The following is a 53,426-nucleotide window of genomic DNA, read 5'->3' as shown; positions in this document are numbered from 1 at the left end:
GAGGCCGTCGACGCCCTCCTCTCCGCCGACGCCGACCACCGCAGTGCCCTCCAATCCTTCGAGACGCTCCGCGCCGAGCAGAAGGGCCTGGGCAAGCGGATCGCCGGCGCCGCCGCCGAGGAGCGCCAGGCGCTGCTCGACCGCACGAAGACCCTCTCGGAGGAGGTCAAGGCCGCCGAGCTCACGGTGACCGCGACGGCCGCCGCGTTCGACGCGGCCGGGAAGGCCATCCCCAACCTGGTGGCCGAGGGCGCGCCCGCCGGCGGCGAGGACGACTACATCGTGCTGCGCGAGGTCGGCGAGAAGCCCGAGATCGAGGACCCGAAGGACCACCTCGAGATCGGCACGGCCCTCGGCCTGCTCGACACCGAGCGCGGCGCGAAGACCTCAGGCGCCCGCTTCTACTACCTCACCGGCGACGGTGCGCTGCTGCAGCTCGCCATGCTCAACCTGGCGATCCAGCAGGCGGTCGAGACCGGCTTCACGCCGATGATCCCGCCGGTGCTCGTGCGCCCGGAGGCCATGGAGGGCACCGGTTTCCTCGGTGAGCACGCCGACGAGATCTACTACCTCGAGCGCGACGAGATGTACCTCGTGGGTACTTCGGAGGTGCCGCTCGCGGCGTACCACTCGGGGGAGAACCTGGGCGAGCTGACCGCGCCGCGCCGGTACGCGGGCTGGTCGTCGTGCTTCCGCCGCGAGGCGGGGTCGTACGGCAAGGACACCAAGGGCATCATCCGGGTGCACCAGTTCGACAAGGTCGAGATGTTCTCGTTCTGCAAGCCCGAGGACGCCGAGGCCGAGCACGAGAAGTTGCTGTCCTATGAGGAGCAGATGCTGCAGAAGATGGAGCTGCCCTACCGGGTCATCGACGTCGCCGCGGGCGACCTCGGCACCTCGGCGTCGCGCAAGTTCGACTGCGAGGCGTGGGTGCCCACGCAGGGCCGGTACCGGGAGCTGACCTCGACCTCGAACTGCACCACCTTCCAGGCGCGGCGCCTCAACGTGAAGTACCGCGACGAGCAGGGCCGGAACGCGGTGGCGGCGACCTTGAACGGGACGCTGGCGACCACGCGCTGGCTGGTGGCGATCCTCGAGAACCACCAGCGGCCGGACGGTTCGGTGGCGGTGCCGAAGGCGCTGCAGCCGTTCCTCGGCAAGGACGTGCTCGAACCGAAGAAGTAGCGCGATACGTGAGCGGCCCGCCGGTCTGGTGACCGGCGGGCCGTGTGCGTTCGGGAGTTTCCGGTTGTTTTGGCGACCCGACCAACCTGTGGGCCCCCGGTCTCAAAGCCTGACATGGGGGTCCGACAGTGTCGGCGTGTCGGTTTTCGCCGGGAGCCCCTACGATTCTGCGGGCCCCCGGTTCAACGAACCTGGCATAGGGGTCCGACAGGATCGAAGGCTATTCGGGTTCGGACTGCTGCTCTTCGAGCCAGGCCTTCAGGACCAGTGCGTGGTTCACCTCTGGGTCCTTGGCGGCGTAGAGGAGGGTCACCGGGCCCGTTCTCGCCGCTTCCAGGAGCGGTTCGGCGCGCTCGGGGTGGCCGTCGAGCTCGCTGCGGTAGCGGCCGGTGAACTCCTCGAAGCGGTCGGCCATGTGGCCGAACCAGATCCGCAGGTTCGGCGACGGCGCGGCGTCCTGCGCCCAGGTGACCCCCTCGAGGTCCTCCTTGCTGACGCCGCGCGGCCACAGCCGGTCGACCAGGAAGACCGCCCCGGCCCGCTGCGGGTCCGCGCGGTAGTCGTAGACGCGTTCGATCATGATCTCGCCCATAGACGAACCGTATGCCGCAAGCCGCCCCTGTGGGTGGGTTTGGTGTGATTGCAGCTTGTCATGAGCGCGGCGGCGTGAGTTCAAACCCTCGGTACCCTGCTGTTCACTCAAGCGGCGCTACGGTTGAGGCGTGCCAGACACCGCCCTGACCCCCGCCCCCGCCGAGCCCCGCCGGACGCCGCCGAAACTGGTGGCGGTCGACCTCGACGGCACCGTGGTGGACTACCACGAGACGAAGAGCGTCAAGCCCGGCGGCGGCACGCCGTCGACCAGGCCCAGCCGCGCGGTGATCGACGCCCTCCAGGCCGTCCGCGACGCGGGCGTGCCCGTCGCCGTCGTCACCGGCCGCGCCATCTGGGGCGCCGTCCGCACCGCCGACGACCTGGGGCTCGACGAGGGCTTCGCTTCCGCCTCGCACGGCGCCGGCGAATACGACCTCGGCGCCCGCGCGATCTCGCACCAGGCCACCGTGGACGCCGCCGTCGCGGTCGAAGCGCTGATCGCCTCCAACCCGTCCGTCGAGTTCGCGGTGGAGTGGGACCTGGAGGGCTGGTGGCACACCAAGGGCTTCCGCCGCGACTTCCCCGCCCGCTGGGCCGGGGAGATCACCGTCGAGGAGCTGGTCTCGCGCCCGGCCCCGCGGCTGGTCGCCCGCGTCGACTCCACCAACGCCTACGGCGGGCCCGTGCGCTGCCCGCAGGCGATGCGCCTCGCCGCCGGTGCGGCCCTCGACACCGCGGACTACCACGTGGAGGTCGGATACAACGGCTGGGTCGACATCGGACCCCCCGGGATCAGCAAGGCCACCGGCATCGCCCGTATCGCGGCCCACTACGGCGTATCATCGTCCGACACCGTCGTCTTCGGCGACGCCCACAACGACTTGACGATGTTCGCGTGGGCGGGCTGGTCCGTGGCGATGGGCCAGGCGGCCCCTGACGTGCGGGCCGCAGCCGACGAGGTCGCCCCCTCGGTGTGGGAGGACGGGGTGGCGAAGGTGCTGTCGCGGTGGTTCTGACGGCCGCCGCGCCGCCCGGGCCCAAGCGGGCCAACGGCTCCGCATCGACCGATGCGGCAGTGCCTCCCCACGGGCGGCGTCCACGGCCGGCGGACTGCAGCGAGACGACCTAGGAGGACACATGATCCAGCTGGACCGGGCACCTCGACTCGTGGCGACGGACCTTGACGGCACCGTCGTCCGCTCCGACGAGACCGTCTCCCCGCGCACCATGGCCGCGCTCAAGCGCCTCGCCGCCGCGGGCGTCATCCTCGTGGGCGCCACCGGCCGCGGACCGCGGCTGATCGATCTGTGCCGCAACGACATCCCCTCCGCCGACTTCCTCGTGCTCGGTCAGGGCGCGTTCGTCTACGAATGCCGCTACGACGACACGGTGGTCCAGCTCGCCGACCGCTCCGTCGAAGGCTCGGTGCTCCTGGAGGCGCTCCGCCTGATCGAGGCCGAGGTCGGCCCCGTGCGGGCGCTCGCCGAGCCGGCCGACCCCGCGCGGCACATCACCGGCGACGCCATGCCCGACTGGCCGTGGACGGCCGTCACCCTGGAGACCGCGCCCCGCGAGATCGCCTTCACCGGGCCGATGGTCAAGGGCTACTTCGTGTCCGACGAGTACACCGGCCCTGAGCTGCTGGTCGCCGCGAAGGACGTCATCGACCCCTCGCTCGTCACCGTCACCGAGTCCGGCGTGGGCATGCTCGAGGTCTGCCCCGTGGGCGTGACCAAGGCCGCCGGGATCCAGGTCGTGCTCGACAAGTTCGGCATCGACTGGTCCGATGTGCTCGTCTTCGGCGACGCCACGAACGACCTGAGCATGATGGAGGCCGCCGGCCACTCCGTCGCGATGCCCAACGGCCACCCGTGGGTCCAGGCCGCCGCGACCGAGATCGCCCCCGCGGGCAACAACGACGACGGGGTCGCCCAGTACATCGAGGCGCTCCTCGAACTCCCGTAGGCCACGGGCACACCCGTGCGCACGATCCGTGTCGGGTTACTGACAGGAGCGCGTGGAGCCGTTGCGCGCCAGCGCGTCCGGCCATAAGCTCCGATGTGGTGGGGACCACGAAGCCGTGATCGGCGGCGGTGCGGGCGCAAAGCGCTGCGCCGCAACCGATCGGGGGCTTCGGCGACCGTGCTGCCGCACTCCCAGGAGTTCCCATGGTTTCAGAAGACCTCGCCGCAGAGCACGACCTGCCCTTCGGCATGCCGTACCGGCGGGAGACCCGCTACGACCCGCCGACCGCGCTCATGGACCTGCAGTCGCAGCCGCTGCGGCCCATCAGGTACTACCCCGACGGCGTCGAAGGCTGGCTCGTCACCGGGCACGCCGAGGGCCGCAAGGTCCTCGCCGACCCGCGCTTCGCCACCGGGGAGCGGTTCACCCGCTCGCCCACGGAGCTCCCGCACGTGTTCGTGTCGATCTCGGAGCAGGTCCCGCCCGGGTTCTTCCTGTTCTTCGACCCGCCCGAGCACACCCGGTTGCGCCGCAAGGTGACCGGTGTCTTCACCGTCAAGCGGATGAAGGACCTGGAGCCGCGCATCGCGGACATCGTCGACGGGCGCATCGCGGCCTTGCGCGCGGCCGGTCCCGGCGCGGACCTGGTGCGCGAGTTCGCCCTTCCCGTGCCCTCGCTGGTGATCTGCGAGATGCTCGGCGTCCCCTACGCCGATCGGGACGCGTTCCAGCGGAACTCGGCCGACATGCTCGACCTCTCCCGCTCGGTCGAGGAGCGCAACAAGTCGATGGCCGAGCTGTTCGGCTACCTCATGGCGCTCGTCCCGGCCAAGCGCGCCGAGCCCGGGGACGACATGTTCAGCGTGCTGGCCGCCGACCCCGAGATCCACGAGGTCGAGGCCGCCGGCATCGCACTGATCCTGCTGGTTGCCGGGCACGAGACGACGGCGAACATGCTCGCCCTGGGCACGTTCGCGCTGCTCGAGCACCCGGCCCAGCTGGCGCGGCTGCGCGGCGAGCCGGGCCTCATGCCCGCCGCGGTCGAGGAGCTGCTGCGGTACCTCACGGTGGCGCACAACGGGATCATGCGCATCGCGAAGGAGGACGCGGAGATCGACGGCCGCCGCATCCGGGCGGGCCAGCATGTGACCGTGGTGCTCCAGGCGGCCAACCGCGACCCGCACAAGTACGAGGCGCCCGGCGTGCTCGACATCGGGCGGGACGCCCAGGGACACATGGCGTTCGGGCACGGCGTCCACCAGTGCGTGGGCCAGCAGCTGGCGCGCGTGGAGATGCGCATCGGCTTCGCGAAGCTCATCGAGGCGTTCTCCGAGCTGCGGCTGGCCGTGCCGTCCGAGGAGATCCCGATGCGCAGCGACATGGCCGTGTACGGGGTCCACACGCTGCCCGTCACCTGGTAGCCGGCGCCGTTTCCACTGGTCTGCAACGCGAGTGCCCTGAGCGGGCCGCAGACCGGCTCTCCCCCTTAGGGGGTCACGATCGCGCGGCCGGGTCGCCGTTCCACCAGCGGCGTCCCGGCCGCGCCCGCTCAGCGCACGTCCCAGACCGGCTCGTCCGACTCGATGACTTCGCCGTCGTTCTGGAAGACCACGAAGCGGTCGAAGCCGCGCGTGAACCAGCGGTCGTGGGTGACGGCGAGGACGGTGCCGTCGAAGGCCTTGAGGCCCTGCTCGAGAGCTTCGGCCGAGGCGAGGTCGAGGTTGTCCGTGGGCTCGTCCAGGAGCAGGCAGGTCGCGCCGGAGAGCTCGAGCATGAGCACCATGAACCGCGCCTGCTGGCCGCCCGAGAGCGTCTTGAAGTCCTGTTCGGACTGTCCGGTGAGCTCGTAGCGGTTGAGCGCGCTCATGGCCTTCGACCGGTCGAGCGAGGGCCGGTCCTCGTCGCCCTCCCAGAGGATCTCGCGCAGGGTGCGGCCGTCGAACTCCGGATGCTCGTGCGTCTGCGAGAAGTGACCGGGGTAGACGCGGGCGCCCAGTCGGGCGATCCCGGAGTGCCGCACCGGTTCCAGGCTGCGCTTCGCGGCGAGCCCGGCCTCCGGGTCGGAGCCGCCCTGCGCGAGCAGGCGCAGGAAGTGGCTCTTGCCGGTCCCGTTGGCGCCCAGTACGGCGACGCGGTCGCCGTACCAGACCTCGAGGTCGAACGGGAACGTCAGGTCCTCCAGCTCCAGCTGCTCGCAGATGACGGCGCGCTTGCCGGTCCGCCCGCCTTCGAGCTTCACGCGGATGTCCTGGTCTCGCGGCGGCGAGGGCGGCGGCCCGGCCTCCTCGAACTTCTGCAGGCGCGTCTGGGCGGCCCGGTACCGGGAGGCCATGTCGGAGTTGTACGCGGCCTTGTTCTTGTACATGAGCATGAGTTCGCGCAGCTTCTTGTGCTCCTCGTCCCAGCGGCGCCGCAGTTCTTCGAACCGCTCGTGGCGCGACGCGCGGGCGTCGTGCCAGGTCGCGAACCCGCCGCCGTGCGTCCAGGTCGTGCCGGCCTCGAGCGTCACGATCGAACTCGCGGCGTTCGCGAGCACCTCGCGGTCGTGCGAGACGAACAGGATCGACTTGTCCGAGTCGCGGATCGCCTGCTCCAGTTCGCGCTTGGCGGGCACGTCGAGGAAGTTGTCAGGCTCGTCGAGCACCAGGACCTCGTCGCGGCCCTGCAGGAGCAGTTGGAGCGCGAACCGCTTCTGCTCGCCGCCCGAGAGCGTCCTGAGGGGACGGTTCTTGACCGCTTCCCAGGGCTGCCTGAGGATCGCGACCGCGACCGTGTCGCAGAGCACGTCGAACTCGTAGCCGCCGGCCTCGCCCCAGTCGGCGAGGGCCTGCGCGTACGCGAGCTGGTCCTTCTCCGTGCCGTCCGAGGAGGCCATGCGGGCCTCGGCCTTCGCCAGCCGCGCGGCCACGAGGCGCACCGGCGGCGGCGCGAGGTCCACAGCGAGGTGGCGCAGTGGCCGCTCGCCTTCGCGCATGCCCACCAGCTGGCGCATGACGCCGAGCCCGCCCGAGTGCGCGACGGTGCCCGCGTCCGGTGCGAGCAATCCGGTGACGATGTTCAGCAGCGTGGTCTTGCCCGCGCCGTTCGCGCCGATGAGGGCGACTTTCGCGCCTTCGCCGACACGGAACGACACCTCATCGAACAATGTGGTGCCGTCGCTGAGGCCGTACCGCACGCCCGAGAGGTCTACGTATCCCATGCGTTGATTCTGTGCGGCTAACGGCACTGCGTCAAAGTCATTTGGTGTGTTGGATTCGGTGGGGTCCACTGCCTACGCTGGACGCATGAACGACACCCCTGACCGGAACGAACCCGGGCGGCAGCGCAGGCGCTTCTGGCGCCCGAGCTCGGCGAGCGAATGGGTCGAGCTGGCGATCTACGTCTTCTTCGCCCTCATCGCACTGCTGGCCGGCGTCGGCTGGCTCGTCGCACGGCTGTGACCGCCGTCGATGTCACCGGCGCCGCTGCGACCGGTAGTCGCGGGGGCTCAGCCCCCGGTGGCGTTTGAACGCGGTGGAGAACGCGAACGCGTCGCGGTAGCCGACCGCGGCGGCGGCCGCCGCCACCGGGACCTCCGGATCGGCGAGCAGGTCGGCGGCGAGCTCCATGCGGCGCTCGGCCACGTACCGCAGCGGCGGCTGCGCCATGACCTCGGTGAAGCGCTTGGCGAAGTGCGCGCGCGAGACGTTCGCGCGGGCGGCGAGCGACGCCACGGTCCACGCCCGGTCGGGGTGGCGGTGGATCGCCTCGAGCGCGGGGCCGGTGACGGGGTCGAGCGCGCCCAGGTACCAGCCGGGCGCGTCCGCCTCCTGGCGCTCGAACCAGCAGCCGAGGGTGCACACGAGCCCCCAGTCGAGGATGCGGTCGAGCATGGCCTGCCCGCCGGGCGCCTGCGCCCGGGTGAGGGCGTCGCGCATGGAGTGGAGCCAGAGCACGTCCTCGACCTCCTCGTCGAGGACGAGCGCTGCGGGGAGCGCGCGCAGGAGCCGCTGGTGCCGGGCGCTCGCGGGACGGTAGGTCCCGGCGATGAGGACGTCCCGTTCGCCTTGCGGCGCTTCGCTTATCGGTAGAGCGGCGATCGGACGGTCTAGTGTGGAGCGGTCGTCGGCGAGTTCGAACGGTTCGCGGACGATCGCGGTGGAGCCGGGGGCGAGCGGGCGGATCGTGCCGTCGCGCAGGACGAGTTCGGCGCTCCCGGCGACGAGGGTGACCATCGTCAGCGGCGCGTCGCCATCGAAGCGCAGGCGCCACGGCGGGTCGAGTGCGGCCTGGTGCACGGCCGCGCCCTCGGCGCGGAGGTCGGCGAGCATGTCGCTGAGCGGGTCCATGCCGCAACGGTAGACGATCGCGAAGGTTTCGCCGCCTCTCGACCATGGTCCGTCCACGAAATGCGGGCTGTACTGAAGGGGCGCCGCCGCTGCGGCGGCGCCACCGGAAGGAGACCCGCATGGACAGGCCCACGGCCCTCGTCGTTTTCGCCCACCACCGCGCCGATGCGCTCACGGCGGTCCTCGCCCGCCGCGCCGCGGACCGCATCGAGGCCGCCGGATATCGCGTCGACCTGCTCGACCTGCACGCCGAGGGGTTCGACCCCCGCAACCGGGTCGAGGACGAGCCCGACTACGGCGACCGCGACAAGCGGTACTCGCCGGAGGTGCACGCTCACGCCGGGCGGCTGCTGGCCGCCGATCTCGTCGCCGTCGTGTTCCCGGTGTGGTGGTTCGGCCTGCCCGCCTTGCTCAAAGGCTGGATCGACCGGGTCTGGAACTACGGGCTCACCTACGGGCGGCGCGAGAAGCCCATGGCGGGCAAGCGGATGCTGTGGCTCGGCCTGGCCGGGCTCGCCGAGGACGACCCGAACTCGGACCTCACCCGCGCGCTCCTCGACGGGGCGCTGCGGCGCGGGATCAGCGAGTTCTGCGACGTCACGGACGTGCACACCGAGGCCCTGTTCGACAGTGAGGCGAAGGGCCTGGAGGGCGCGGAGCGGGCGCGCCACTACGCGGCCCTGCTCGCCCGCGCGGACGGGGCGGTCGACAAACTGCTCGCCGGGTGAGGGGCGGCTTGCACGATCCACGTATATACGTATAGCCTATATATACGTAGATCGTGCGAGCCGCGATCGACCACCACCGAGGAGGCACCCGTGTCAGCACCCGACAGAACTCCCGAAACCAGCACTCCCGACGGCACCGAAGCGGCGGTGCCCTACGGCATCCCACTCGAACGCGACCACCCGTTCGACCCGCCCGCCGCCGTCATGGCCCTGCACCGCGGGTCCGAGATGCGGCGGATGCGCTACTACCCCGAGGGCCGCCTGGGCTGGCTCGTCACCAGCCACCGCCTCGCCCGCAAGGTCCTGGCCGACACCCGGTTCAGCTCCACGCTCGGCAGCCCGGCGCAGGTGCCGATCCCGATGCCCGGCCTCGAGGGCTACCTCGACTTCGAAGGCGACTTCCCGCTCACCCCCGGCATGTTCATCGAGATGGACCCGCCCGACCACACCCGCCTGCGCCGCAAACTCACCGGCGTGTTCACCGTCAAGCGCATGAAGCAGCTCGAACCGCGCATCGCCGCGCACGTCCAGGACCGCCTCGACGCCCTCGCCGCCGGGCCCAGACCCGCCGACCTCGTCGCCGACTTCGCGGTCCCCGTGCCCGCCATGATGATCTGCGAACTGCTCGGCGTCCCCTACGACCAGCGCGAACGCTTCGAAGCCGACAGCCGGGCGATCTTCACCACCGACGAGACCGGCGAGGGCAAGCAGGCCGCGATACTGAACCTCTTCGCATTTCTCGGCGAGCTGGTCGCGGCCAAGCGGGCGAACCCCACGGACGACCTGCTCTCCGACCTCGCCGCCGATGCGGAGCTCGACGACAACGAGGTGGCGGGCATGGCGATCCTGCTGCTCGTCGCGGGGCACGAGACGACCGCGAAGATGCTCGCCCTGGGCACCATGGCGCTCCTGGAGAACCGGGACCAGTGGGAGCTGCTGCGCGCGCGGCCCGAGCTGATGGCCGGCGGCGTCGAGGAGCTGCTGCGCTACCTCACGATCATCCACACCGGACTCATTCGGCAGGTGAAGGAGGACATGGAGTTCGAGGGGCACCTGATCAAGGCCCGCGAGTACGTCACGGTGTCCGTCCAGACCGCGAACCGGGACGAGGCGCACTTCATCGAGCCCGACAAGCTGGACGTGACCGGGGACGCCAAGGGACACTTGACGTTCGGGCACGGCGTGCACCAGTGCCTGGGGCAGCAGCTGGCGCGCATGGAGATGCGCATCGCGTTCGCCGGGCTCATCGAGCGGTTCCCGGGCCTGCGGCTGGCCGTTCCCGCCGCGGAGGTGCCGCTGGTGACCGGGCAGAGCTTCTACGGCGTCGCCGAACTGCCGGTGACCTGGTAAGGAGGAGTCATGGTGAGGATCATCGCCGACACGGAGGCGTGCGCGAGTTCGGGCATGTGCGCGCTGACCGCGCCCGGCTACTTCGACCAGGACGACGAGGACGGCCGGGTCGTGCTCCTCGCCGATGAGGCCGAGGACTGCGACGGCGAGGTGGCCGACGCGGTGCGCCTGTGCCCCGCCGGGGCGCTGCGACTGGCGTGAGCGCGGCCCGGTACCCCTTGCCTTGCAAGGGGTACCGGGCCTGCCCGCTACGCCAGGAACTTCTCGAGGCGTTCGACGGTACGCCGTTCGAGCGCCTGGTAGTGGGCGGTGCGCTGCTCGCCCGTGAGCGCCTCGCCCTTGGTGAAGTTGCCGGCGGGGTCGACGATCTGCGGTTCGCCCTCGGCGTCGGGCAGGATCTCGACGGCGGCGTCGGTGATCCCGTTGTAGTACGAGATGCCTTCGCGCAGGGTGAGGTCGAGGATGTTCTGGAGCGACGCCCAGTACTCGTCGCCCTCGGTTGCGCCGGCCGTGCCGATCCACAGCATCCGCTTCCCGGCGAGGCGGGGCTTGCTGCGGCCGTATGAGAAGCCGTAGTTCCAGACCCGGTCGATCCAGCCCTTGAGGAGGGCGGGCGGGGCGTTCCAGTAGACCGGGAACACCGGGATGATCAGGTCGGCGGCGAGGATGCGGTCCATATGGGACTGCGTCTCGGGGGAGTAGGCCTTGTCGCGGTCGTCCCAGTCGGGCTGGTCCGCGGTGTTCATGCGGGGGTCGAACCCCTCGGCCTGCAGGTTGAGCAGGTCGATCGCGTACCCGGCGGTTTCGAGGCGGGCGGCCACGACGTCGCCGAGGCGGGCGGTGAGGGAGTCGGCGCGGTGGTGTGCGACGACGACGAGGGCGGTTTTCGCGGTCATGGTGTGCTCCAGGTGGTCTCGGTGCCTGGTGTCCAGTACAGCCTCGATTCGCTGGACGCGCGATGGCCGTGGCGCTCCGATCCATGCGAGTTCGTCTACGATCGGGGGATGGACCCGCTCAGTGAACTCCTCGGTGGCATCCGCGCTGAAGGCGCGATCCTCAGCGACGCGATCCTCAAGGCCCCGTGGGTGGTCAGCTTCGACGACCGCGCCCCGCTCACCATGGTCACGGTGGCGCGCGGCGGCGGCGTCATCATGCTGGCCGACGGCACCCGCGTCGAGCTCAAGGCCGGGCAGACGGCGGTCGTGAGCGGCGGCGAACCGTTCAAGATGGCCGATGAGGCCGCGTCCGTGGACCGCCCGCACCTCGACTACTGGCTCACCTGCTTCGACCCCGAGGCGTGCGCCGAGCTGCCGAGCCCCGCGCCCCTCAACGCGAACGGCGAGGCCACGGCCCTGTTCGTGGGCGCCTACCGCGCTTCGGGCCGCCGCCACGAACGCCTCCTGCGCGCCCTCCCGCCGGTCCTGGTGGTCGACGACGACTCCGACATCTGCGTGTGGCTCGACGCCTGCGTGATCGACATCGGCAGCCGCAAGCCCGGCACGCAGGCGTTCATCGACCGCCTCTTCGACTGGGGCCTGGTCTGCACGCTGCGCACCTGGTTCGACCAGCAGGGCCGCTCGGCCCCGGTCTGGTACCGCGGCTTCTCCGACCCCGTGGCCGGACCGGCGCTCGAGGCCATCCACACGCGACCCGAGAACCCGTGGACGGTGGCCGACCTCGCGGGCGAAGCGGGCGTCTCCCGCGCGCTGCTCGCCAAGCGCTTCAACGAGATCATGGGCGAACCGCCCCTGACCTACCTGACCGAATGGCGCATGCAGCTCGCCGAAGAACTCCTCGCGGACCCCGACCTCACCGTCGCCCAGGTCGCCCGCAGGATCGGCTACGCCGACCAGTTCGGGTTCAGCAACGCCTTCAAACGCCGAAAAGGCAAGAGCCCCAGCGAATACCGCAAGATCGAGAAGACCGCCGCCGCGGTCTGACCACGGCAGGGGCTGCCCGCGGCGCTGCCTTGACGCCAACGATTGTCATGTGCGATCGGGCGCTGCGACCTGCAGCGCTCGGTGCGGAGCCGTCGGCGGGCTCCCGGGCCCGCGGGTCTTGAGGCGCATTTCCGTGTTCACCTTTCGCGGCCCCACCAGCGTATACAGTGACGGGAGGGACCGAAGGGCAGGAATGCATCGCCCGGGACGCAGGGGTTGTCTGAAATGACGGATCTGGATTACGTGGCGGTGTTCGCGGCGCTACCGACTCCTTGCGTGGTCATCGACCGGGCCTTCACGATCGTCGCCGCCAACGCGGCCTACATGGCGGCCACCGGCAAGAGCCGCGACGAACTGGTCGGGCGTCCCCTCTTCGACGTCTTCCCCGATCCCGACGCCAGCGGCGAGCGGAACGTCCGGACCTCGCTGAACTGGGTCCTGGAGACCGGGCGGCAGCACACCATGGCCCTGCTGAAGTACGACGTCCCCACCGGGGGGACCCCCGAGTTCGAGGAGCGGTGGTGGTCGCTCATCAACTCGCCGATCGCCGGTCCGAACAACCCGGTCGAATGGATCCTCATCAGGGCGGAGGACGTGACGGCGTTCGTCCAGTCCCACGACTTCCGCCGCCCGTTGCGGGCCGAGGTCCCCTCCGCGGCGATGGCGCGGGAGGCCGAGCTCTTCGAACGGGCCCGCGAGCTCCAGAACCACAATGTGGAGCTGAGCCAGGCCAGCCTGCGCGACCACCAGGTGGCCGTCACGCTCCAGAAGGCCATGCTGCTGACCCCGGACCTCGAGAAGCACGTTGACATCGCGGTGCGGTACCTGCCCGCCACCGAGAGCCTGAACGTCTGCGGCGACTGGTACGACGTGGTCGACCTGTCGGGCGGCCGCTTCGCCGTGGGGGTCGGCGACGTCGTCGGCCACGGCCTCGAGGCCGCCGCGGTCATGGGCATGCTCCGCAGCGTGCTGAACGCCGCCATCCGCGCCCTGGAACGGCCCGCCCACGCCCTCGAAGTCCTCGCCCTGTACGCCCGCTCGATGGAGGGCGCGCTGAACTCCACTTCCGTGGAGGCGCTGGTCGACCCCTCGAGCGGACTGATCATCTACAGCAACTCCGGGCACCCGCCCCCGGCGCTCGTGCACCCGGACGGCCGATGCGACCTGCTGACCCAGGCCCTCGACCCTCCGCTGGGCGCCCGCCCGCAGCACGTCCCCTGCTCGCAGGCCGGGCAGCCCTACGCCGCGGGGGACACCCTCGTGCTCTACTCGGACGGGCTGATCGAACGGCGGGACGAGGACATCGACGCAGGCCTGAACCGGCTCTGCGAGACCCTGGCCCGCCACTGCGACCTCGCCCCGCGGCAGATGGCGGACGTGGTGCTCGACGAGCTCGGGGTGGCGGGCGGCGCGCCCGACGACATCTCCCTCATCATCGCCCGGCTCTGACCGTCGGGCGCGGCGTCATCGCCGCAGATCCGGCCAGCGGTCGGTGCGGAGCCACCAGTGGGCTCCCAGGCCCGCCGGGTCGGTGAGGCGCGCGGCGGCGCCGGCGTGGGCCAGCGCCTGGGCGTAGCCGACCGGGTCCTGGAAGGCCATCGGGAGCGGCGGCAGGGTCGCGTCGAGGCCGAGCCGCAGGAGGGCCTCGCGCTGGGGTTCCAGGTGGTCGCAGGGGACGGCGTCGACCGCCACGTGCGCGGTGACGTCCCTCGTGCCGTCCGGGATCGGCGGGGTCTCGCGGCCGTCCTTGAAGCCGGTCATCGTGCCCGCCTTGGGCCGGTCGTGCCGCAGGTGGCCGTAGTCGACCGCCAGGGCCGTGCCCCGGGTCAGGCGGGCGGTCAGGTTGCGCCACAGGGCTTCGCGGGGCGCGCCGATCTCGGCGCGCTCGCCTTCGGTGAAGATCGGCCACCACTGGGCGAGCCAGGCGTCGTCGGCCTTCGTGACCAGGTCGCCCAGGCGGGTCTCGCCCGCCCCGTTGACCTCCTCGTACCGGGCGCGCCCGCGGGCGTCGACCACCGCGACGTCGCACGGCGCGTTGTCGAGCAGCTCGCACGCGATCAGGAGGCCCTCGATCCGCTCCGGGGGTTCCGCGCGCCATTCGACGCGGCCGGGCAGGTACGGGGGCCTGGGCCGCAGGTCGACCGCGACCAGGCGCACGCGCTCGTCGAGGAGCCCGGCGAGGCGCTCCAGGAGCTCGCCGCCGCCCGCGCCCACGTCCACGACGGTGAAGCCCGCGGGCCGGCCCAGGCCTTCGTCGACCTGGTCGGCGAGCCTCGCGATCGCCTGTGCGAACGCGGGGGTCTGCGCGCTCGTCGCGAAGTGGCGCCCCGGCAGTTCGCGCCGGTAGAAGCCGCCCGGCCCGTACAGGGTCCGAGCCATCGCCTCGCCCCAGCGTTCGAACCCCGTCATGGCCCCGACCATAGTCGGCGAGTGAGAATTGCCACTCAGAGCCTCCCAGGCTGTCGTCAGCATTCCTGCGAAGCACAATTAACGCGTAAGCAATGACCGGTACCTCCATAAGGACTGGATCAGCATCATGGATCAGCAGCGCAGCGCAGCCCCGCAGCGGCCCGCCTCACGGCTCGCCGTCGGGGTCGTCTCCGCAGGCAGGGTCGGCTCCGTCGTCGGAGCGGCCCTCACCCGCGCCGGCCACCGGGTCGTCGCCGCCTCCGCCGTATCCGACGCCTCCCGCGCCCGCGCCGCCCGCCACCTCCCCGGCGCCGAGATCCTCCCCGCCCCGGACGTCGTCGCCGCCTCCGAACTCGTGCTCATCGCCGTTCCGGACGACGCCATCGCCCCGCTCGTGGCCTCCCTGCCCGTCAGGCCGGGCCAGATCTGGGTCCACACCTCCGGCGCGCTCGGCGCCGACGTGCTGCGGCCCGCCCGCGACGCCGGGGCGCTCACCGCCGCCCTGGCCCCCGCGATGACCTTCACCGGCCGCGACGAGGACCTGGAGCGCCTGGCGGGCGTCTCGTGGGCGATCACCGGCGAGGCCGAGGCCCGGTTCGTGGGCGAAGCGCTCGTCCTCGAGATGGGCGGCGACCCCGAGCATGTGGACGAGGCCGACCGCGCCCGCTACCACGCGGCACTCGTCTACGCCGCCAACCACCTCCAGACCCTGGTGAACGACGCGGCCGAGCAGCTGCGCGCCATCGGCGTCGCGAACCCGCAGCGGCTGCTCTCGCCGCTCGTGTCGGCCTCGCTCGACAACGCGCTGCGCCACGGCGACGCCGGGCTCACCGGCCCGGTCTCGCGCGGCGACGCCGGCACTGTGGCCCGCCACCTGGCGGCGCTGGGCGGCACGGGGATCGAGGACGTGTACCGGACGATGGCCCGCCGCACCGCCGAGCGCGCCCTCGCGTCCGGCCGCCTCAAGAGCGCCGACGCCGAAGGGCTGCTCGAAGTCCTGGCGCAACCCGAGAAGGAGGAGACGCCGTGACGGCACCTGGTGTTACAAGGCTCAGCCACACCAAGGCCGACCTGGCCGAGGCCCGCGCGGCCCTGCCCGGGCGCGTCGCCGTCGTCCCCACCATGGGCGCGCTCCACAATGGCCACCGGACGCTCATCGAGCGCGCCAAGGAGATCGCCGATGCGGTGATCGTGACGGTGTTCGTGAACCCGCTGCAGTTCAGGCCGAACGAGGACCTGGACAAGTACCCGCGCACGCTCGACGCCGACCTCGCGATGTGCGAGGCCGAAGGCGTGGACCTGGTGTTCGCGCCGAGCGTCATCGAGATGTACCCGGACGGCCGCGACGGCCTCACCACCGTCCACGCCGGACCGGACGGCGAGATCCTCGAGGGCGCCTCGCGCCCGGGGTTCTTCACCGGCGTGCTCACCGTCGTCTCGAAGCTCTTCCACCTCACCCGGCCCGACGCGGCCCTGTTCGGGGAGAAGGACTTCCAGCAGCTCGCGATGGTCCGCCGCATGGTGCGCGACCTCGACATGGGCATCGACGTCGTCGCCGTCGCGACCGACCGCGAGCCTGACGGCCTCGCCCGCTCCAGCCGCAACGTGTTCCTCTCCGAGGCCGAACGCGCTGCCGCCCTTGCCATCCCGCGCGCCGTCGAGGCGGCGCAGGCCTCCCCCGATCCGCTCGCCGCGGCGCAGAAGACCCTGGCCGCCGAGCCCGGCCTGGACGTCGACTACGTCGTCGTCCGCGCCACCGACCTCGGCGAGGCCCCCGCACAGGGGCCCGCGAGACTGCTCATCGCCGCTAAGGCGGGCACGACCCGCCTGATCGACAACGCCCCCGTTGTTGTGGGACACACCGCTATTGGAGACGCCCGATGATCCGGACCATGTTCAAGTCCAAGATCCACCGCGCTACCGTCACCCAGGCCGACCTCCACTACGTGGGCTCGGTGACCGTGGACGCGGACCTGCTCGACGCCGCCGACATCCTCGACGGCGAGATGGTCGCCATCGTCGACATCACCAACGGCGCCCGCCTCGAGACCTACACGATCGCGGGTGAGCGCGGCACCGGCGTCATCGGCATCAACGGCGCCGCCGCCCGCCTCGTCCAACCGGGCGACCTGGTGATCCTCATCTCCTACGCGCAGATGGAGGACGCCGAGGCGCGCGCGTTCAAACCCACGGTCGTCCACGTGAACGAGCGCAACGAGATCATCGAGGTCAACGCGGACAAGGCGCACCCCGCGCCCGGCACCGCGGGCAACCCTGTGGCGTCGCCACTAGCCGCGCGGTAAGTTCTGTTTTCATGACCGACGAACCGAAGAACGAGGCCGCCGACAACGGCGCCGAGAAGGACGCGAAGCAGGCCGACAAGCCCGCGCCCGCCGACGACCTCAAGACCACCCAGCACACCCTCGGCGACCTCGCCTACACCGCCATCACCGGTCGCATCGTCCTCCACGAGGAGATCACCGAGGACGACAAGTTCAACGGCCGCAAGCCCAAGGCCGAGGTCTCCATCACCTGGTACACCCTCGACGACGCCGACGTCACCCAGCGCCCCGTCACCTTCGCGTTCAACGGCGGCCCCGGCTCCTCCTCGATCTGGCTGCACATGGGCCTCCTCGGCCCCCGCCGCGTCGACTCCGGCGACGCCGGGAGCCTCACCCCGCCGCCCTTCGGCCTCCTCGACAACGAGGAGACCCTGCTGCGCCACACCGACCTGGTCTTCATCGACCCGGTCTCCACCGGCTACTCCCGGGCCGTCGAAGGCGAGAAGGCCAAGGACTACCACGGCTTCTCCAAGGACATCGAGTCCATCAGCGAGCTCATCCGGCTGTGGACGACCCGCAACAACCGCTGGCTCTCGCCGAAGTTCCTCATCGGCGAGTCCTACGGCGGCACCCGCGGCGCCGGCATCGCCGAGTACCTCCAGTCCCGGTTCGGCATGGCGCTCAACGGCGTCATGTTCATCGCCCCCGCGTTCAACACCGAGACCCTCTACCACGCCAGCCGCTCCGAGCTGCCCGACCCGCTGTTCCTCCCCACGTACGCGGCCACCGCCCACTACCACGGACTCCACCCCGACCGCACCCTCGAAGCGGTCGTCGACGAGGCCCGCGCCTACGCCGACGAGTTCCGCGGCATCCTCGCCAAGGGCCAGAACCTCGCCCCCGAGGTGCGCGCCGCCGCCGTCGCCAAGGTCGCCTCGCTCACCGGGGTGAGCGAGGACTACGTCGACCGCGCCAACCTGCGCCTGGAGCACACCCGGTTCTACGCCGAGCTCCTGCGGCACAAGCGCCTCATCACCGGCCGCCTCGACACCCGCTTCACCGGGCCCGCCGACCACTACACGCACGAGCGGATGCCGTACGACCCGTTCCTGGTCGGCACCGACGGCCCGTACTCGGCCGCGCTCCAGTACTACGTGCGCACCGAGCTCGAATACGAGAACGACCACGTGTACGAGCGCCTCTCCCGCGCGGTGCATCCGTGGTCGTACAAGGAGTTCGAGGGCGAGGCCGTCGACGTCATCGGCAAGCTCGGCAACGTCATGCGCCTCAACCCGTTCCTGCAGGTCCACATCGCGATGGGCCGCTACGACGGCGGCGTCCCGATCGAGGCCATCGAGTACACCCTCGACCACCTCGAGATCCCCCTCGCCGACCGCGAGCGGATCGAGACGAAGACCTACCCGGCCGGGCACATGATGTACGTCCACGAGGAGTCGCGCGTCCAGCAGTCCGCCGACCTCGCCGACTTCATCCGACGCTCCACGAACCGGGGCTAGCACCGACATGCACGCGTATCCGGGCCCGGCCGACGCCGCCGCAAGCGGCGAACGCCGGGCCCGGCCGTGCACCGCGCCCATCGACCCGGGCCGCGCAGGCCGATGCACCGGACGCGAGCCGAACGCGGGCACCGCTCCGAGCGCGCCCCCGGCGAAGCGCTCCGGCCGTCCCGACCGGGGCCGCCGCTGGGATCGCCTCCGAACAAGGGGACGCACGCCACACCTGCTTGGCACCCACCGTGCCCGCGGGGGCACAGTTGAGCCGACCGCCGCGCCCATCGGCGGCGCACCCATCGAACGGGCGCCCGGGCCACCGGGCGTCCACCGCTAGAAGGGCAACGGCACGTGTCACCCGCGACCATGCCTCACTCAGTGCCACTGCCGGACCTGCCGCGCCTGCCGCGGCGGATGCGCGCCGCGGCCCCGTCCTGGACCGAGACCACCGACGTGTGCGTCATCGGCTCCGGCGTCGCCGGCCTCACCTGTGCCCTCAACCTGCGCCGGGCCGGATTCCACGTCACCGTCGTCACCAAGGTCCGCATCGACGACGGCTCCACCCGCTGGGCCCAAGGCGGCGTCGCCGCCGTCCTCGACCCCGTCGACACCCCGGAAGCGCACGCCCGCGACACCCAGATCGCCGGCGTCGGCCTCTGCGACCCGGCCGCGGTCGACGTCACCGTCACCGAAGGCCCCGCCCGCATCGCCGACCTCATCCACCTCGGCACCGAGTTCGACCGGCACCCCGACGGCTCACTCCAGCTCACCCGCGAAGGCGGCCACCGCGCCCGCCGCATCGTGCACGCCGGCGGCGACGCCACCGGCGCCGAGATCCAGCGCGCCCTCCACGCCGCGGTCCTGCGCGACCCGTGGATCCGCATCATCGAGCACGCCATGGTCCTCGACCTGCTCACCGACGCCAAGGGCCACACGGCCGGCGTCAGCCTCCACGTCCTCGGCGAAGGCGTCGAGCACGGTGTGGGCGGCGTCGAGGCCCGCGCGGTCGTGCTCGCCACCGGCGGCCTCGGTCAGATCTTCCAGTCCACCACCAACCCCTCGGTGTCCATCGGCGACGGCGTGGCGCTGGCCCTCAGGGCCGGGGCGACCGTGACCGACCTCGAATTCGTCCAGTTCCACCCGACCGCCTTGTTCCTCGAGGGTATCGGCGGGGACCGACAGCCCCTGATCACCGAGGCGATCCGCGGCGAGGGCGCGCACCTGCGCGACTTCACGGGCGACCGGTTCATGGTCGGCGCCCACGAGCTCGCCGAGCTCGCCCCGCGCGACGTCGTCGCCAAGGCCGCCACCGCCCGCATGCGGGCCGAAGGGCAGTCGCACGTCTGGCTGGACGCCCGGCACCTCGGCAAGGAGATGCTGGAGACGCGCTTCCCCACCGTCACCTCGTCCTGCCGCGCGCTGGGCATCGACCCCGTGGTCGACATGATCCCGGTCGCGCCAGCCGCGCACTACTCCTCCGGCGGCGTGCGCACGGACCTGTTCGGCCGCACCAGCGTCCCCGGCCTGTACGCGGCCGGCGAGGCCGCCTGCACGGGCCTGCACGGTGCGAACCGCCTCGCCTCCAACTCGCTGCTCGAGGCGCTCGTGTTCGCGCAGCGCATCGCCGACGACCTCGCCGAGCACAAGCCGAGCCCCGGCGCGGCCGAGGCGCCCGAGGGCGAAGGCGACGTCTGCTCGACGACCTCCCGCGCGCCGATCCAGGAGGCGATGACCTCCGGCGCCGGGGTGCTCCGCTCCGAATCGTCACTGGAGGCCACCGCAGAGTCGCTGACGGCTTTGGGGGACAATGTGTCCGGACGTCCTCGACCGGCCACATGGGAGGCAACCAACCTCCTCACCGTCGCCACCGCGGTCACCGCCGCCGCCCACCGGCGGCGTGAGACCCGGGGGAGCCACTGGCGCGAGGACCACCCGGACGCCGAGGCCGACTGGCTCGGCCACCTCAGTCTCTCCATCAGCGCCGACGGGGAGCTCGAAACCACCTGGGAGCCCATCGCATGAGCCGATTCGCCGAAGCGCCCGGCGGGGCCGGACTGGACGAGCGCCTGCTCGCCCTCCGCCTCGACCCTGAAGACGTGTACGTCGCCGTCCAGGACTACCTGGACGAGGACCTCTCGCACGCCCGCCGCGACGTGACCTCCGAGTCGATCTTCGGACCCGAGCACAAGTCCACTGTGGCGGTCACCGCGCGCGCCGACGGCCTCCTCGCGGGGCTCCCGGTCGCGCACGCGGTCTTCCACGCCATGCCCGGCGACGTCGAGTTCACGTACCTCGCCAAGGAAGGCGCGCGCATCCGCGCCGGGCAGGTCCTCGCCCGCGTCTCCGGCCCCACCCGCTCGCTCCTCGCGGCCGAGCGCACCGCGCTGAACCTGCTCTGCCGCATGTGCGGCGTCGCCACCCACACCCGCCGCTTCGCGGACGTGCTGGCCGACTGGCACACCACCGTCCTCGACACCCGCAAGACCACGCCGGGCCTGCGCGCCCTGGAGAAGTACGCGGTGCGCGCCGGCGGCGGCGACAACAAGCGCATGGGCCTGTACGACGTGGCGATGATCAAGGACAACCACAAGGAGGCGGCCGGCTCGATCAGCGAGGCCTTCGCCGCCGTCCGCTCCGCCGAGCCCGAGATCGACATCCAGGTGGAGGTCGAGTCCCTCGACGAGGCGCTCGAAGCGGTCGCGGCCGGGGCCGTGTTCCTCCTGTGCGACAACATGAGCCCCAAGGAGCTCGCCGAGGTCGTGGAGTCGGTGGGCGACCGGGCGGAGCTCGAGGCGACCGGGCGCATCAGCCTCGACAGCGTGGTCGACTACGCCGCCACGGGCGTCGACTACATCTCGGTCGGCGCGCTCACCCACTCCTCGCCCATTCTGGACATCGGACTCGACTTCGAGGAGTAGACCGTGCTGCTGTGCGTCGACATCGGGAACACCAACACGGTGCTCGCCGTGTTCGAGGGCGAGACCCTCAAGCACTCGTGGCGGATCCGCACGGACCCGCACGCGACCGCCGACGAGCTGGGGCTCACCTTCCGGGCCCTCCTCGACGGCGACGGCGTGGACCTGAGCGGCATCGCCCTGTCGTCCACCGTGCCCCAGCAGGGCGCGGAGGTCGCCAAGATGGTGCAGCGGTACTACCCGCACGCGCACCTCGTGCAGATCGCGCCGGGCATCAAGACGGGTGTGCGCCTGAGCATCGACAACCCGCGCGAGGCCGGCCCGGACCGGATCGCGAACACGCACGCGGCGTTCCACCTGTACGGCGGGCCGTGCATCACCGTGGACTTCGGGACCTCGACGAACATCGACGTCATCTCGGCCACGGGCGACTTCCTCGGCGGCGCCTTCGCGCCCGGCATCGAGATCTCGATCGACGCCCTCGCGTCCCGCGCCGCGAACCTGCTCAAGATCCCGCTCGTCAAACCGCGCAGCGTGATCGGCAAGAACACGGTCGAGTGCCTGCAGTCGGGCATGGTCTACGGCACCGCGGCCCAGGTGGACGGCCTCGTCCGCCGCATCACCGAAGAGCTCGGCACCACGCCGACCGCGGTCGTCGCCACGGGCGGCCTCGCGCCGGTCGTGATCGAGCAGTGCGAGACCGTGACCCACTACGAGCCGAACCTGACCCTCCACGGCCTGAGGATGATCTGGGACCGCAACGTTTGACACGGGGCTCAGGACTCGCACCGCTCCGACCGGGCGTCACTGCTGCGGCTGCTCCTCCTGCTGCGGCTGGGGGTCCTGCGTCGCGGCGGGGGCGCCCTTCATGCCGCCCTTGGCACCGCTCATCGGGTAGCCGCCGATGATCTCGGACAGGCTCCTGCCGCCGGTGACCGAGTGCCCGCCCACGGACGTCGGCGGGATCACCTTGTCCTTGTAGATCGGCCTGAGGCCGCCGGTGCCGGGGATGTTGCCGGAGCCGAACGGGCTTCGCAGCGTGTCGTAGATCGTCTTCTGGTTGGCGCTCTGCGTGTGCGGCATCCTGCCGCCGAGCCCTTTGACGTTCTTGCCCGCGTTGATCAGGGCTTCCTGCTGATCGAGCATCTTGTTGTGCTGGGCGATGTTCTTGCCGGCGCTCTTGACGTACCCCTTCATCCCGAAGTTCGTGACCGCCTTGCCGGCGTCGTCGAGCGAGCCGGCGAGCTGGGGGAACCGGCCCGCGAGCTTGGACATGGCGTTGCCGAGCTTGGCGAAGTGCGTCGAGATCTTGGCGATGAGGACCATCGCGTCCGCGATGACTCCCGAGATCATCGCCGCGAACGACCCGCCGAAGGTGAACCACGAGGCGGCCAGGGCCGCGAGCGCGTACATGATGGCACGCGACACGAACTCGCAGATGAGCTCCAGTACCAGTGCGCGGGTGACCGCGGTCCAGATGCCCATGACCTCCATGTACTTCGCGATGCTCCCGGCGGCGGAGCTCCCGGCCCGGATCGCGGCCTCGAAGTCGGTGATCTTGTCCCGGTAGGCGTCGGCGGCGTCGCCGACCCAGTCGGACACCGTGGCCGCGTCGCCGATGAGGTCGGTGGCCGCCTGGTCCAGCGCGGCCTCGATGTTCTTCCAGGTGTCCTTGGTGGCGTTGATCGAGACGGGGTCGCCCGCCAGCACCTCGAGGAAGTCCCGGAGCGGCCCGACGTGTTCGATGAGGAATCCGACGCCGGCCTTCATGAATCCCATGAGAGGGTTCATGACCATGCCGAGGACGTCCAGGGCCATGACCGTGCCGTTGAGGCCCTTCTCCAGGTCGGTCTCGGAGTTCGCGAGGAGCTGGGCGCTGTGGAGGGCCTTCGCACCGGTGAACGTGCCGGCGCCGGGTACGGCCTTGTCGGGGTCGACGATGAGGTCGTTCATTGCTGCTCCGTCTCGCTGGTGAACTCGTTGAACATGGCGGCGACCTCGCCGTCGTTGTCGTGGTACGCCTCGCCGGTCTGCTTGATCCGGTTGGCGAGCTCCTCGGTGCCCTCCTGAGCTTTTCCGATGGCTTCGGTGGCCTTGCCCGCCAGGTCGGCGGCGCCGCCCGCGAACGGCAGGTTGACGATGCCGAAGTCGAGGAGTTCGCCGAAGCCCTTCTGCTGGGCGGCGTCGAAGGCCTGCGCCACCGGGTCGACCACTTTGGACTTGATGCCTGCGGCGTGCGCTTCGAACGCTTCCGCGGAGGGGATGTCGATGCGGTCCTGCACGCGACTACTCCTCGGGGTGACGGTTCGCGCGGGCCTCTTGGACGATCGCGCTGTCCTCGCCGAAGACATCCGAGAGGGCCTGGGTGGAGTTGCTGCCGGCCTGGATCGCGGCCTTGTCGTAGGTCTCTTTGATCATGGCGGCAAGGGTTCTCGGGGTCAGGGTCTGCGCTTTGCTGCTGAGGTGGATCTCCTGGAGCACGCCGCCGAGGCCGACGGTGATGCGCACCTCGCCGTCCGCGGATCTGGCGGTGGCCGTGGCCGCCCCCAGCGCCTCGTCCAGTGAGGACGCCTTCTCGACCATGGTGGCTATGCGGCTCTCGAACTCCCGCATGAATCCTTCTGGATCTTCGAACACGGAGGGCATGCTTCCACGCGCCTTTCTCGAAACGAGCTTGCAACGGCGTGAACGTAACCGCCCATGGTTACAGGTTGGTGCGCCTCGCGGCCCTTCTGGACGAAGCTGCGGGTTCCGGTCCAGGTGGATCTGGACCTATCCCATCGGATTCTTTATAGAACTGCAACGGCCGCACCGAGATCGCGTGCCGGGACCGCCGAGCGGCCCCGGCACCGGACCGGGCCTGGGGCCGTTGTTGGGCGACCCCAGGCGGCTCCGTTCACTCCTCAGGGCGCCCGAGGATCCAGGTGGTCATGCGCTTCCTTGCGTAGTGGACGAGGTGTTCCGGGTTGGCTCTGAGCCAGTGGTGGCGGCTCAGCTCGTAGGCGAGGGCGGTGTACAGCGCCTGGCTGTGGCGTTGCTCGGCGAGCGGTGCGGCGAGGTGCGGTTCGCCGTACAGCGCGCGGATGACGGCTTCGACACCGAGGTGGTCGGGCGGTGGCATGGTGCTCTTACAGGCGTGCCGGAGCTCGGTCATGAACGCGCCCAGGCGGTCGTAGTCGATCGGGCCTGCCCCGAGCCCGGCCCCGGGCCCGAAGCGGTATTCGAGAACGACTGCGACGGCGGCGAGGAGGTGTTCGGCGGCGATGCCGTGGTCCTTCGCCTGGAACTGCTGCCGGAGTTTCGCGGCGGTGTCGATCTTGCCGGTGACGAGGGCGGTGAGGTGGGTGCGGTGGAGCGCGTCGGGTGTCATGCGTCGGTTCCTTCCTCGGCGGAAGTGGCTGGCACCTGCTCGTGCCTCGCCGGGTTGAGCTCCGGCGAATCGAGGGCTTTGCCGAGGAGATCGTCTCGGGCTTCTTTGACGAGGTCGAAGAGTTCGTCCAGTTCGGAAGCGCTCAGCTTCGGATCGGCGAGTTCATCGATGACGGCCCACATGTAGGCGGCCTGCTCGGTGTGCGGGATCTCGGTGAGCAGGACCGATTCGGCGGTGACGGCCCGGATCATGGCCTCGGCGCGCAGCGCCTCGAATGGACGCTCCGGTCGGTAGTGCTTGTCATGCAGGCGTTTGGTGAGTGCGGCGAGGTCGGCCGGGTCGGGTTCGCAGCCGAGTTCTTCGACCACGAACTGGGTGAAGAGTGTCAGCGTGAACAGCAGGTGGCTCATGCGCTGCTCGTCGCCGATGTGCGCGGCGAGGCGGGCGGTCTCGATGGTGTCGCCGGTGAGGCGCGCGGTGGCGTGGGCGCGGAACAGCGCCGCGCTTTCGGTGTGGTTCATGGTCATCCTTCGCATTCGCGTTGGGCTGCTCGCCATATGTCGGCCGCTGCGCGTTTGAGGGTCGCGGCCTGGCCGGGCTGTCGGGCCCAGTCGAGGTGGTCGAGTTCGGTGACGTGGAGTTCTGTTCTCATGGCATCGCCTGCGGTGCCGTCGAAGCCGGTGAGGAACCCCAGGATCGGGGGCAGATGTTCGGGGAAGGTGATCCACAGTCTCGGGATCGCGTACAGCACCCCGAACTGCACGCGCCTCCCGGCGATCTCCGCTTCGCCAACGGGCGTGAGCCCGCCTGGGTCGATCCCGGTGAACGAGCGGACCGGCAGTGGGATCTCCTTCAGCGCCTGCGCGTATCGGGCCCGGACCTGGTGCGGCGCGAGTCGGCCTACGCCCATGCCGCACCACCGGGCGCGTCGGCACGGGCCATCCGCAGTGGGGGCGCTCCAGTGCGGGCGCGCTGCGCTCCGCGCACCGCACCGGCGAAGCGGGCGGTCCGGGCCGCGAGCACCGCGTGCCGGTCGGGCCGCACCGCCTCGGTCAGCCTGGTGCGTTGGTCGGGAGGCGCCGTGTCGGTGTCGCGTGGCTTGGGTCGGTGGCGGAGGAGCCCGGTGATCAGGCGGATCCCGCGTGCGATCCGTCCGATGGTCGGCCCGCATTCGCGTTCGATCGCGGCCGGCGAGCGGTGGGCTGCGGCGAGATCGGCGGACTTGTCGATGAACCGGTCCCAGGCGTCTTCGCGGAGTTTTTCGAACCGGTGCGGGGGCTCTTCGGGAATGCCGGTCGTACGGCGATCGGCCTGGCGGGGCAGGTGAGGTCGGCGCTGCGGACGGGTCTGCGATGGCGAAGATTCATGGAACGGTTCGCGCGCTTCGGGTTCGGACCGGGACCAGGGTTGAGGACGGGGCGACTGCTGCCGATGCGGACGCTCCTCCGAAACCGCCGACTGCCGAGACGGCGGTTCGGGAGGGTCGGTGTCGTCGCGGCGGTTGTCCTCGCGCGCTTCGCGCTCGCGGGTGGTGCGGGTTCGGCGGTCGTAGAGCGCTTCGGCGTGCTTGGCCCACTCGGCTTTCTCGGGTTCCTCTTCGGTTTCCCACCAGGGGATCGGGTCGGGGAGCTCGTCGCGGCGGTGACGTCCGGTGCGGCGGTCGGGGAACCATTCGGGAGAGCCGAAGGGACCCGGGTCGAGGACGTCGTAAGGCCGGTTGTTGTCGATCAGCCAGTCATCGCCTGGCTTGTGGCGCAGATGCATCGGCTCGTAACGGGGGCTGGACGGGTCGGAGTCGGGTGCGTCCAGGTCGCAGAGATCGGGTCGGGTTTGGTACCGGTAGGCGCCCGGGGTCAACGGGTCGGGGGACCCGTCGGCGAGGTAGGGGCGACGGTTCGCCCAGTCGTAGAAGCCGTCCGCGTCGGCGAACAGGCCGGGGTTCTGCGGGTGCGGGAATGCGCGATTGTGGCGCGGGTCGGGTGAGATCGGACCGGCCTTGCCGGGAGTGAACCCGGGGACGAAGTCGGTGGCGGACTCTGATGTGTGGGAGGGATCGGTGGCGGTGTGCTCTGCGATGAGGTCGGGCCCGCTTGCGACACAGCCTTCTGCAAGGTCGTATCCGCTGGAGACGGGGTTCTCCGCCTGATCGGAGCGGTCGGTGAAGCGCCCGGATCGGTCCGCGCGGAATGCGCCTTGCTGGGAGCGGCCAGATGGACCGGAGTCTTGTGGGCGAGCGTCCGAGTCGGTGGCGGGATCTTCGTCGGCGAGAGCGCGGAGGCGCTTGCGCCACTTGAGGGTGAGGTCCGATTCCGGGCCACGGTCGAAGCCGCCGGCCGGGGCTGGACGGGAGTAGATGGTCGAATCGGCGGTCATGCCGGAGGTGGGTTCACCGGTGGGTTCGATGGTGTGGTCGGGATCGAACCGCCGGGAATGGCTGTTTTCAGGTACGCCGGAATAGCGTATCGTCGTAGACGACACAGAAGGCTCGCTTTCTGTTGTTGGCCGCCCGGTGGAATCAGGATTGGTAGTCGGAGACCACCGGGCGGCGTTTATATTCTGGCCTATCAATCAAGGCTGGTGTGATCTGGATGCTTCGTAACAAGCTCCGTTCGAGACGTAAGAACCTGGCCCGCATGAGATTGCGAGTGCCGGTCCTTCGATGATGACTCACCAAAAACTTACGTGTCAACTTACGACACAAAAGCGTCTAGAAGTTTTTGAAAACATAAGGGGGACAAGGGCAAAGCCCTTGTCCCTTGCCGTCTAAACTCTTGATAGCGACTAGGTTGCGCTACTCCACTGCGTCGCGAGCGCTTCGGCTTCGGCAAGATAAATGTCAAGCTGCGCCTGCATCGGCGCGGACTGGGTGACGATCTTGACGATCGTTGAGATTTGCACGCGATACTGGTCCGCAGCGGCAATGTCATCGGCGAGTTCTTCTTCGCCGTAGAGCGCGCGGATCAACGCCTCTACTGCGAGGAAGTTCATTTTCGGAGTCGCATTGCGGTAGTCGTAACGCATCTCGTTCACAAACTCATCGATCTGATCCCGCGTAGGTGCCTCGCCAAGCCGGACCTCGAGCGCTCCAGGACTCGTACCGCTCTGTGACCTCGTAGATCGAGGTCGTGACACCGTCATAGTCCCTGGAAACCCCGACATCGTTCCCGGGCGAACCCCAGGCGATGCGGTGGGTTCGTAGGCTTGGGCCATGCCCTTGCGCCCCCTCGCCTTCTGGATGCTCCGGGTCCTCATGCGACGCGGAGACGCGCGGAGCCGGCGCTCTGAGGACCCTGCGCCCAAGCCGCCGTGGCGGCCCCGCCCGATCCGGACCTGGGTGCTTCTGGTCGTCTTCGCCCTCATCCTGCTTGGCGGCTGGTGGTACTACGACCTCCAGATGGCCGAGATCGAGGCGCTGCGCACGCCCGGAGACGCCCAGGCCGACCTGGAGATCGCGAAGATGCGGCTCGAAACGGTACGCGCGACGCTCACCGTGGCGGCCGGCATCGGCGCCGCCTCCGCGCTCGTGCTGAGCTTCAGACGGCAGCAGCACGACGAGTTCCACAGCACGCAGCAGCGGATTACCGAGCTGCGTATCCAAGCGGTGGAGCAGCTCTCGTCGGACAATAACGCGACCATCCGCATCGGCGGCCTCTACAACCTCGAACGCCTTGGCGAGCAGCACGAGGAGCTGCGGCAGCTCGTCCTAGACGAGATCTGCTCCTATCTGCGCCGTCCATTCGACGCAATGACGAGCCCGCCTGCCGATCCCGAGCGTGAGGTGCGCGCCTTCGCGCAGGAGATCCTGCAACGGCGACTCAAGCGCCGACTCGGCCGCCGGAACTACTGGAGCCACAATCGCCTCAATCTCACCGGAGCCTCACTGCGCCTCGTCGACTTCAGCGGTTGCCGCCTCCGGAACGTCGATTTCACCGGCGCCCGCTTCCGCGGCTCCACGAAGTTTCGGGGCACCTGCTTCGATGGGATGACCTGGTTCACCGGGGTCGTCTTCGAGCAGTCGGTGTCGTTCTCCGATGCGAGATTCGAGGACCAGGTCGATTTCGAGGAGGCCGTATTCAGCGCCGACGCCGACCTCAGCCGCGCGATGTGGTTCGGCACGGCTTGGTTCGCGAAGGCGCGGTTCGTCGAACGCGTGGACTGCTCGCTGGCCGAGTTCCGCAAGCACCTGGAGTTCTCCGGGGTCTCCGTTGGTGGGGAAGCGAACTGCAAGGGAGCGGTGTCCCACGGTTCTGCGGATCTCAGCAGGTCAACTTTCACGGGCGCGGCCGAATTCGGGTTCGCGCGGTTCGTGGGCACGACGACGTTCGAAGAAGTCGTCTTCGGTGGCCGCGTGGATTTCGATTCCGTGGCGTTCGGCAGCTGGACGAGCTTCGCACGGTCCGCCTTCAGGGGCGGAGCCAACTTCGATGGTTCGGTCTTCAACGGGGGCAGCGTGTACCGCGAATCGGCGTGGCACTCGCGAGCGAGCTTCCTCATGGCGCGCTTCAACGCCACCGTCGACTTCGCGGGTTCGGTGTTTCTCGACGACGTCTCACTGAACGGTGCCCTGCTCCGCCGGGTGTTGCACGACCAGTCGCTGCCGGGCCAGTACCGTCCGGTGGAGACCTCGAAGGGCTTCCGGTTCTTGTGGACGGTCAAGCGCGACGGCAGCGAGCCGGTCATTCCTCAACGCAGACCTGTGGACAGGAAGCGGCAGTCCGGCCTCGAAGCAGTTTGAGGCCGCGTGACCTTAGGCGGCCGGGCCGTTCACCGGGCCGTGGGCCAGGTGGACGCTCTTCGCGCCGCCGCGCATGCGGATGCGGCGGGCCAGGGCGACCGCGTGCTTGACGTCGGTGGCCAGGAACAGGACCGTCGGGCCCGAGCCGGAGACGTGCGCGGCGAGGGCGCCTTCTTCGAGGCCGCCGTGCATCAGTGAGGCCAGTTGGGGGCGCAGGCTCACGGCGGCGGCCTCCATGTCGTTGATGAGCAGCCGCGCGAGGTCGTCGGCGCTCGCGCCAGCCTCGAACGCCTTCACCAGGGGGCCCACATCGGAGGAGTATCGGCCGATGCCGTCCTCGCGGAGGCGGTCGACCTCCTTGTAGCACTCCGGGGTCGAGATCTGCGTGTCCGTCGTGGCGACCACCCAGTGCCAGGTGCCCTTGGCGGCCACCGGGGTCAGCTCCTCGCCCCGCCCGGAGCCGATCGCCGTGCCGCCCTTGAGGCAGAACGGCACGTCAGAGCCGAGGCCCGCGGCGAGGCGCTCCAGTTCGGCGTCGCCGATCTCGACCTCCCACAGGCGCGCGCACGCGATGAGCGCTCCGGCCGCGTCCGCCGAGCCGCCGGCGAGGCCGCCGGCGACGGGGATGCGCTTGGTCAGGTGCAGCTTCACGTCCGGTTCGATCCCGGCGTACAGGGCGATGAGCTTCGCGGCCTTGTGGGCCAGGTTCGCCTCGCCGGTGGGCAGCGTCGCCGCGCCCTCCCCGGAGATGGTGATCTCGATGCCCGGCTCGCCGCGCCGCTCGGCGGTCACGGTGTCGTGCAGGCTGATCGCCTGGTACACGGTGGACAGTGCGTGGTAGCCGTCCGCCCGGGCGTCGCCCACGCCGAGGTGCGGGTTGATCTTGGCGGGCACATCGACGCTGATCTGGGCGCCCGGCTGGGCTGGCGCGGTCTGTCCGGTCATTCAGGCCTCCTGAGACGGTGCGGTCGCGCCCAGCGCCTCCTTGGCGTCGGCGAGGGCGATGAACTCCGCTATGTCCAACGATTCACCCCGCCTGGTGGGTTCGATTCCCGCCCGATCGAGCACGGCGTCCACGTCGGCGCCGACCCAGGCCTTCAACGACTGGCGCAGCATCTTGCGCCGCTGCCCGAACGCGGCGTCCACGGCGCCGAAGACCTCGACGCGGTTCGCGTCGGGGCTCTCGATGCGCTCGAACGCGACCAGGCCGCTCGCGACGTTCGGGACCGGCCAGAACACGTTCGGCGAGACCGACCCGGCGCGCCGCGCCTTCGCGTACCAGGCCATCTTGACGCTGGGCGAGCCGTAGATCTTGGAGCCCGGCCCGGCCGTGAGCCGGTCGCCGACCTCGGCCTGGACCATGACGAGGCCCTTGCGGAGGCTCGGGAAGTTCTCCAGGGCGTGCAGGACCACGGGCACGGCCACGTTGTACGGCAGGTTCGCCACGAGCGCGGTGGGCGCCTCGGGCATCTGCTCGGGCTTGATCCGGGCGGCGTCCGTCTCGATGACGGTGAGCCGCTTGTGCTCCTCCGGCGCGCGGTGCTCCACAGTGGTGGGCAGGGCGAGGGCGAGCTTCGGGTCGATCTCGACGGCGATCACGTGCCGCGCCACCTCGATGAGCGCCAAGGTGAGCGATCCGAGACCGGGGCCGACCTCCATCACCACGTCGTCCGCGTCGAGCTTGGCGACGTTGACGATGCGGCGCACCGTGTTGGCGTCCACGACGAAGTTCTGGCCCCACTTCTTCGTCGGCGAGATCTGCAGGCCGCGCGACAGGGACCTGATGGCGCTTGAAGTCAGCAGCTTCGCCATCAGCCCTGGCCTCCCGCGAGCAGCGGTTCGAGCACGAGCCCGGGGTAGTCGTTCACGATCGTCTGGATGCGGTACTTGTTCGGCAGCGCCACCAGGTGCGCGCCGTCGCGCGGGCGGGTGAAGACCTCGACCCCGGGCGCAGTGCGAAGCCGCTGCGCGCCTTCGGCATCGGTGAGGCGCGCGAGCTTGAACGGCAGGTTGTTGATCGTCGCGGGGACGTCGAACTCGGCCTGCAGACGCGCCACCGTCACCTCGAACTGGAGCGGACCGACCGCCGCGAGCACCGGCGTGGCCTCGCCGCGGCGCTCGGAGTAGAGCACCTGCACGACGCCCTCGGCGTCGAGCTGCGCGATGCCGCGCCGGAACCGCTTCGCCTTCGACGTGTCGTGCATCTGGAGCGCCCCGAAGTGCTCGGGCGCGAACGCCGGCAGCGGCGGGTACTCCACCGCCTTGCCCGCATAGATCGTGTCGCCCACTGAAAGACCGGTCGCGTTGACCAGGCCCACGATGTCGCCCGGCCAGGCCTCGTCCACAGTGTCCCGCGCCGAGCCGAAGAGCGTCTGCGCGTACTTGGTCGACATGGTGCGCTTGCCCTGCGCCTGCGTGACCTGCATGCCGCGCTCGAAACGACCCGAGCAGACGCGGATGAACGCCAGCTGGTCGCGGTGCGACGCGTTCATGTTCGCCTGCGACTTGAAGACGAACCCGGAGAAGCCGTCCTCCAGATCGCGCGGACTCCCCTTGGCGTCCTCACGCGAGAACGGCGACGGCGCGATGTCCACGAGCAGGTCGAGGAGCTGGCCCACCCCGAAGTGGACGAGGGCCGCCCCGAACAGGGTCGGCGTCGTCTGCCCGGACTCGAAGGTCTTCGGGTCGAAATCCGCCTCGACCTCGCTCAGCAGCTCCGACTCCTCTTGGGCGCGTTCATAATCGGGCCCGAACTGGGCCATCGCCGCGTCCTCGTCCAGGAACTCCGCCGTGGCCAGCTGCTGCCCGCCCGGCGAACGCTCGTAGCGGACCATGCCCGGCACCTGCGGGCCGACCGCACGACGCCCCCCGGTCTCGTCCCCGAACCCCACGCGCTCGATGACGCCGCGGAACTCGCCGCCTACGCCCACCGGCCACGTCACCGGCGTCGGCTTGATGCCGATGCGGGTCTCGATCTCCTCGATGAGCTCCAGGGCGTCCTTCGCCGGGCGGTCCCACTTGTTGATGAACGTGATCACCGGGATGCGCCGGGCCCGGCACACCTCGAAGAGCTTGAGGGTCTGCGGCTCCAGGCCCTTCGCGGCGTCCAGGAGCATCACGGCGGCGTCGACGGCGGTGAGCACCCGGTAGGTGTCCTCGGAGAAGTCGGCGTGGCCGGGGGTGTCGAGCAGGTTCACGACGCAGCCGCGGTACTCGAACTGCAGCGCCGCCGAGGTGATCGAGATGCCGCGGTCCTGCTCCATCGACATCCAGTCGGAGACCACGCCCTTGCGGTCGCCCTTGCCGTGGACGGCGCCGGCCGACGAGATCGCCCGCCCGTACAGGGCGAGGGCCTCGGTGATCGTCGACTTTCCGGCGTCGGGGTGCGAGATCACCGCGAAGGTGCGGCGGCGCGCGGCCTCGGCCGCGATATGGCTGGACATGGATTCCTCAAGGTTTCGAAAAGCGAAGCGGGCCCGACCCTCAACGATAGCCGTGAACGGCGACACGACCCGGCTGCGCTACCCCGCGAGCTCGGCCTTCACGATCCCGGACACGAGCTTGCCGTCCGCGCGGCCCGCCGTCTTCGGGCCGACCGCCTTCATGACCTTGCCCATGTCCCTCGGACCGGCGAAACCGCCCTCGGCGATCGCCTCGCGCACCAGCTGCGTGACTTCGGCCTCAGTGAGCTCGGTCGGCAGGTACCGCTTGATCACGGCCTCCTCCGCGAGCTCGGCCTCGGCCGACTCCTCGCGGCCCCCCGAACGGAACCCCTCGGCCGCCTCGCGCCGCTGCTTGGCCTGCTTGACCAGGACCTTCACGACGTCCGCGTCATCGAGCTCGCGAGGGGTCTTACCTGCGATCTCTTCGTTCCGGACCGCCGTGAGCACCATCCTCAGGGTGCCCAGCGTCACCTTGTCCTGCGCCTTGAGGGCGGCTCTCATATCGGTTTCCAACCGGGTCTTTAGCTCGCTCATGACTCGACAATCTACCGTTGGGGTATGAAGATCAGCCGTGGACTAGCCGCAGCAGCCGGGATCGGGGTCGGCGCCGGGGCGCTGGCACTCGCCTACGCCTCTCTTTACGAGCGCGTCCAGTACACGCTCCGCCATTTCGCGGTGCCCGCACTGCCCGAAGGCGCCGAGCCGATTCGGGTGCTGCACATCTCCGACCTGCACATGACGCCCGGGCAGGTGCGCAAGGCCCACTGGGTCGCGTCCCTCGCCGCGCTCGATCCGGACCTGGTGCTCCTCACCGGCGACAACCTCGCCCACCCGGACGCGATCGACCTCGTCACCAGGACGCTCCGGCCGCTGTTCCGCGCGCCGGGCGCGTTCGTGTTCGGCTCCAACGACTACTACGCGCCGGTGTTCAAGAACCCGCTGCAGTACTTCAACCCGAACCACGAGCACAAGTACGGCGCGCCGCTGCCCACAGAGGAGCTGCGCAAGGTGCTCGTCGACGGCGGCTGGCTCGACCTGAACAACGCCGCCGCCGACAAGGTCGTCTCGGGCCTCAACGTCCACTTCGCGGGCGTCGACGACCCGCACTTCGACCTGGACGACTACGAGCTCGTCTCCGGGCCGGTGCCCGCGAGCGCCGACCTGTCGATAGGCCTTACGCACTCGCCGGAGCCGCGCGTGCTCGACGAGTTCGCCCGCGACGGCTACGACTTCATCGCCGCCGGCCACACCCACGGCGGCCAGGTCTGCGTCCCCGGCTACGGGGCGCTCGTCACCAACTGCGGCATCGACCGCGAGCGCGTGAAGGGCCTGCACCCGTGGGAGGACACCTGGCTGCACGTCTCGGCCGGCCTGGGCACGAGCCCGTACGCGCCGGTCCGCTTCGCGTGCGCCCCGGAGGCCAGCCTGCTGACCTTCGTGCCGAAGGCCTTCTAGCCGCTTGACGCGAGGCGCGCTTCGGGCCCGGATGTGACCGGGCCCGAAGCGCCCCGCCCCCGCTCGATGGGGGTCGGCGCCCTCAGGTAGCATTTCCAATCGACACGAACGCCCAGCGTGCGTGAAAATAGAACATCGGGTTGTGGCGCAGCTTGGTAGCGCACCTCGTTCGGGACGAGGGGGTCGCAGGTTCAAATCCTGTCAACCCGACAGATGAAACAGCAGTTCAGGGCCGGTCTCCCATCTTCGGGATCCCGGCCCTGACTGTGTCTACAGCAGCGATTTACAGCAACGCTAGTCCTCGGACTCAAAACTCTCGCTCAGCTTCCGCAGCGCCTCCCTGGTGGCCTTGTCAGAGGCCTGCGCGTAGACCTCCATGGTCATCTTGAAGTCCGAGTGCCGCATGATCGCCATGATCACGCGAGGGTGAACGTCGAGGTCCACCAGCAGCGAGCTACAGGTCCGCCGGGCGTCGTGCACCGAGATCCGGGGGAGGCCGGCTGCCTCGAGATGGTTGACGAAGTACCGGTGAAAGTTGCGCGGCTCGATCGCCGTCCCGTACCGAGTGGTGAAGACCAGATCCGAGTCATGCCAGACATCGGCCTTCGCCCGGTCCCGAAGCTGCCGCTCCCGACGCTCCCGCAGCGCCTTGACGCACAGATCAGGCATCGGCAGGGCGTTCTCGGACTCCTCGGTCTTGGCCTTCCTCTTGTGGATCAGTTCGCCCATGACCCGCTGGAGCTGCCACTGCGGCTCAAGAACGCCCTCGTCGAGGTCGAGGCTGTCCCAGGTCAAGCCGAGGACTTCGCCTTTGCGCAGGCCCATCGCGAGGACCAGCAGGTACGCCGCGTAGTGCGGATCAGGGCGGACGTGTTCGAGGAACCGCCGAGCCTCATCGGTGCCCCACGACTTCTTGCGACGCTTGCGCCCGCTAGGCAAACGGATCTGCATGGCCCGGTTCACCGACACCAGCTCATCAGTGACCGCCTGCGACAGCGCCGAGCGCAGCACCGTACGAGCGTCACTGATCGACCTGGCGGACAACGCCTTTCGACAGCACTTGCCCTTCGCACAGCACTTGTGCGGCGTCCGCAGCTCATCAACGCCCTGCTGACAGCACTGACACACCGTCGCGAGCTTGTTCGCCCACTGCTGGATATCCCGCGCTGACAGCCGATCGAGCTTCTTCTTACCGAGCCACGGCACGATGTGCAGCCGAATGAACCGCTCGTACCCGTCGTAGGTCTTCGGTTCCCGGTTGGGCCTGATGACCTCTTCGAGCCAGGCGTGCAAGTACTGCTCGACGGTCTTGGACTTGGTCTCGACAGCACCGCGCGCGGCGGCCTGGTGGAGATCGAGCCACTTGCCGTGGACCACCTCACGGGTTGGGCCGTAGACGTACTTGCGCTTCTTCACGCCCGCAGGGGTCGTGACCCACACGTAGGCGGCGTACCCGTTGCCATGTGGGTAGATCGAGCCTTCCCCGTTGCCCCGCTTGCTCATGCCGCACCCACATAGTCGTCCTGGCGGGCGAAGCCCTCGACGTATTCCTCGATCCATTCGGGCAGGACGCGGCGGTGGCCGCCGACCTTGACCGAGCGCAGCTCGCCGGAGGCGATGAGCATCTTGACCTTCGAGACGCCGAAGCCGAGGACCTCGGCGGTCTGCCTGGTGTCGTACCAACGCGGTTTGAGTACCGTGCTTCCTTCCATCGCAATCAATCCAATCGATCCATAGTGGTGAGTTCATCCAAAGCTTCACGGGCGAGCTGCCGTTGCTCCCGGGCGCGAGCGGCGGCAGAGGACGCCATGAGGGCGTCAGCCTCGGTGTGCCAGCCGGTGCCGTCATAGCGGAGGTAGTTGACGAGGACGATCGTTTCAGTCGGATCGGTGTCAACCTCGTGTTGACAGCGAATCCATTGCGCGCGTGCGTCTCTGAGCGCACCGAAGGTGGTCGACCAGGCGCGCGCCTTGGTCATGAAGTGGCCGCCGAAGCCGAGCATGTGCGCCCACTTACGAAGCCGGATCCATTCCCCGCCTTCGGAACCGAGCCGCCAGCACGCGGCGATGAGACGGGCGATGTGGTCGCCTTCGGGGTCGGCGTAGACGGAGACGGTGGCCTCGGTGAGGCGGCCGGACAGGTGGCCGGTGTCCTCGGTGGCTTTGGTGGCGTACTTGGCGAGGTAGCCCGCCACATGGTTCTCACTCAACTCGTCATCGCCGAGTTCGACCTGGCGGACATCGACTTGCGCACCCCAGCGGATGAGCCAGCCCTCAGGGCGTTTGTCGTGTTCCTCGGTGCGGAAGCTGGTCGAGGCGGCGGCATCGGCAACGAGTGCAGCAATGGCCTCGGCGTCGAGGGCGGCAGGCGGCGGCAGGATCGCGTCACTGCCGGGCATGCGACCGTCGAGGCGGATTAGCGCGTGGAAGTGAACGGCACCGCGACGCTGGAACTCCGCGACCTTGACGTAGCGCAGCCGCACCGAGGCCGGGTCGATGCCGTGGGCCTTGGCGAGGCGCGACAATCCGCGGTCGATGTTGATGCGGGTGCGCCGCCACAGTTCGCCGGAGGCGACGTTCCAGACGACTTGGGCGTCATGGTCGTAGCAGTCCAGGCACAGCGGCTGGCCGATCTGGCCGGCGCTTTCGTCGTGCCGGGTGTGGCAGGCCAGTCGGACGTCATGGGGGCAGGTCACGGCGTCACGACGCGCGCGGCAGGGCCGGACTTTGCCTGAGGCGGTGAGCGTGTGCGTGTGGACGGGTCCGAAGGCGGGGGCGGTGAGGGTGACGAACAGTGCCGGATGAGCGGTGACCGTCTCGGGGACGCCTTTGCCGCCGGTCATGCCGGAGCGCACGAGGTGGAAAGCGTCGTGTTGGTAGGTCTTGGCGCAGGTGGGGCAGAGGGAAGCCCGGCGCGTGCCGCAGGCCTTGTAGATGATGCCGTCGGGCATGGAGCCGGTGGACCGGGCGGAGAGGACTTGGCCCGTGGACTCATTGACGGTGTGGAGATCGCCGCGAAGGCGTACCGGGTTGGAGCATCCAGCGGCACCGGCGACGTGCGAGAGCCATGGTTCCCAACCGGTCGACTCGGACCGGGCGATGATGTCGGCGGCGAAGCCGGGTCGAATGGTGCTTGTAGGCAAGGTGTCCTCCTTCCAAGTGCGGGCAGGCGTGTTGTGACCCCGTCCGGCGGCTCGTGCGTAATAAAGGAGCGGCCGGACAGGGCGCTATTCAGTCCTCGTCGTCGAGGTAGACCCAGCCGAAGCAACGGCACAGGTCTTCGGGATAGGGGTTGTCCCGCACGAAGTCGGGATACGAACAGAAGCCGCAGACCACCAAGACGATGTCGAGGGGTTCGGGCTGGTCGAGGTTGCCGCCGTTGACATGCAGCACGAAGTGGCATTCGGGGCACTTGTAGACCCGGTAGCAGCGTTCGCCGTTGAAGTGGGGCGGGTCGACCGGTTCGGGGTACTGGCATTCGCCCGCAGCTCCGGTGATGTCGCCGAGGATCGGCTGCCGGTAGTGGTGAGCCAAGGTGATGGGTTCGGTTGGCATACTGGTTTTCGCCTTTCAATCGCGATGGTTGGCAGGTTGTTGCCGGGGCGCGGCGGTTGTGGAAGATTGGCCGCGCCCTCGGCGCTAGGTGTCGGAGTTGGGATCCCGTTGATCGGGGATGGCCTTGCCCCAGCGCTGCTGGGCGGCCTGCCTGGACATGCCGATACGTTCGGCGATTTCAGCCCAGGAGTAGCCAAAGGCGCGAAGGCCCTTGACTGCGTTAGTGATGGCTTCATCAAGCGAGGCTGAGAGCTCAAGGAGCTCGGGAAGTGCGTCCACGTCACCCTCAGCGACCCGGCGCCCATAGGCGCGGATGATGCGGCGGGCGAAGCCGTTGAACTCGCGGTTCTCGACCATTACGATCACCGGTCCCCGTTGCCGAGGTTGGCGAAGGCGTTGGCCCAGTCCGGCTGAGCAGGCTCAGCGGCGACGGCAGAGCGCTCGGCTTGGAGGCTCGGCACGTCGATCGGATCCGAGGAGGCGACCGGGGCCGACTCCCTCCAATCCGGTTCCGCAAATGAGGCCACCGGCGATTCGGCCGGCTGCGCCTCAGCGGGCCGCGAGAGTACGACCTTGACCAGGGTCAAGAACCCCAGGGCCGAAGCCGAAGCGGCGAGCCAACCGACAACAGTCGGTTCAGCGTCGAGGACTTGGGCCCCAAGCGAGAGGGCGATGAAGAACATCATCATCGCCATCACGGACTTGACCTTGTGGCCGCCGTTGCGGCGGCGGCGTCGCACCTCGAGACCGAGGGCGATCACCATCAGTTCGATGGTCACCGCGTTGACCCAGCCGACCCAGGAGGGCTGACCGGCCGCGACGGTGGCGTCGTGGACGTGGGTGAAGGAGACCGCGCCAGCGGCCACACCCATGGACAGCATGATGACGGTTTGCACGCCGTCTTCGAGTTTCATTTCTGGCTCCTTGGCTTCTGCCACTGCACGCCGGTGCAGTAGTCGCATTTCTTGGAGTGCTCGACCGTTGGCACGGTCTCTTCGCCGCAGACCTCGCACGCCCGCATTTCCCAGCCCTCGAAGGGCAGGGATAGGAGGAGGTGCCTGTCGTCGTCGGCGAGTTCGGTTCCGGTCATGTGCACGTCGCAGATGACGCAGAGGAACCGCATTCGGGAAAGATCGGGCTCCCACGGGGGAAGCGAGTCGATCTGCTTGACGCGATGCAGTGGCATCGCTTCGCGGAAGATGGCGAACGCGGCGAGGAGATCGGTCATCGCGCGCCGCCTTCGAAGCAGTCGAGGCATTCGCCGTAGCGCTTGGGGATGTAGTAGCCGTATTCCGTCTGGCATGACGGGCAGGTCGACAGAGCGACCCACGCTTTCATCAGGGCCCGCAGTTGGGCGTCGGTAGCCGGGCGCTTGGGCACGGGCAGGTCACGCCTATAGAGGTAGGCGACTCGGTTACCGCGACGCCAGAAGATCTGGCCTGCGATGGGTTGCCGCCCAGGCGTAAGACCTTCAGCGGCGAGTTGTCGGCGGGTGTACAGTCCGACCGGCGCGCAGCGGTAGTTGAACGTCGGCAATCCGCCGTGGCGGATGCCTTCAGGGTCATCGAATTCGGTCCGGAACAATGCACACTCCTCCTCTCTGTGTCATTCGTGGTTATTGCTGCGTGAGCGTCGGGGCCTCGAACCCCGAAGATTGCCGATCGCTCTACCAGTAAGCCGCTACGGCTTACCTGTTCTTGATCTCGATCTCCACAATCCGGTGCACCCGGATGAGCGTGGTCGAATCGTTAACCGTCACGTCACCTCGGAAGATGTGGTTGTCGATGGCGATCATGTCGCCTTCCTTGAAGTCCGCAATTACGGCAGCGGCGTTCTCGTCAGTGGTGACGTAGTGATTTACGTTCTTGTCCTCACCGTCGAGCGTCACTTTGAGGTGCTTCATTTCTTGCCCTCTTTCCTTTGTTATCAATGCCTCATCAGCAGGACGCAGTACTAGCCCGTGTGCGATTAGTGCTGGGATTCCTTACGTCGTGGACGCCGGGGAATCGAACCCCGGGTGAACCATTCGCCCTGGAGTGCCGTCAACTGCTCGTTGACATCTGTTGGCGCTGACGGCACTCGCTCTAGGCAGAGGCCCTGTGGCCCCGAAGCTGCGCAGCGAAGGCCGCGACAGTCTGAATCTCTTCGTCGGTCATCCAGGCCGCCCGCATCCGTTGCGGTGCATTCCCCTCGGCGAGGAGGAAGGAGTCCCCGGGCTTCTTGGGGTCCAGGCTCATTGCGTTGTAGCCCGCTTCGGCCCAACCGGCCCCGAGGGCGACATCCGAGGAGCCGGGCGTGGTCGCGCGGCCGGTCCACCGGTAGGCGAACAGGTCGCGCAGTGCGGTCGGCAGGATGTCGAAGGAGGCACGCTGCGTGCCCATGATCGGGATGATCGCCGCTGCCCGTCCCCGGGCAACCACGTCACGGAAGAGCGCGGAGAACAGCTCCTGCTCGACCTTGGTTCCCGCGACCGAGGTGTAGTACGCGACCTCATCGAGGAAGAGCACCCACGCCGGTTCGGCCGGCGACGGGACGAGCTTGCGGATCCGGTTGCGCGACATCCAGTCGTAGCGGCGGTCCATGAGCTTCTGGATCCACAGCATCGTCTGAAGCGCCTTGCGCATTTCCGGGCCCACGAACACGTCCATGACATCGGTCCAGGGCATCAGCTCGACCAACTTGGCGTCGAAGCCGAGCATTCGCGCGTCCGGCATCAGTGACACCTGCGCGATCATGTTGTTCATCAGCCCCGACTTGCCCGAGCCGGGCTCGCCATTGAGCATCATGTTCTTGCCGTACATGGTGACGTTGACGGCCTCGTTCGAAGCCGACCGGCCCAGGTAGATGGGGTCTTTGATCGACATGACCGGTCCCAGTGCGATGTTCATCGTGCAATCTCCTTAGTGAAATCGGTGCATCTATCGATGCGTGAGTTTTGGTGGTGGGAGCCGGTACTTGGCCTCTCTGGCTTCCACGGCTCCCACCGTGAGCAGCCCCAGTTGGGGAGCTTTTTGGGTTAGACCCAGGCGGGCATGTCGCCCTCGTCCGGGTTCTCATCGGGTGCGGTGGTCTGGCCGTCATCGGCCTTGCGCTGACGCGGTTTGCGACCGCCCTTGGTGCCCAGCAGGGCATCCAGTTCGGCGTTCACCGACTCCGGTGTCAGGTCGACGCCTTCGGAGTCGTCCACCCGGCGGTACTCGACCGGGTAGGAATCGGGATCGATGCCTTCGAGCATCTCGGTGACTGGCATGGCCACGCCCTCAGCGAGGACGTCACGGCGACGGATGTCCACGACCACGTAGGCCGCTTTCGACCCGGCCATTTCGGCCGATGCCTCGTGTGCCCAGCACACCGAAGCGAGTTCGGTGAGACGGTCCCGCAGATCGTCCAAGGTGAGGTCACCGCGCAGCCAAAGCCACACACGCTCACCGGAATCCGTGGGACAAGCCCACAGGATCAGCGGCATCACCGAACCGCGAACGCCCTTGCCCTCAATGAAGGCATCGCAGGCGACACGGATGCGGTGGCGCACGATCATGCACCAGGCCCAACGGACCAGGAACCGGCACACCGGGCGGAACAGCCACGGCACACCGATCAGCAGGAGCGTCGCGCCAAGAGCGACCAGCGGTCCCGCCCAAGCGTTGAGCAACGCCCAGACGCTGACCACCAGGGCCAGGACGACCAGCTCTCCGGCCCAGTGCCACGCCATGCGCAGCCCCGGCCAGATCAGCACCAAGCCAGCGGCGACGAAGCCGGTGGCGAAGGCGACGACGACCGCCAGGAGGAACGCCGCAGCGCCATCCTTGACCGTCAGAGCGATCGCGAAGGCGACCAGGCCAGCGAAGACGCCAGCGAGGATGCCGACGATCTTGGCCCGGCGCTTCGCCGAGTCGATCTCGAAGGTATCGATGATGGTCTGACCAGCACGAACACCCGAGCGGGAACGCCCGGAGCTGGCACGGTTGCTACCATTACGAGGCATGGCAGCACTCCTTTCCGCCCCCTTGGGGGCAAGGGATGGTTGCTTGTTGGAAACCGGGGAGCCGGTCGAGTTCTTGGTCGGATTTGGACCGGTTCCCCAGTGCCGCTTAAGCGGCGAGTTTGATTTCGGTGGTGGCTTCGCCCTCCAGGACGAACTTGGACCGGCGGATTGCCGGAGCGTTGTCAAGCGTCCGTTGACGGTTGACATCGCGCTCGGTCGCGTCGGCGAGCTGGTGCAGCGCCTCAGCGAGCTTGCGGAGACTGGCGGGCGAACCGAACAGGCTCAGCTCCCAGTTGTCCTCTCTCCAGGTCCCCACGGTCAGCACCCCGCATTCGGAGTGGTGAACGCTGGACCGCAGGCCCATACCCTCTTTGAGGTGAGCGCCGAACGTGGCGTTCATCGGGAAGTCGTGCATGGCAGATCCTCTCGGGATCAAGAGGCGTAAGCCTCAGGGTGACTACTTACCGGCGAGATTGATCGCAGAGGCCCGGTACGCCGTGCCGAGGGTGCCCTGCTTGGAGACCCACGGGACCGCTTCCAGGTCGACGACCGAGACCGGCTTCCCCTTGGGGAGGTTCGGCTTCTCACCAGTGGTGACGACCTTGATGACCGACGCACCCTCGTCCTCGGACGAGCCGAGCGCGATGAGTTCGGTGGTCCACTTCAGCGAACCGTCCTTGTCGGTCTGGTGCTTGCCGTCGTACTCCTTGGCCACCGGGGCCAGCGACACCATGAAAGTCACGTCCGAGACATCCAGCTTGAGCTTCATAGCCCTACCTCTTCCTTGTCGTTTTGCTTGACCCGCTTGGGCCCCAACCCAGGTGATCCGGGCTGATGACTCAAGAATGAGGCTTCAAAGAGGACACATTCACCACCGCATGGGACTTCTCAGGACGTCTCAATACTGTTAGACTCGTCCCTAGACGTCCCTACTTCAGAGGTGAAGGACAGCGGTATGAACGAACGGCTCCGGAGCGCGATCCATGCGCAGGGCATGACCCCCGCCCAACTTGCTCAGACGATCGGAGTCGACCCGAAGTCGGTCGAACGCTGGATCACCAAGGGGCGCAACCCATACGCGAAGACGCGGGCCGCAGTCGCTCTGGCGTTGCAGCAGAGCGAGAACTACCTCTGGCCTGATGCCCTTCCTGAGCAGAAAGCGAAGCTGGTCAGTGAGTCTGAGCTGGTGCACACCTATGCGAAGCGGAACGATGTCCCAGCGGAGCTGTGGTCTCGGATCTTCAGGCAAGCGACGCGGCACATCGGAGTCCTTGCCTACGCTGGCCTGTTCCTCCCCGAGGGCGATGCTGGCTTGGTGCCGCTCCTCAAAGCAAAGGCCGCTGAGGGCGTGAAGGTCTCGATCCTTCTCGGGGATCCCAAATCGACCGCGGTCGAGCTCCGCGGCGAGGAGGAAGGCGTCGGCAAAGGTATGCAGCGCCGTATCGAGGCCGTGTTGCCGTTCTACCAGCAGCTTGAGGGCACGCCGGGAATCTGGGTCGGGTTCCACGACACAACCTTGTACAACAGCATCTATTGGTGTGACTCCGAGATGCTGGTGAACACCCACGTCCTCGGGTGCTACGCCTCCCACGCTCCGGTCATGCACCTGAAGGAGCTGCCAGGCGGTGGCATGTTCCGCACCTTTACCGAGTGCTTCGAGCGGGTCCTCGCAAATTCGGTCAATATCTGGACAGGTCAACAAGGTACGATGCGCCCATGACCCGCGTCGACCACATCAACGATCCGAACGCGCCCGAGCCGAACAGCGTGGTTCCGTCGACCACAGCGTTCATCGAAGACGGGGCCGGACGGATTGTGTTGATCCAGCGGAGCGACAACGAGGATTGGGCGATGCCAGGCGGAGCCCACGACTTCGGTGAGACGATCAGCCAGACTGCCGTTCGCGAGGCGAAGGAAGAGACCGGTCTCGACATCGAGATCACCGGCCTCATCGGGATATACACAGACCCGGGCCACCTCTCGGAGTACAGCGATGGCGAAGTCCGGCAGCAGTTCTCGCTCTGCTTCCGTGCTGTGCCGATCGGCGGCGAGATCCAAACCAGCGAGGAATCCCTCAAGGTCCAGTGGTTCAGCGAAGCAGAAACAGCCTCAGTGAGGATCAATTCCTCAATGAGGCTGCGCATCAAACACGGGTTCCAGGGTCTGGCTGAGCCCTACATCGGCTGATGACCCAGTTCCCGCTGGACCGTCCGCACCCCGTCGATGAGCGAAGGCTCGGCCCGCGAGATGAACCGGAACACCAGGTGCTCAGGACCGTAGCGTGACTTGATCTCCGCGAGCCGTTCCTCAATCTCGAAGTCTTGACCGTCAGGACCGGTTGTCATGTCGCAGTACAACAGTGCGTCTGTGATGAGGGTCTTCTCGTTCGGGAACTCACCCAACTCTGCCCGAAGATCGCGCTCATCCGCCTCAAGGCAGGCGCACGAGTGGTTGGCAACTAGGTTCACAATGCGAGCATCCCAACCATGACGTTGCAGCCAGCGTGCACCGTCCAGTGGGTGAAAGCCGGTGTCGACAATGCTTGGGGCGTAACCGATGTCATGCAGGATTGCGGCGATAGCGAGTGCATCGGCATCCGGCTCGGAAAGGATCTTCGGACCGACCGCAAGGGCTTTGGCACCTACCGCCTGGACGTGTGCCCATCGGCGGGGCAACGCCTCTTGGAGTGCCGCTCGCGATGTCTCGAAAGCTTCATCATAGGTAGTCATACGTGCTGCCACTATAACGCCTGAACTGCTTTGAGGAAGAACCCCAGCGCACCGCCGCTGGCGGGCCCACTACGGCCGGAGCCCAGGCCAAGAAGCCCTGTGAGAACTTTCTATACATCTTCAAGGCGGCCTTGCGGCCGCGCCTCGCGGCAGGCCTGCGGTCCGGTCCTCGCTTCGCTGCGGGCGGTCCTCGGCCGGCCACGGGCCAAGCGGAGGACGCCCTGAGGATGGAAGAAAGGTTCCGGCCGGAACCCTTGGCCGGGGACCCCTGCGGGCGCGCGGCCAGGCCGGATAGCGGGCGATCCCTGCGGGCCCGCCCTGTCGCCGAGCGAGCGTATCGCGCACCCGCCCCCGGCCAATGAACCCGGCCTCCAGTGAGGTCAAGAGCGAGCTGGGTAATGGGCTGAACTATGACCGAGCCCTCTGCCAACCAAAAGGACCGTCAAGATGCGATTGACACTGACTGACTGTGCGCGGGGATAATCGTCTGATGGAAGAAACCCCAATCATTGTGCAAGTAGGCTCTGAGACACCGTTGATTGTCCAGCTAGCTCCAGCAATCATTGCCGCTATCGCGCTTGTGCTGGCGGCGTTCGTGACATCCTTCCTGACGCTGCGCCTCGAACACCGGAAGTGGTTGCGACAGGCACGACTAGAGGCATATGAGGGGTATGCGTCATTTCTCCGTGATCTCCAATTCGGTTGGGATGGTAAGGACAAGGCGCGCGTCACAAAAGATCAACTTCAGCGGGGCGCTGCATGGATCGACCAAATCAGACTCGTAGGGACGAATCAGGTGACGGACAGTGCAGACAAACACCTTGTCACGATCTCGGAAGCGATCAGCGGCGATCCGGACAATTTCCAGGAAGTGATACTCAACTGCCTAAATGATTTCCGCAAATATGCTCGGAAGGATTTGGGCGCAGATCGATCTACCAGATAGTCGACTCGCGTGTACTGACATTCCGAATATGGATTATTCCTATGGCTCCGGCTTGACCGCAGTACAGCAGCAAAGTACAGCAACCGCAGCGAGCGAGGATACCTCGGATTGGCTCTGACCAGCTGCGATGCACCTTGGTTGGCCCCCAACGACCCCCATGCCGATAGTTCGGGACGAGGGGGTCGCAGGTTCAAATCCTGTCAACCCGACCAAAGACAAGGGGGCCGCAAGGCCCCCTTTTCCGTGCTCGCGCGCCGTGGCCGATGTGGCGGCGTCTTCCGCCCGGCGCAGGGTGACGTCGCGGTCGCCCTTGCCGGCGCCCTGACCGTCTCCGCGGCGGTCGACTTCGACCCGAAGCAGACCGGCGGCCTCGACGCCGCGCTCACGACGCCGGGCGGGGGCGGCCTGGGGCGGCCTGATCGCACTCGAGTGCTTCGGCGTCTACCGCTTCTTACAGGCCGAATACCGAAAGGATCCGACCGGACGATCACGGCAGACCGTTTGTGGAAATCCGAGAAAATACGAGGGCGTCGCAGATCGATCGTAGGGATCTGTTGTAGGAATGCTCCAACTGAGGCGCGGATTCGGTAGTGGAGTGCTTGCGGATGGTCGCGACACTGGCCTCATGAACACGACACCGCAGACCACCGCCGCAAGGGGCATTGTGCCCGCCGTCCTCTGGGGGCTCGCCCCGTTCGCATGGCTCTTCCTTCTCCTGGGATGGCTCGACTTGGACGGGGACCTGTCCGGCCCGGTCCAGACCGCACTCGGCATCGCGGTCCTGTCGCTGCCGGCACCCTGGCTGCTCTGGGCCTCATGGCGGATGCCGCGCCGCCGCGTGAAGACGTACCTCGTCGAAGGAGGCGCCCTGGCCGCGATGCTGCTCTCGCTCTTCGTCACCGCCGTGTACTTCCTGCCCGCCGGCAATCCGAACGAGACGGCGTCACCGGGCTTCACCGCGGCGTTCGCCGCCGCCGCGGTGGTGCTCATCGCGGCCTCCTGGCCGCTGCCGGGCCGCCGCCTCGCCTACGGTCTGCCCGCCCTGGGCTGCGCGGTCTTCGCGATCAGTGTTCAGGTACCGCAATGGAGGACCGGCGCGCACCTGGAATCGGCGATCGCCGTCGCGGACGAAGTGCTGCTGAACGTCCTCATGGGGGCGATCGCCCTGGGTGTGCTCCTCCAGATCGCCTGGTGGCTGCGCGGGAAGCTCCGTGCCGCCTAACCGAGCCGAAGGCCAGGGACCCCAGACCAGACACCGAGACGCTTCCTATGACCCGAGACACGGGTTTCCAGCACACAGTCACCCCGACGGATGAAACAGCAGTTCAGGGCCGGTCTCCCCTGCGGGATGCCGGCCCTGACCGTGTCTGCGGCAGCGAGGTGCGGCGACGCCGGTCCTCGGGCTCAAGACGTTCGCTCAGCTTCCGGGACGCCGCTCACGCGGCCTTGTCGGAGGCCCGCGCTCAGCGGTCGTGTCCTGCGGCGGCGGGGTGAGCATGCCGGCGCGCAGCTCCGTGAGCGTGCTCTTGAGCAGGCGGGAGACGTGCATCTGCGAGACGCCGATCTCCGTGCCGATCTGGGACTGCGTCTTCTCGCCGAAGAACCGCAGCGCGAGGATCTGGCGCTCGCGCGTGGGCAGCCGCCGCAGGAGCGGGAGCAGGGACGTCAGGTTGTCGACCAGTTCGAGGGCGAGGTCTTCCGAGCCGATCGTCTCGACCGGCGAGAGGCCGTCCTCGTGCACCGGCTGGTCGAGGGAGACCGACCGGAGCGACTTGATCGCCTCCAGCCCTTCCAGGACTTCGGATTCGGGGATGCCCAGCCGCTCGGCGAGGTCGCCGGCGGTGGCCGGACGGCCGAGCGTCTGGGAGAGCTGGAGTGCCGCGGTGGTGATCGCCATGCGCACCTCCTGGAGGCGGCGCGGCAGGCGCACCGGCCAGGCGGTGTCGCGGAAGTGGCGGCGCACCTCGCCCATGACGGTCGGCACGGCGAAGGAGAGGAACTCGCCGCGTTCGTGGTCGAAGCGGTCGATGGCGCGGATGAGGCCGACCGTGGCGACCTGGGCGAGGTCGTCCTTGGCGATGCCGCGGCTCGAGTATCGGCGGGCGATGTGGTCGGCGAGGGGGAGGTATCCGGTGATGATCCGGCTCCTGAGTTCCTCGCGTCGGGGATCGTGGACGTCGAGTCCGGCCATCTGACCGAACAAGGGGGCGAACTCCCCGTATTCGTCGTCGCTCTTGCGTCGGCTGAGGTGTCGTGGTGCCATGTGCGGCTACCGCCTTGCGGCTGTCTGGTTGGGCAACCGGTGAACACCCGGCTTCGGATCGACCAGGTTGCGCTTCCCGGGCCGGCACCAGCGCGTTCCACCCCTGCGTGCGGGGTAGGTCCCGCATCGCAGGCGTTCAGAGCGCGGTTCTGCTGACACATGCGGAGCGCTCGGGTCTTCGATTCCCGTCCCGGCTCGCGTCAAAGCGGGCCGTGCAGGTGCCCGAGCGGCTCCATCGATGTGCCCAGCCTATACCGATTCGGTCTCAATGCGGCCTGGCTGACCGCTGCCCGTTCCTATAAACCTGCAGGGAGTGCCACTTTCGACAGTCTCGGCGGCACGCCGCACCCCACCGCGTGCGCCAGCCAGTGGCCGAGCGCGGACGACGCGGTGCGGAACGAGCGGTAGGAGCCGAGGTGCTGCGCGTGCGGCCCGAAGGCCGAGTGCAGTTCCTCGACGGCCGAGACGTACCCGGCGAACTCGCCGTCCAGCGTCGCGACGTACAGGTCGGGGGCGGCGGGCTTCCAGACGAGGGAAGGCATTGGGGCGGGGATGGTCACCTGAATCCTGAGTGGATCGGTGCGGGTGCCGAGTCCGCTTGGGAACGAGGGCGAGCCGGTCAGCGGCGCACTCGCCGGACTGCGGCCTTGCCGCGTTCGGGGAGTTCGGCCGCGGCGTGCGTCAGGGCGTCCCTGACGTCCTCCGCGCGGGACGCGGCCCGTCGCAGGAGCGTCTTCGACCGGCGCCGGCGGGTGAGCTGCACCCCGATGACGGCGACGGCGGCGATGCCGACGGCGACCGATCCCACGAGGACCGGGAGCATCGACCTGATGCCGCCCGTCTCCCGCAGGACGTCGAGTTCGTTGTCCCGCAACTCGTCTGAGGGCGACTGGTCGTCCTCGGCTCCGGTGGTCTCGGTTGATTCGATCAATGTGCTCATGGCGCATCCTCCTGGCGTTCGGTTCCGAGAGCATGCCCGTTCCCAGGCGGGACGAAACCCCGCCCGGTCGTCCGGGGCCGCCGGATCAGGCTGCGCCGCGGCCGGCGCCGCGCCTGATGAATCCGAAGACGATGGTGCCGATGAACAGCACGATGCCGATGATGGCCAGCCAGAGCAGGCCCTCGATGGCGAAGCCGACGATCGCGAGCACGACCCAGACAATGATCAGAAGCCATAGAACAGTAGCCATATATCGATCGTACGGCTGTGAACGGCGCAAATATGCAAAAGCGGCACTATTCGCGAGCCGGGCTCACTTGCTCGTGGCCAGGCCGGGGCGGCGAAGGGATTCGCCTGCAGAAAGATCAGATGAACGAGGCCTCTCGGATGCGCTGATCAGGCGGTAGGCCTGATTTATCCGTGGTTGCACCGACCTCTTGACCTGATACGTCATATGTAAGTACGCTGAAGCCTTGCATTGATGAACTTCGATGAAGGCGTTGGTCTTCGTGGCACGCAAGGAGATGCAGCAGTGAAACGGATATGGAGCAGGGAACGGACCGAGCGGGTGCGCAGGCGCTCCGCCCACCGGCTGCTGGCGTTGCTCGCCGCGGTGGCCGCCGTCGTCGTCGGCTCCGTCGGCGCCACGGGAGCCCATGGGGCGCCCGCCGACACGAGTACGGATGTCACCACCCTCGCCTCGAGCGCCGGATGTGGGAGCGCTCCGACCTTGTCGAGCGGGACGCACACGATCCAGAGCGGCGGCACGAGCCGCTCGTTCATCCTGCGGGTCCCCGACAACTACGACCGCAGTCGCGCGTACCCGCTGATCTTCGCGTTCCACTGGAACGGCGGGACGGCGGGCGACGTGGCCGGCGGCGGCACCGACGGCGCGAACTGGTCCTACTACGGGCTCCAGCGACTCTCGAACAACAGCGCCATCTTCGTTGCGCCGCAGGGCATCGGCAACGGCTGGGCCAACTCGGGCGGCCGGGACGTCACCTTCGTCGACGACATGATCGGGCGCCTGGAGTCCGGCCTCTGCGTCGACACCGCGCAGCGCTTCGCGCTCGGCTTCAGCTACGGCGGCGGCATGAGCTACTCCCTCGCCTGCTCGCGGGCGACGGTCTTCCGGGCGGTCGCGGTCTACGCCGGCGGGCAGCTCAGCGGGTGCAGCGGCGGCACGCAGCCCATCGCCTACCTCGGCATCCACGGCATCTCCGACAACGTCCTCAACATCTCCCAGGGGCGCTCGCTGCGCGACCGGTTCGTCACCAACAACGGCTGCACCCGGCAGAACCCGCCCGAGCCCGCCTCGGGCAGCCGCACGCACATCGTGACCAGCTACTCCGGTTGCCGGGCCGGGTATCCGGTCCAGTGGGCCGCGTTCGACGGCGGCCACACCCCCGGCCCGATCGACGGGACCTACGACGACGGCTGGCAGACCTGGACCTCCGGGGTGACCTGGAACTTCTTCTCCCAGTTCGGATCCGGCGACCCGGGTGGCGGCGACGAGGGCGCGATCGTCGGCGCCCAGTCGTCCCGCTGCCTCGACGTGGCCGGCCAGTCCCAGAGCAACGGCGCCCAACTGCAGCTGTGGGACTGCAACGGCGCGGCCAATCAGCAGTGGACCAAGACCGCCAGTGGCGAACTGCGCGTCTACGGCGGCAAGTGCCTCGACGCCGAAGGCGGCGCGACCGCCCCCGGCACCAGGGCCATCATCTGGGACTGCCACGGCGGCGCGAACCAGAAGTGGAACGTCAACGCCAACGGCACCATCTCCAGCACCCAATCGGGACTGTGCCTGGACGCCTCAGGGAACGCGACCGCGAATGGCACCAGGGTCGTCCTCTGGACCTGCAACGGCGGCGCCAACCAGCGCTGGACCATGGGCTAGCGCCCCCGCGCCGGACCACCACCCCGCAGCCGAGGCCGGGAGCACCTCCCGGCCTCGGCCGCTCGCAGGGGTGGAGATAACTTCACCGTGAAGTCGGGCACCAGCGGCAATGTGCGGGCCCGCTCGCGAACCTACTGTTCAATGCATGGACATTTCAGCGGCGCCGCCGATCCCCTGGCGCAGAGCCCCGCGAGCAGCAGTGCGGGCCTTCTGGGCGGGCTCGACCTGGCGCTCCCTCATGCACCTCGTCACCGGGGCGCTGGTCGGCATCGCCGGCGGCGCCGCCATCGCCGCACTCGTCGCCACCGGCGTCGGCGGCCTCATCACCATCATCGTCCCGATCATCATGGGCGGCATCCTGCTGGTCGTGAACGGCGTGCTCACGGTGGTGCAGCGCAGCCGCCACACCGCGTTCCTCGGCACCGAGTGGCCCGAAGGGCCGTTCACGCAGCCGGTGACGTTCGCGCCGCGCCACCTCCTGGCGATCGTGAAGCACCCCCGCACATGGCGGCAGCTCGCCTACCACGCGATCGCCGGGATCTACGGCTTTCTGGCGGCGGCCTTCGCGATCGCCGCGTGGACCGCGGGCCCCGCGATGGTCTTCGCGCCGCTCATCGGCCGCGAGTCGGGGCTGGACCCCAGGCACTGGATCCTCTGCGGCACCGGCATCGTCCTGACCCTCGCGGCGCCCTGGATCACCCGCGGCCTGGCGGTGCTCGACGAGCTCATGGCGCGGGTCCTCCTGGGCACCAGCCGGGCGGAGGCCCTCGAGCTGCGGGTGACCGATCTCGCCGCGAGCCGCGACTCTACTGTGGATGCGGCGGACGCGGAGCGGCGCCGCATCGAGCGGGACCTCCACGACGGCGCGCAGCAGCGGCTCACCTCGCTCGCCATGAACCTCGGGATCGCCCGCGCCACTCTTGACGACCTTCCTGAGGAGGGCGCCCGCGCCATCGCGGAAGCCCACGAGGAGGCCAAGCAGGTCCTCACCGACCTGCGCGACCTGGTGCGCGGCCTGCACCCGGCGGTGCTCGAGGACCGCGGCCTGGACGCCGCGCTCTCGGCGGTCGCCGCCCGCTCGCCGGTCCCGGTGCGGCTGCGCGTCGACATGGACCGACGCGTCGCCCGGGACGTGGAAGCCGTCGCCTACTTCGTCGTCTCCGAGGCACTGACCAATGTGGCCAGACACTCCGAGGCCGAGCACGCCGCGGTCGAAGTGTCCCTAGAGGACGGGGTGCTGCACCTGCGCATCGCCGACGACGGCCGCGGCGGCGCGGACGCTCAGGCGGGCACCGGACTCCAGGGCCTGTCCGACCGGGTGCGCTCGGTCGACGGCACCTTCCGCATCACCAGCCCCCTCGGGGGCCCCACGGAAATCGAAGCGGAGCTGCCATGCGCGTCGTGATCGCCGAAGACTCGGTCCTGCTGCGGGAGGGCCTGGCCAGGCTCATGGAGATCGGCGGCATCGAAGTCATCGACACCGTGGGCGATGCGGAGGCACTGCTGCGCTCGGTCGAGCGCGACCGGCCCGACCTCGTCGTGGCCGACGTGCGGATGCCGCCCGACCAGAGCGACGAAGGCGTGCGCGCCGCACTGGTGCTGCGCCGCCAGTACCCGGACCTGGCGATCCTCATGCTCTCCCAGTACGTCGAGGAGCGGTACGCCGTCGAACTGCTCACCGGGCAGATGCGCGGCATCGGCTACCTGCTCAAGGACCGGGTCGCCGACGTCGCCGAGTTCCTCGCCTCGCTCAAGCGGGTCGCGGACGGCGGCACCGCCCTCGACCCCGAGGTGATCTCCCAGCTCCTGGTGCGCCGCAACGGCAGCGAGCTCGACCGCCTCACCCCGAGAGAGCGCGAAGTGCTCTCGCACATGGCGGAGGGCCGCTCCAACGCCGGCATCGCCGCCGTCCTCGTCCTCAGCGAGGGCGCGGTCAGCAAGCACATCAACTCGATCTTCACCAAGCTCGGGCTCCCGCCCAGTGACAGCGGCAACCGCCGCGTGCTCGCCATTCTCAAGTTCCTGCAAGGCAACACGAAGGACCGGTCATGATCGACACCCCCGAGAAGCAGACCACCGCCCCCGAGCCCGAAGCCCCCCGCGCCGCCCGTACCGTCTGGTGGATCGTCGGGGTCGCCTCCACCGGCATCGTGCTCCTGTTCGCCCTGGCCACCGCCGGCGTCTGGATCTGGTCCACCGCCTCGCCCGAGAAGTCCGAGACCCACAGCGAGACGTACACGGAACCCACCACGGGCGTCGACGTCACCGTGGAGGTCGGGAGCATCGAACTCAACGCCTCCGCCGACGGCTCGCTCGTGGTCGACCGCGAGACCATCTGGCGCGGTGAGGATCCCAAGGTCAAGGAGCAGTGGCAGGGCGAGACGTTCACGGCCTCAGGCGAATGCAACGACCGCCTGATCGTCTTCGCGAGCGACGAGTGCGATGTGAACTACACGATCGCCGTGCCCAGCGGTGCCGCCGCCGAAGCGGAGAACTCGGTCGGCGACGTGCACATGGACGGCCTCGACGGCACGATCGACGTCGAGACCAGCATCGGCGGCGTCGAAGGCGAGAACCTGCGGGCCACCGAGACCCGGGTCGAATCCAGCGTCGGCTCGGTCCGCCTGGAGTACGCCGAGGTCCGCGGCGACATCAGCGTCATCAACAGCACCGGCGACGTCGAGATCATCGTGCCCGATGACGGCACCACCTACGACGTGGTCTTCGAGTCCGGCGTCGGCAGCGAGGACATCGACATCGCGACCGACCCGTCCTCCCGCGCCGACTACGTCATCTCGGTCAACACCAGCGTCGGGGACCTCACGGTCCGGTACGCCGACTGACACCGAGTGCTCTCTCCCGCCGTCCGCGACCGGTCTCCGGTCGCGGACGGCGGCGTCTC

62 protein-coding genes and 1 tRNA gene (1 of these 63 running past the window's edge) are annotated in these 53,426 nt (G+C 68.7%); 28 read left to right on the top strand and 35 right to left on the bottom strand.

What is annotated here, in order from left to right:
* Window positions 1–1,185, top strand: partial view of a serine--tRNA ligase gene (serS, locus tag QWI33_RS19240; RefSeq protein WP_289958775.1) — the 3' portion only. It extends 75 nt beyond the left edge of the window; 1,185 of the gene's 1,260 nt are visible here — the last part of the coding sequence; its start codon lies beyond the left edge, outside the window; it ends in the stop codon at window positions 1,183–1,185.
* 220 nt (window positions 1,186–1,405) lie between these two features.
* Here the strand turns inward: serS and QWI33_RS19235 are convergent, their stop codons facing one another.
* A complete protein-coding gene (locus QWI33_RS19235) occupies window positions 1,406–1,777 on the bottom strand; it encodes a DUF488 domain-containing protein (RefSeq protein ID WP_289958774.1) in 372 nt (123 codons plus the stop codon).
* A gap of 130 nt (window positions 1,778–1,907) precedes the next feature.
* On the opposite strand from QWI33_RS19235, the gene QWI33_RS19230 reads away from it, so the two are divergent.
* The 3 genes from QWI33_RS19230 (at window position 1,908) to QWI33_RS19220 (ending at window position 5,165) form a co-directional block, all read left to right on the top strand.
* On the top strand, window positions 1,908–2,795 hold the full coding sequence (locus QWI33_RS19230; protein WP_289958773.1) for an HAD family hydrolase: 888 nt from the start codon (window positions 1,908–1,910) through the stop codon (window positions 2,793–2,795).
* Window positions 2,796–2,916: 121 nt separating this feature from the next.
* On the top strand, window positions 2,917–3,744 hold the full coding sequence (locus tag QWI33_RS19225) for an HAD family hydrolase (RefSeq protein WP_289958772.1): 828 nt from the start codon (window positions 2,917–2,919) through the stop codon (window positions 3,742–3,744).
* A 203-nt stretch (window positions 3,745–3,947) separates the two neighbouring features.
* On the top strand, window positions 3,948–5,165 hold the full coding sequence (locus tag QWI33_RS19220; RefSeq protein ID WP_289958771.1) for a cytochrome P450: 1,218 nt from the start codon (window positions 3,948–3,950) through the stop codon (window positions 5,163–5,165).
* A 128-nt stretch (window positions 5,166–5,293) separates the two neighbouring features.
* Here QWI33_RS19220 and QWI33_RS19215 read toward each other — a convergent pair whose 3' ends face one another.
* Window positions 5,294–6,943, bottom strand: coding sequence for an ABC-F family ATP-binding cassette domain-containing protein (locus tag QWI33_RS19215; protein ID WP_289958770.1), 1,650 nt, complete (start codon window positions 6,941–6,943; stop codon window positions 5,294–5,296).
* 85 nt (window positions 6,944–7,028) lie between these two features.
* Here QWI33_RS19215 and QWI33_RS19210 point away from each other — a divergent pair, with 85 nt between their 5' ends.
* Entirely contained in the window at window positions 7,029–7,184 is a 156-nt protein-coding gene (locus tag QWI33_RS19210; RefSeq protein WP_289958769.1) for a hypothetical protein, read from the top strand.
* Window positions 7,185–7,196: 12 nt separating this feature from the next.
* Here QWI33_RS19210 and QWI33_RS19205 read toward each other — a convergent pair whose 3' ends face one another.
* A complete protein-coding gene (locus QWI33_RS19205; RefSeq protein ID WP_289958768.1) occupies window positions 7,197–8,072 on the bottom strand; it encodes an AraC family transcriptional regulator in 876 nt (291 codons plus the stop codon).
* Between the two features lie 119 nt (window positions 8,073–8,191).
* Between QWI33_RS19205 and QWI33_RS19200 the strand changes: the two genes are divergently transcribed.
* The 3 genes from QWI33_RS19200 to QWI33_RS19190 all read left to right on the top strand — a co-directional run bounded on the left by QWI33_RS19200 (window position 8,192) and on the right by QWI33_RS19190 (window position 10,351).
* A complete protein-coding gene (locus QWI33_RS19200; protein ID WP_289958767.1) occupies window positions 8,192–8,800 on the top strand; it encodes an NAD(P)H oxidoreductase in 609 nt (202 codons plus the stop codon).
* Between the two features lie 90 nt (window positions 8,801–8,890).
* Window positions 8,891–10,150, top strand: coding sequence for a cytochrome P450 (locus tag QWI33_RS19195; RefSeq protein WP_289958766.1), 1,260 nt, complete (start codon window positions 8,891–8,893; stop codon window positions 10,148–10,150).
* Between the two features lie 9 nt (window positions 10,151–10,159).
* Entirely contained in the window at window positions 10,160–10,351 is a 192-nt protein-coding gene (locus QWI33_RS19190) for a ferredoxin (protein WP_289958765.1), read from the top strand.
* Between the two features lie 47 nt (window positions 10,352–10,398).
* Here the strand turns inward: QWI33_RS19190 and QWI33_RS19185 are convergent, their stop codons facing one another.
* Complete coding sequence (locus QWI33_RS19185) at window positions 10,399–11,046, bottom strand: NAD(P)H-dependent oxidoreductase (protein ID WP_289958764.1); 648 nt, start codon at window positions 11,044–11,046, stop codon at window positions 10,399–10,401.
* A 108-nt stretch (window positions 11,047–11,154) separates the two neighbouring features.
* Between QWI33_RS19185 and QWI33_RS19180 the strand changes: the two genes are divergently transcribed.
* The gene (locus tag QWI33_RS19180) at window positions 11,155–12,090 is read left to right on the top strand and encodes an AraC family transcriptional regulator (protein WP_289958763.1); all 936 of its coding nucleotides are present in this window, start codon (window positions 11,155–11,157) and stop codon (window positions 12,088–12,090) included.
* Between the two features lie 225 nt (window positions 12,091–12,315).
* Window positions 12,316–13,539: a SpoIIE family protein phosphatase gene (locus tag QWI33_RS19175; RefSeq protein ID WP_289958762.1), complete on the top strand. Its 1,224-nt coding sequence runs from the start codon at window positions 12,316–12,318 to the stop codon at window positions 13,537–13,539.
* 15 nt (window positions 13,540–13,554) lie between these two features.
* Here QWI33_RS19175 and QWI33_RS19170 read toward each other — a convergent pair whose 3' ends face one another.
* Window positions 13,555–14,499: an SAM-dependent methyltransferase gene (locus tag QWI33_RS19170; RefSeq protein WP_289958761.1), complete on the bottom strand. Its 945-nt coding sequence runs from the start codon at window positions 14,497–14,499 to the stop codon at window positions 13,555–13,557.
* A 127-nt stretch (window positions 14,500–14,626) separates the two neighbouring features.
* On the opposite strand from QWI33_RS19170, the gene QWI33_RS19165 reads away from it, so the two are divergent.
* From QWI33_RS19165 to QWI33_RS19135, 7 genes are all read left to right on the top strand, one after another.
* Window positions 14,627–15,529: a Rossmann-like and DUF2520 domain-containing protein gene (locus QWI33_RS19165; protein ID WP_289958760.1), complete on the top strand. Its 903-nt coding sequence runs from the start codon at window positions 14,627–14,629 to the stop codon at window positions 15,527–15,529.
* On the top strand, window positions 15,526–16,383 hold the full coding sequence (panC, locus tag QWI33_RS19160; protein WP_289958759.1) for a pantoate--beta-alanine ligase: 858 nt from the start codon (window positions 15,526–15,528) through the stop codon (window positions 16,381–16,383). Before QWI33_RS19165 ends, panC begins: the two co-directional genes overlap by 4 nt.
* Window positions 16,380–16,802, top strand: coding sequence for an aspartate 1-decarboxylase (gene panD / locus QWI33_RS19155; protein ID WP_289958758.1), 423 nt, complete (start codon window positions 16,380–16,382; stop codon window positions 16,800–16,802). The genes panC and panD overlap by 4 nt, the downstream gene beginning before the upstream one ends.
* Before the next feature lie 11 nt (window positions 16,803–16,813).
* Entirely contained in the window at window positions 16,814–18,298 is a 1,485-nt protein-coding gene (locus tag QWI33_RS19150; RefSeq protein ID WP_289958757.1) for a S10 family peptidase, read from the top strand.
* Between the two features lie 360 nt (window positions 18,299–18,658).
* On the top strand, window positions 18,659–20,314 hold the full coding sequence (locus QWI33_RS19145) for an L-aspartate oxidase (protein ID WP_353895519.1): 1,656 nt from the start codon (window positions 18,659–18,661) through the stop codon (window positions 20,312–20,314).
* Window positions 20,311–21,210, top strand: coding sequence for a carboxylating nicotinate-nucleotide diphosphorylase (gene nadC, locus QWI33_RS19140; protein ID WP_289958755.1), 900 nt, complete (start codon window positions 20,311–20,313; stop codon window positions 21,208–21,210). Before QWI33_RS19145 ends, nadC begins: the two co-directional genes overlap by 4 nt.
* Window positions 21,211–21,213: 3 nt before the next feature.
* Complete coding sequence (locus QWI33_RS19135; protein ID WP_270118170.1) at window positions 21,214–21,975, top strand: type III pantothenate kinase; 762 nt, start codon at window positions 21,214–21,216, stop codon at window positions 21,973–21,975.
* Between the two features lie 36 nt (window positions 21,976–22,011).
* Here QWI33_RS19135 and QWI33_RS19130 read toward each other — a convergent pair whose 3' ends face one another.
* The 8 genes from QWI33_RS19130 to QWI33_RS19095 all read right to left on the bottom strand — a co-directional run bounded on the left by QWI33_RS19130 (window position 22,012) and on the right by QWI33_RS19095 (window position 27,607).
* Window positions 22,012–23,160 (bottom strand): hypothetical protein, encoded by a 1,149-nt coding sequence (locus QWI33_RS19130; RefSeq protein ID WP_289958754.1) that lies wholly within the window; start codon window positions 23,158–23,160, stop codon window positions 22,012–22,014.
* Entirely contained in the window at window positions 23,157–23,489 is a 333-nt protein-coding gene (locus tag QWI33_RS19125; RefSeq protein WP_289958753.1) for a type VII secretion target, read from the bottom strand. The genes QWI33_RS19130 and QWI33_RS19125 overlap by 4 nt, the downstream gene beginning before the upstream one ends.
* A gap of 4 nt (window positions 23,490–23,493) precedes the next feature.
* The gene (locus tag QWI33_RS19120) at window positions 23,494–23,820 is read right to left on the bottom strand and encodes a YbaB/EbfC family nucleoid-associated protein (RefSeq protein ID WP_289958752.1); all 327 of its coding nucleotides are present in this window, start codon (window positions 23,818–23,820) and stop codon (window positions 23,494–23,496) included.
* Between the two features lie 283 nt (window positions 23,821–24,103).
* The gene (locus QWI33_RS19115; protein ID WP_289958751.1) at window positions 24,104–24,577 is read right to left on the bottom strand and encodes a hypothetical protein; all 474 of its coding nucleotides are present in this window, start codon (window positions 24,575–24,577) and stop codon (window positions 24,104–24,106) included.
* A complete protein-coding gene (locus tag QWI33_RS19110; RefSeq protein WP_289958750.1) occupies window positions 24,574–25,098 on the bottom strand; it encodes a prolipoprotein diacylglyceryl transferase in 525 nt (174 codons plus the stop codon). The genes QWI33_RS19115 and QWI33_RS19110 overlap by 4 nt, the downstream gene beginning before the upstream one ends.
* A gap of 2 nt (window positions 25,099–25,100) precedes the next feature.
* On the bottom strand, window positions 25,101–25,487 hold the full coding sequence (locus tag QWI33_RS19105) for a hypothetical protein (protein ID WP_289958749.1): 387 nt from the start codon (window positions 25,485–25,487) through the stop codon (window positions 25,101–25,103).
* Entirely contained in the window at window positions 25,478–27,145 is a 1,668-nt protein-coding gene (locus QWI33_RS19100) for a hypothetical protein (RefSeq protein WP_289958748.1), read from the bottom strand. Before QWI33_RS19100 ends, QWI33_RS19105 begins: the two co-directional genes overlap by 10 nt.
* Window positions 27,146–27,358: 213 nt before the next feature.
* A complete protein-coding gene (locus QWI33_RS19095; RefSeq protein WP_289958747.1) occupies window positions 27,359–27,607 on the bottom strand; it encodes a hypothetical protein in 249 nt (82 codons plus the stop codon).
* A gap of 304 nt (window positions 27,608–27,911) precedes the next feature.
* Between QWI33_RS19095 and QWI33_RS19090 the strand changes: the two genes are divergently transcribed.
* Window positions 27,912–29,312 (top strand): pentapeptide repeat-containing protein, encoded by a 1,401-nt coding sequence (locus QWI33_RS19090; RefSeq protein WP_289958746.1) that lies wholly within the window; start codon window positions 27,912–27,914, stop codon window positions 29,310–29,312.
* A gap of 12 nt (window positions 29,313–29,324) precedes the next feature.
* On the opposite strand, the gene QWI33_RS19085 is transcribed toward QWI33_RS19090, so the two are convergent.
* The 4 genes from QWI33_RS19085 to QWI33_RS19070 form a co-directional block, all read right to left on the bottom strand.
* Window positions 29,325–30,257 carry a 4-(cytidine 5'-diphospho)-2-C-methyl-D-erythritol kinase gene (locus QWI33_RS19085; RefSeq protein WP_289958745.1) on the bottom strand — a complete coding sequence of 311 codons (933 nt, stop codon included), beginning with the start codon at window positions 30,255–30,257 and terminating at the stop codon, window positions 29,325–29,327.
* Entirely contained in the window at window positions 30,258–31,124 is an 867-nt protein-coding gene (gene rsmA, locus QWI33_RS19080; protein ID WP_289958744.1) for a 16S rRNA (adenine(1518)-N(6)/adenine(1519)-N(6))-dimethyltransferase RsmA, read from the bottom strand.
* Window positions 31,124–32,755: a peptide chain release factor 3 gene (locus tag QWI33_RS19075; protein ID WP_289958743.1), complete on the bottom strand. Its 1,632-nt coding sequence runs from the start codon at window positions 32,753–32,755 to the stop codon at window positions 31,124–31,126. Before QWI33_RS19075 ends, rsmA begins: the two co-directional genes overlap by 1 nt.
* Window positions 32,756–32,833: 78 nt before the next feature.
* On the bottom strand, window positions 32,834–33,289 hold the full coding sequence (locus tag QWI33_RS19070) for a GatB/YqeY domain-containing protein (RefSeq protein WP_289958742.1): 456 nt from the start codon (window positions 33,287–33,289) through the stop codon (window positions 32,834–32,836).
* A 24-nt stretch (window positions 33,290–33,313) separates the two neighbouring features.
* Here QWI33_RS19070 and QWI33_RS19065 point away from each other — a divergent pair, with 24 nt between their 5' ends.
* Both QWI33_RS19065 and QWI33_RS19060 read left to right on the top strand, forming a co-directional pair.
* Complete coding sequence (locus QWI33_RS19065; protein WP_289958741.1) at window positions 33,314–34,210, top strand: metallophosphoesterase; 897 nt, start codon at window positions 33,314–33,316, stop codon at window positions 34,208–34,210.
* Window positions 34,211–34,346: 136 nt separating this feature from the next.
* Window positions 34,347–34,420, top strand: a tRNA-Pro gene (locus QWI33_RS19060).
* 84 nt (window positions 34,421–34,504) lie between these two features.
* Here QWI33_RS19060 and QWI33_RS19055 read toward each other — a convergent pair.
* The 13 genes from QWI33_RS19055 to QWI33_RS18995 all read right to left on the bottom strand — a co-directional run bounded on the left by QWI33_RS19055 (window position 34,505) and on the right by QWI33_RS18995 (window position 42,518).
* Window positions 34,505–35,713: a site-specific integrase gene (locus tag QWI33_RS19055; RefSeq protein ID WP_289958740.1), complete on the bottom strand. Its 1,209-nt coding sequence runs from the start codon at window positions 35,711–35,713 to the stop codon at window positions 34,505–34,507.
* Window positions 35,710–35,922, bottom strand: a complete 213-nt coding sequence (locus QWI33_RS19050) for a helix-turn-helix domain-containing protein (RefSeq protein ID WP_289958739.1) — start codon at window positions 35,920–35,922, stop codon at window positions 35,710–35,712. Before QWI33_RS19050 ends, QWI33_RS19055 begins: the two co-directional genes overlap by 4 nt.
* 5 nt (window positions 35,923–35,927) lie before the next feature.
* Window positions 35,928–37,352: a replication initiator gene (locus tag QWI33_RS19045; RefSeq protein ID WP_289958738.1), complete on the bottom strand. Its 1,425-nt coding sequence runs from the start codon at window positions 37,350–37,352 to the stop codon at window positions 35,928–35,930.
* A gap of 88 nt (window positions 37,353–37,440) precedes the next feature.
* A complete protein-coding gene (locus tag QWI33_RS19040; RefSeq protein ID WP_289958737.1) occupies window positions 37,441–37,764 on the bottom strand; it encodes a hypothetical protein in 324 nt (107 codons plus the stop codon).
* A gap of 84 nt (window positions 37,765–37,848) precedes the next feature.
* Entirely contained in the window at window positions 37,849–38,121 is a 273-nt protein-coding gene (locus QWI33_RS19035; RefSeq protein WP_289958736.1) for an ECF-type sigma factor, read from the bottom strand.
* A 5-nt stretch (window positions 38,122–38,126) separates the two neighbouring features.
* Entirely contained in the window at window positions 38,127–38,678 is a 552-nt protein-coding gene (locus QWI33_RS19030) for a DUF2637 domain-containing protein (protein ID WP_289958735.1), read from the bottom strand.
* Window positions 38,675–38,992 (bottom strand): hypothetical protein, encoded by a 318-nt coding sequence (locus tag QWI33_RS19025; RefSeq protein WP_289958734.1) that lies wholly within the window; start codon window positions 38,990–38,992, stop codon window positions 38,675–38,677. The genes QWI33_RS19030 and QWI33_RS19025 overlap by 4 nt, the downstream gene beginning before the upstream one ends.
* Window positions 38,989–39,348 (bottom strand): RRQRL motif-containing zinc-binding protein, encoded by a 360-nt coding sequence (locus tag QWI33_RS19020; protein WP_289958733.1) that lies wholly within the window; start codon window positions 39,346–39,348, stop codon window positions 38,989–38,991. The genes QWI33_RS19025 and QWI33_RS19020 overlap by 4 nt, the downstream gene beginning before the upstream one ends.
* 103 nt (window positions 39,349–39,451) lie before the next feature.
* The gene (locus QWI33_RS19015; RefSeq protein ID WP_289958732.1) at window positions 39,452–39,667 is read right to left on the bottom strand and encodes a hypothetical protein; all 216 of its coding nucleotides are present in this window, start codon (window positions 39,665–39,667) and stop codon (window positions 39,452–39,454) included.
* Window positions 39,668–39,848: 181 nt separating this feature from the next.
* A complete protein-coding gene (locus QWI33_RS19010) occupies window positions 39,849–40,652 on the bottom strand; it encodes an FtsK/SpoIIIE domain-containing protein (RefSeq protein WP_289958731.1) in 804 nt (267 codons plus the stop codon).
* Between the two features lie 128 nt (window positions 40,653–40,780).
* A complete protein-coding gene (locus QWI33_RS19005) occupies window positions 40,781–41,749 on the bottom strand; it encodes a hypothetical protein (RefSeq protein ID WP_289958730.1) in 969 nt (322 codons plus the stop codon).
* A 106-nt stretch (window positions 41,750–41,855) separates the two neighbouring features.
* Entirely contained in the window at window positions 41,856–42,164 is a 309-nt protein-coding gene (locus QWI33_RS19000; protein WP_289958729.1) for a hypothetical protein, read from the bottom strand.
* A 42-nt stretch (window positions 42,165–42,206) separates the two neighbouring features.
* Window positions 42,207–42,518 (bottom strand): hypothetical protein, encoded by a 312-nt coding sequence (locus tag QWI33_RS18995; protein ID WP_289958728.1) that lies wholly within the window; start codon window positions 42,516–42,518, stop codon window positions 42,207–42,209.
* Window positions 42,519–42,704: 186 nt separating this feature from the next.
* Between QWI33_RS18995 and QWI33_RS18990 the strand changes: the two genes are divergently transcribed.
* Complete coding sequence (locus QWI33_RS18990) at window positions 42,705–43,469, top strand: helix-turn-helix domain-containing protein (RefSeq protein ID WP_289958727.1); 765 nt, start codon at window positions 42,705–42,707, stop codon at window positions 43,467–43,469.
* Complete coding sequence (locus QWI33_RS18985) at window positions 43,466–43,936, top strand: NUDIX domain-containing protein (protein WP_289958726.1); 471 nt, start codon at window positions 43,466–43,468, stop codon at window positions 43,934–43,936. Before QWI33_RS18990 ends, QWI33_RS18985 begins: the two co-directional genes overlap by 4 nt.
* Here the strand turns inward: QWI33_RS18985 and QWI33_RS18980 are convergent.
* Window positions 43,924–44,478, bottom strand: coding sequence for an HD domain-containing protein (locus QWI33_RS18980; protein ID WP_289958725.1), 555 nt, complete (start codon window positions 44,476–44,478; stop codon window positions 43,924–43,926). The genes QWI33_RS18985 and QWI33_RS18980 overlap by 13 nt on opposite strands.
* Window positions 44,479–44,968: 490 nt before the next feature.
* Between QWI33_RS18980 and QWI33_RS18975 the strand changes: the two genes are divergently transcribed.
* Both QWI33_RS18975 and QWI33_RS18970 read left to right on the top strand, forming a co-directional pair.
* Window positions 44,969–45,424, top strand: coding sequence for a hypothetical protein (locus tag QWI33_RS18975; protein ID WP_289958724.1), 456 nt, complete (start codon window positions 44,969–44,971; stop codon window positions 45,422–45,424).
* Window positions 45,425–46,049: 625 nt separating this feature from the next.
* The gene (locus tag QWI33_RS18970) at window positions 46,050–46,646 is read left to right on the top strand and encodes a hypothetical protein (RefSeq protein WP_289958723.1); all 597 of its coding nucleotides are present in this window, start codon (window positions 46,050–46,052) and stop codon (window positions 46,644–46,646) included.
* Window positions 46,647–46,841: 195 nt separating this feature from the next.
* On the opposite strand, the gene QWI33_RS18965 is transcribed toward QWI33_RS18970, so the two are convergent.
* From QWI33_RS18965 to QWI33_RS18950, 4 genes are all read right to left on the bottom strand, one after another.
* Window positions 46,842–47,687 (bottom strand): SigB/SigF/SigG family RNA polymerase sigma factor, encoded by an 846-nt coding sequence (locus QWI33_RS18965; RefSeq protein ID WP_289958722.1) that lies wholly within the window; start codon window positions 47,685–47,687, stop codon window positions 46,842–46,844.
* A 296-nt stretch (window positions 47,688–47,983) separates the two neighbouring features.
* On the bottom strand, window positions 47,984–48,229 hold the full coding sequence (locus QWI33_RS18960; protein ID WP_289958721.1) for a hypothetical protein: 246 nt from the start codon (window positions 48,227–48,229) through the stop codon (window positions 47,984–47,986).
* A gap of 77 nt (window positions 48,230–48,306) precedes the next feature.
* Entirely contained in the window at window positions 48,307–48,627 is a 321-nt protein-coding gene (locus tag QWI33_RS18955) for a hypothetical protein (RefSeq protein ID WP_289958720.1), read from the bottom strand.
* A gap of 85 nt (window positions 48,628–48,712) precedes the next feature.
* Window positions 48,713–48,877, bottom strand: a complete 165-nt coding sequence (locus QWI33_RS18950) for a hypothetical protein (protein ID WP_289958719.1) — start codon at window positions 48,875–48,877, stop codon at window positions 48,713–48,715.
* Window positions 48,878–49,222: 345 nt separating this feature from the next.
* On the opposite strand from QWI33_RS18950, the gene QWI33_RS18945 reads away from it, so the two are divergent.
* From QWI33_RS18945 to QWI33_RS18930, 4 genes are all read left to right on the top strand, one after another.
* On the top strand, window positions 49,223–50,524 hold the full coding sequence (locus QWI33_RS18945) for a lectin (protein ID WP_435367595.1): 1,302 nt from the start codon (window positions 49,223–49,225) through the stop codon (window positions 50,522–50,524).
* 145 nt (window positions 50,525–50,669) lie between these two features.
* Window positions 50,670–51,929 carry a sensor histidine kinase gene (locus QWI33_RS18940; protein ID WP_289958717.1) on the top strand — a complete coding sequence of 420 codons (1,260 nt, stop codon included), beginning with the start codon at window positions 50,670–50,672 and terminating at the stop codon, window positions 51,927–51,929.
* Window positions 51,917–52,576: a response regulator transcription factor gene (locus tag QWI33_RS18935; RefSeq protein ID WP_289958716.1), complete on the top strand. Its 660-nt coding sequence runs from the start codon at window positions 51,917–51,919 to the stop codon at window positions 52,574–52,576. Before QWI33_RS18940 ends, QWI33_RS18935 begins: the two co-directional genes overlap by 13 nt.
* Window positions 52,573–53,367, top strand: coding sequence for a DUF4097 family beta strand repeat-containing protein (locus QWI33_RS18930; protein ID WP_289958715.1), 795 nt, complete (start codon window positions 52,573–52,575; stop codon window positions 53,365–53,367). Before QWI33_RS18935 ends, QWI33_RS18930 begins: the two co-directional genes overlap by 4 nt.
* Window positions 53,368–53,426: the final 59 nt, after the last annotated feature.

Source organism: Glycomyces tritici (assembly GCF_030403505.1).
This window is presented reverse-complemented; position numbering and strand designations above follow the sequence as displayed.

Excerpts from the sequence above, each read along its gene's own strand:
- QWI33_RS19225 (WP_289958772.1), top strand. The coding sequence starts at position 2,917 with ATGATCCAGCTGGACCGGGCACCTCGACTCGTGGCGACGGACCTTGAC.
- QWI33_RS19175 (WP_289958762.1), top strand. The coding sequence starts at position 12,316 with ATGACGGATCTGGATTACGTGGCGGTGTTCGCGGCGCTACCGACTCCT.
- QWI33_RS19065 (WP_289958741.1), top strand. The coding sequence starts at position 33,314 with ATGAAGATCAGCCGTGGACTAGCCGCAGCAGCCGGGATCGGGGTCGGC.
- QWI33_RS19165 (WP_289958760.1), top strand. The coding sequence starts at position 14,627 with ATGGATCAGCAGCGCAGCGCAGCCCCGCAGCGGCCCGCCTCACGGCTC.
- QWI33_RS19200 (WP_289958767.1), top strand. The coding sequence starts at position 8,192 with ATGGACAGGCCCACGGCCCTCGTCGTTTTCGCCCACCACCGCGCCGAT.
- QWI33_RS19040 (WP_289958737.1), bottom strand. The coding sequence starts at position 37,764 with ATGCCAACCGAACCCATCACCTTGGCTCACCACTACCGGCAGCCGATC.
- QWI33_RS18995 (WP_289958728.1), bottom strand. The coding sequence starts at position 42,518 with ATGAAGCTCAAGCTGGATGTCTCGGACGTGACTTTCATGGTGTCGCTG.
- QWI33_RS19215 (WP_289958770.1), bottom strand. The coding sequence starts at position 6,943 with ATGGGATACGTAGACCTCTCGGGCGTGCGGTACGGCCTCAGCGACGGC.
- nadC (WP_289958755.1), top strand. The coding sequence starts at position 20,311 with ATGAGCCGATTCGCCGAAGCGCCCGGCGGGGCCGGACTGGACGAGCGC.
- QWI33_RS19190 (WP_289958765.1), top strand. The coding sequence starts at position 10,160 with ATGGTGAGGATCATCGCCGACACGGAGGCGTGCGCGAGTTCGGGCATG.
- QWI33_RS18960 (WP_289958721.1), bottom strand. The coding sequence starts at position 48,229 with ATGCCTTCCCTCGTCTGGAAGCCCGCCGCCCCCGACCTGTACGTCGCG.
- QWI33_RS19070 (WP_289958742.1), bottom strand. The coding sequence starts at position 33,289 with ATGAGCGAGCTAAAGACCCGGTTGGAAACCGATATGAGAGCCGCCCTC.
- QWI33_RS19025 (WP_289958734.1), bottom strand. The coding sequence starts at position 38,992 with ATGACCGATCTCCTCGCCGCGTTCGCCATCTTCCGCGAAGCGATGCCA.
- QWI33_RS18950 (WP_289958719.1), bottom strand. The coding sequence starts at position 48,877 with ATGGCTACTGTTCTATGGCTTCTGATCATTGTCTGGGTCGTGCTCGCG.
- QWI33_RS19150 (WP_289958757.1), top strand. The coding sequence starts at position 16,814 with ATGACCGACGAACCGAAGAACGAGGCCGCCGACAACGGCGCCGAGAAG.
- QWI33_RS19055 (WP_289958740.1), bottom strand. The coding sequence starts at position 35,713 with ATGAGCAAGCGGGGCAACGGGGAAGGCTCGATCTACCCACATGGCAAC.
- QWI33_RS18990 (WP_289958727.1), top strand. The coding sequence starts at position 42,705 with ATGAACGAACGGCTCCGGAGCGCGATCCATGCGCAGGGCATGACCCCC.
- QWI33_RS19145 (WP_353895519.1), top strand. The coding sequence starts at position 18,659 with ATGCCTCACTCAGTGCCACTGCCGGACCTGCCGCGCCTGCCGCGGCGG.
- QWI33_RS19120 (WP_289958752.1), bottom strand. The coding sequence starts at position 23,820 with ATGCGGGAGTTCGAGAGCCGCATAGCCACCATGGTCGAGAAGGCGTCC.
- QWI33_RS19170 (WP_289958761.1), bottom strand. The coding sequence starts at position 14,499 with ATGACGGGGTTCGAACGCTGGGGCGAGGCGATGGCTCGGACCCTGTAC.
- QWI33_RS18980 (WP_289958725.1), bottom strand. The coding sequence starts at position 44,478 with ATGACTACCTATGATGAAGCTTTCGAGACATCGCGAGCGGCACTCCAA.
- QWI33_RS19030 (WP_289958735.1), bottom strand. The coding sequence starts at position 38,678 with ATGAAACTCGAAGACGGCGTGCAAACCGTCATCATGCTGTCCATGGGT.
- QWI33_RS19235 (WP_289958774.1), bottom strand. The coding sequence starts at position 1,777 with ATGGGCGAGATCATGATCGAACGCGTCTACGACTACCGCGCGGACCCG.
- QWI33_RS19085 (WP_289958745.1), bottom strand. The coding sequence starts at position 30,257 with ATGACCGGACAGACCGCGCCAGCCCAGCCGGGCGCCCAGATCAGCGTC.
- QWI33_RS18940 (WP_289958717.1), top strand. The coding sequence starts at position 50,670 with ATGGACATTTCAGCGGCGCCGCCGATCCCCTGGCGCAGAGCCCCGCGA.
- QWI33_RS19015 (WP_289958732.1), bottom strand. The coding sequence starts at position 39,667 with ATGAAGCACCTCAAAGTGACGCTCGACGGTGAGGACAAGAACGTAAAT.
- QWI33_RS19005 (WP_289958730.1), bottom strand. The coding sequence starts at position 41,749 with ATGCCTCGTAATGGTAGCAACCGTGCCAGCTCCGGGCGTTCCCGCTCG.
- rsmA (WP_289958744.1), bottom strand. The coding sequence starts at position 31,124 with ATGGCGAAGCTGCTGACTTCAAGCGCCATCAGGTCCCTGTCGCGCGGC.
- QWI33_RS19105 (WP_289958749.1), bottom strand. The coding sequence starts at position 25,487 with ATGGGCGTAGGCCGACTCGCGCCGCACCAGGTCCGGGCCCGATACGCG.
- QWI33_RS19075 (WP_289958743.1), bottom strand. The coding sequence starts at position 32,755 with ATGTCCAGCCATATCGCGGCCGAGGCCGCGCGCCGCCGCACCTTCGCG.
- QWI33_RS19130 (WP_289958754.1), bottom strand. The coding sequence starts at position 23,160 with ATGAACGACCTCATCGTCGACCCCGACAAGGCCGTACCCGGCGCCGGC.
- QWI33_RS19185 (WP_289958764.1), bottom strand. The coding sequence starts at position 11,046 with ATGACCGCGAAAACCGCCCTCGTCGTCGTCGCACACCACCGCGCCGAC.
- QWI33_RS19180 (WP_289958763.1), top strand. The coding sequence starts at position 11,155 with ATGGACCCGCTCAGTGAACTCCTCGGTGGCATCCGCGCTGAAGGCGCG.
- QWI33_RS18955 (WP_289958720.1), bottom strand. The coding sequence starts at position 48,627 with ATGAGCACATTGATCGAATCAACCGAGACCACCGGAGCCGAGGACGAC.
- QWI33_RS19220 (WP_289958771.1), top strand. The coding sequence starts at position 3,948 with ATGGTTTCAGAAGACCTCGCCGCAGAGCACGACCTGCCCTTCGGCATG.
- QWI33_RS19115 (WP_289958751.1), bottom strand. The coding sequence starts at position 24,577 with ATGACACCCGACGCGCTCCACCGCACCCACCTCACCGCCCTCGTCACC.
- QWI33_RS19010 (WP_289958731.1), bottom strand. The coding sequence starts at position 40,652 with ATGAACATCGCACTGGGACCGGTCATGTCGATCAAAGACCCCATCTAC.
- QWI33_RS18965 (WP_289958722.1), bottom strand. The coding sequence starts at position 47,687 with ATGGCACCACGACACCTCAGCCGACGCAAGAGCGACGACGAATACGGG.
- QWI33_RS19050 (WP_289958739.1), bottom strand. The coding sequence starts at position 35,922 with ATGGAAGGAAGCACGGTACTCAAACCGCGTTGGTACGACACCAGGCAG.
- QWI33_RS18935 (WP_289958716.1), top strand. The coding sequence starts at position 51,917 with ATGCGCGTCGTGATCGCCGAAGACTCGGTCCTGCTGCGGGAGGGCCTG.
- QWI33_RS18970 (WP_289958723.1), top strand. The coding sequence starts at position 46,050 with ATGAACACGACACCGCAGACCACCGCCGCAAGGGGCATTGTGCCCGCC.
- QWI33_RS19210 (WP_289958769.1), top strand. The coding sequence starts at position 7,029 with ATGAACGACACCCCTGACCGGAACGAACCCGGGCGGCAGCGCAGGCGC.
- QWI33_RS19205 (WP_289958768.1), bottom strand. The coding sequence starts at position 8,072 with ATGGACCCGCTCAGCGACATGCTCGCCGACCTCCGCGCCGAGGGCGCG.
- panD (WP_289958758.1), top strand. The coding sequence starts at position 16,380 with ATGATCCGGACCATGTTCAAGTCCAAGATCCACCGCGCTACCGTCACC.
- QWI33_RS18975 (WP_289958724.1), top strand. The coding sequence starts at position 44,969 with ATGGAAGAAACCCCAATCATTGTGCAAGTAGGCTCTGAGACACCGTTG.
- QWI33_RS19035 (WP_289958736.1), bottom strand. The coding sequence starts at position 38,121 with ATGGTCGAGAACCGCGAGTTCAACGGCTTCGCCCGCCGCATCATCCGC.
- QWI33_RS18985 (WP_289958726.1), top strand. The coding sequence starts at position 43,466 with ATGACCCGCGTCGACCACATCAACGATCCGAACGCGCCCGAGCCGAAC.
- QWI33_RS19110 (WP_289958750.1), bottom strand. The coding sequence starts at position 25,098 with ATGAACCACACCGAAAGCGCGGCGCTGTTCCGCGCCCACGCCACCGCG.
- QWI33_RS18930 (WP_289958715.1), top strand. The coding sequence starts at position 52,573 with ATGATCGACACCCCCGAGAAGCAGACCACCGCCCCCGAGCCCGAAGCC.
- QWI33_RS19000 (WP_289958729.1), bottom strand. The coding sequence starts at position 42,164 with ATGCACGACTTCCCGATGAACGCCACGTTCGGCGCTCACCTCAAAGAG.